Raw genomic sequence first — 56,417 nt, 5'->3', positions numbered from 1 at the left:
CCGTGTTCCCTTGCCGCGGCGACCATTTCGGGCGAGGAGTCGAATGCCTCGAGGGCCGCTTCCGGCCACCTGGTCGCGAGTGCCGCGGTGAGATTGCCCGGTCCGCAGCCGAGATCGGCCACCCGCCGGGGTTTGTCCGCGCCGACCCGCCCGACCAGGTCGAAGAACGGTCGCGCGCGCAGGTCATCGTAGGCGAGGTACTTGTCCGGATCCCACATGGGCCCCTCCGTATGAACGTCGAATTTCCCAAACCGTACGTCCGTACTGTATTCCTCGCCGGGTTCCGGTGCAAGGATGTGATGGTCACCGGCGGCCGGATCCATGCAGGCGAGGACCCCGGTTATGAATGGGATTGCATCATCATGCATAATCATTTGCAGGACGACGGAGCGCGCCAGAGGGACCGGGACGGGACCGCGGGGCAGCACACCGGTCGAGGGCCTATACGAACAATCGAGGAGCACACGGACTATGACCAAGCGCGTCGTACTCGCCTACTCCGGCGGGCTGGACACCTCAGTCGCCATCAGCTGGATCGGTAAGGAGACCGGCGCGGAGGTCGTCGCCGTCGCCATCGACCTCGGCCAGGGTGGCGAGGACATGAACGACGTGCGCCAGCGCGCGCTGGACTGCGGCGCCGTGGAGTCCATCGTCGTGGACGCCCGCGATGAGTTCGCCAACGAGTACTGCCTGCCGACCATCCAGGCCAACGCCCTCTACATGGGCCGCTACCCGCTGGTCTCGGCCATCTCCCGGCCGCTGATCGTCAAGCACCTGGTCGAGGCCGCCGAGTACCACGGCGCCGACACCGTCTCGCACGGCTGCACCGGCAAGGGCAACGACCAGGTCCGCTTCGAGGTCGGCATCGGCGCGCTCGCGCCCGACCTGAAGGTCATCGCCCCGGTCCGCGACTACGCCTGGACCCGTGAGAAGGCCATCGAGTTCGCCGGCGAGAACAAGCTGCCCATCAACGTGTCCAAGAAGTCGCCGTTCTCCATCGACCAGAACCTGTGGGGCCGCGCGGTCGAGACCGGCTTCCTCGAGGACCTGTGGAACGCCCCGACCAAGGACGTCTACGACTACACCGTCGACCCGACCGTCAACTTCGAGGCGCCCGACGAGCTCATCGTCACCTTCGACAAGGGTGTGCCGGTCGCCATCGACGGCCGCCCGGTCACCATGCTCGAGGCCATCACCGAGCTGAACAAGCGGGCCGGCCGCCAGGGTGTGGGCCGCCTCGACATGGTCGAGGACCGGCTCGTCGGCATCAAGAGCCGCGAGATCTACGAGGCCCCCGGCGCCATCGCGCTGATCACCGCGCACCAGGAGATGGAAGCGGTCACCATCGAGCGCGAGCTGGGCCGCTACAAGCGGCAGGTCGAGCAGCGCTGGGGCGAGCTGGTGTACGACGGCCTGTGGTACTCGCCGCTGAAGCGCGCCCTGGACGCCTTCGTCGCCGAGACCCAGCAGCACGTGTCCGGTGATGTCCGGATGGTCCTGCACGGCGGCAGCGTCGTGGTCAACGGCCGTCGCTCCGACGAGTCGCTCTACGACTTCAACCTCGCCACCTACGACGAGGGCGACACCTTCGACCAGTCGCTGGCCAAGGGCTTCGTCCAGATCCACGGCCTGTCCTCCAAGGTCGCGGCGCGGCGGGATCTCAACAGCAAGTAGTAGCCTGCGACCGGAGCTGATTTCACTCGAGCGCCGGCCGAAGGAGACGCGCCCATGCGAACCGATGACGACAGTTGGGACATCACGGAGAGCGTGGGCGCGACCGCCATCGGCGTGGCGGCCATTCGCGCCTACGAGACCAGCCGCGAGGACGCCCTGTTCCACGACCCGTACGCGGCGACGCTGGTGGCCGCGGTCGGGTCCGAGGGCTGGAACGCCATGATGTCCGGGGCGCTGAGCCGCCGGAGCATCAGCGACGGCGACTACCAGGCCTGGTCGCTGGGCAATGTCCTGGTGGCCCGCACCGTCTACTTCGACGAGTATTTCGCCGCGGCCGCGCGGGCCGGGATCAGGCAGATCGTGATCCTGGCCGCCGGCCTGGACGCGCGGGCGTACCGGCTCGAATGGCCTTCGGACACCCGGATTTTCGAGCTCGATCAGCCGAAGGTGCTGGCGTTCAAGGCCCGGGCGCTCGCCGATGGCGAGCCGGTGGCCGATCGCCGTGAGGTGCCGGTCGATCTGCGGCAGGACTGGCCGAAAGCCCTGCTGGACAAGGGGTTCGAACCGGATCGGCCGACCGCCTGGCTGGCCGAGGGGCTGCTGCGTTACCTGCCGGGTCACGCCCAGACTCAACTGCTCGAGCGCGTGGTGGAGCTCAGCGCGCCGGGCAGCCGGATGGCGATCAACCTCGGCACCGGGTCCGGTGATCTGGACGACGAGTTCCGGGAGCGGCGCCGCAAGGTGATGGCGGACGCCGGGCTGAAGCTGGACCTGGAAGACCTGTTCTACCCGTGGGAGGGCCGCGAGGACCCCCGCAGCTGGTTCGCCATGCACCGCTGGCTGGTCACCGAGGGCGACCCGGTCGCCCTGCTCGAGGACCGCGGCCGGGCCGTTCCCGAGGCGGTCCGGGCCGCTATGACCCAACACATTCTGATGACCGCGACGAAACCGCGAGGAGACGACACGCTATGACCCAGGGCGGCAGCACCAATGAAGGCGCGCTGTGGGGTGGACGCTTCGCGTCCGGCCCGGCCGCGGCGATGGCGGCGCTGAGCAAGTCGACCCACTTCGACTGGGCGCTCGCGCCGTACGACATTCGCGCCTCCAAGGCTCACGCACGCGTGCTGCACAAGGCCGGGCTGCTGTCGGAGACCGACCTGGCGGGCATGCTCGCGGGCCTGGATCAGCTTGCGGCGGACGTCGAATCGGGCGCGTTCGGCCCCCTCGAATCCGATGAGGACGTGCACGGCGCGCTGGAGCGCGGGCTCATCGACCGGGTCGGCACCGAGCTGGGTGGCCGGCTGCGCGCGGGCCGCTCCCGCAACGACCAGGTGGCCACGCTGTTCCGCATGTGGCTGCGGGATGCGGTGCGGCGCATCGCCTCCGGCGTGCTGGACGTGGTGGACGCCCTGGTCGAGCAGGCCGCCGCGCACCCGGACGCGGTGATGCCGGGCAAGACCCACCTGCAGGCTGCCCAGCCGGTGCTGCTGGCCCACCACCTGCTCGCGCACGCCCACCCGCTGCTGCGCGACATCGACCGGATCCGCGACTTCGACAAGCGGGCCGCGGTGTCGCCGTACGGTTCCGGCGCACTGGCGGGCTCCTCACTGGGCCTGGATCCGGAAGCCATTGCCGCCGAACTGAATTTCGACTCCTCCGCCGCGAACTCCATCGACGCCACCTCCTCGCGAGACTTCGCCGCCGAGGCCGCGTTCGTGCTGGCCATGATCGCCGTCGACCTGAGCCGCATGGCCGAAGAGGTGATCATCTGGAGCACACCGGAATTCGGCTACATCACCCTGGCCGACGCCTGGTCCACCGGCTCCTCGATCATGCCGCAGAAGAAGAACCCGGACGTCTCCGAGCTCACCCGCGGCAAGGCGGGCCGCCTCATCGGCAATGTCACCGGCCTGCTCGCGACCCTGAAGGCTCAGCCGCTGGCCTACAACCGTGACCTGCAGGAGGACAAGGAGCCGGTCTTCGACTCGGTCGCCCAGCTCGAACTGCTGCTGCCCGCGATCGCGGGCCTGGTCTCCACCTTGACCTTCCACACCGACCGCATGGCCGAGCTCGCCCCCGCCGGCTTCACCCTCGCCACCGATATCGCCGAATGGCTTGTCCGCCAGGGTGTTCCGTTCCGCGTCGCGCACGAGGCCGCGGGCGGTTGTGTGCGCGTCGCCGAGTCCCGCGGCGTCGGCCTGGACGAGCTCACCGACGCGGAGTTCGCCGCCGTCGACCCCGCCCTGACCCCCGGGGTCCGTGAGGTCCTCACCGTCGAAGGCTCCATCGCCTCCCGCAATGCCCGCGGCGGCACGGCCGGCACCCAGGTCGCCAAGCAGCTCGAGGAGGTGCGCGGCACCGCCGCCACCCAGCGCGCCTGGCTCAGCTGATACTCGAAACGGTAACGGCCCGTTGGATTTCCGACCTGGAACCCAACGGGCCGCTGTCGTCATCCGCGTCGATAATTCATGTGTTTCGCGGCGGGCACCGCGGCACGGCCGGCGTCGTGCACCTTGCCGTTCGCGGTGGTCTGCTGCTTCTTGTCGCCCTTCCCGCGCCGTTCGCGCCGCGACGACGGGCGTTCGGCGGGGTCCTCGGCAGGGATTTCGGGCAGCGGAAAGCGCTCGGGCATGAGTCCTCCTATGGGTATGCGTGACCGACGGACCGGGTTCGATCGCCGGTCGGAATCGGGAATGCCACGGGCACGGTCAAATCGGCAGACCGCCGGGCGTCAAGGGCGAAGCGCGCTCAGGAGAACAGGAACAGCCACATGCCGGGCACTGTAACCGCGAGCGCGCATCCGCCGCATCCCATTTATTTCTCGTCAGCAGGCTTGGTTCGTTCCAGCAGGTCAGCGAAGTTCGCGCGCAGCTCGTCGTAGGGTTCGATCGCGGCGGCGTCGCTCACCCACGCGCGGGGGCCGGTGGGAAGATCCTGACCGTACAGCCTGTTCAACACGTGTAAACCGATGCGGCGCAGTCGCGAACCTTGCCCGCGCAGCGCGGTCCGAATCAATGGCAGGACGTCGGCCTCTGCCACGCCGGCATCACCGATGTAGCTCAGGACGAGGTCGAGGGCACCTTCCCCGTCGGAGCTCCCGATAATCCTCTCGGGATCCGGGCCCACCGCAATCTCGTCCAATGGCAGCACCTGGCCGGCCAGTCGCAGGAGGGCGGTGTATTCGGGTTCGGGGGTGTGGGTGGCTGCCCAGTACCAGACATACTGATCGTGCGGCGGTCGTCGGAGACGGGACACGACATGCGGATACGCGTCGATTCCGACCGCCTCGGAGCACATGAGCGCCAGGCGGAAGTTGGATTCGCCAGTGGGTTGATCCAGTGCCGACCGGACATGTCGTGACCAGTCGGGGCGGGCCAGCAACGCGGAGTATTGACCGAGCAGGCGTGAGATGTCCGCCTCTGGCCAATCGTGGTCGGGCGGAGGCTCTTTCAGCAGTTTCTCCAACCTCCCGGCGGTATCGATGAGGGTGAGATTCGGGGGTGCGGAGGCGATCAGCTCGCCGAATCGAGCGAGGCAGGGGAGCGCGTCCGCGTAGTGCCGGATGTCCGAGCACGGTCCGGGCAAAGCCACGAGGGCGTCGAGGATTCCCGCGGCTCCGTGAAGGAGTTCGTCGTCGACCTCCGGTGCGAGCAGCGCGGTGTAGAGATCACCTGTGGTAGCGGCGAGATGGGCGAGGTATTCGTTCAGGATCCGATTGCGGAAGCCGCCGCGCAGCAGCCAGGACTTGATGCCGGGGTCCTGGGTTCCCCGCAAGCGCTCGACGGCGTGGATGCGACCCCAGCCGTCGACACGCTGGGCAAGGCGATGGATTGCCTGCTCTCGATCGGGTTGGGAGTTGGCCAGGGCGACAATGGCATACAGGGTCAGGTCTTCCAGCGCGCCCAGTAGTAGCAGTAATTCCTGATCGCGTGCGTCACCTGCCACGCCCAGCATGACGATGCCGAGCGCCACGGCATTGCGGCGAGTGCCGTGTTCGGCCAGCCACCGTGCCAAGGCGCGCAGATCCTCGGCGCGATGATCGAGTGCGCGCAGCTCTTTGATCAGGTCGTCGGCAACGTCAAGGGCGCGGTACTCCGCGAGCCGATCGTGCAGGGCAGTCAAGGTTTCGGCGTCGGGTGCCGAGAGGGCGGCCGCGACCGCGTCGATCAGCGTGGTGATGGGTGGGGATTCGTCGGACGCCGCTAGATGATGGGTTCGAATCCCGTCGAGGACGGTCGAACTCAGCAATCGAGAGTCGGTGGATTGCTCGTCCGGGAGTGGAGCGCCACCGTCCGGCCACGGGCCGGGGCCATGCAATGCGGTGAGGCTGAGAGCGTGAGCGAGAAAAGTGGTTCGGTCATCCGAGAACTCGGGAGCCGACCACTGGCCGGGGATCACCGGCAGGGGCGCTTGGCGCCCTTTCCATCGAAGAAGATCACAGTAAGACGATAGAGCCAAAAGACTGAAGAGACAAAAGATGCCTGGAGGAGGGAGAGAGGGTGGCCGAGCTTGCGAGGCCCCCTCACCTACCAGCCCCATTACGGCCCGGCCGTTCATCGTCTCTGTGTAGTTGTCAAAGATCCATGTGCTGGGGAGATCCCTGGCGGTCTCGAGTTGTCGGTAAAGGTGGTCGGTGGGCGGGAAGGTGAGGTGTGGCACCCGGTTGGGTGTCAGCTCCAGTGCGGTAGGGCGGGCGACGCAACTACACCTCGTCGTTCCTGCGCACACATGTGGGACACCGGCCTCGGGGCTCACGCCACCCGCGAACTCCACTCACGGCAACTGGATTCGATCCTGGCGGCCAGCCGCTCCGCCACGTGATGACGCTCGTTGACCTGTGGGGTTCGGGTGGGGTCGATGTGCTTGGGTGCGATCCATGCGCACCGTCCGGGGTGTGGTGAATCCTGGCCCATCACAATCGTTTTCCACCCGTCCGGGCTGTTGTTGACGAGTGCGTGGCAGTGATCGCACGCCAATGTCAGATTGTTCAGGTCGGTGGGTCCGCCGGCGGCCCAGTCGGTGACGTGGTGGGCGGCGCACATACTCGCTGGTGCATCGCAGCCTGGGCGGGTGCAGCCCTTGTCCCGGGCAATGAGGGCGAGGCGCTGACCGGAGGTCGCGAGGCGCTTGCAGCGGCCCAGGTAGAGCGGAATCCCGTTGGCGTCCAATACCGCGAGCACCGGGCGGGTGCCCTGAGCCAGCACGAGGGCCTCGTGGATGGTTACGTGGCCGCCGGTGCTGGTGGTCGCCATACCCGCGCCGCGCTCCACATCGGCCAGGCTCATTGTCAGCACCGGCTGCACGCGCATGCCTCGGTGGGAGCCGAGCTCGGCAGCGCTGATGCCGAGCTTGACTGTGTTGACGGCGAGTTCGGTGGGGGAGACGCCGGGCGTGGCGGTGTTGACGGCGAGTTCGGTGGGGGAGATGCCGGGCGTGGCGGGATTGACATCGAGTTCGGCCGCGCTGGCACGGGGCTTGGTGGCGTAGACGCCGGCCTGGCCAATGTTGATGTCCGGCTGCAGCAGCGCGTACAGCGCGTCGTGGGTGCGCTGTGCGGCATCGCGACGGTCACGGCGTGCGGCTGCTTCGAGGGTCTTGGAATCAATTCGCGCTGTGGCGGTGAGGATTTCGGTGTCGTCGATGTTGCACATGCCCGGCCGTGCGAGCTTGGCGAGGATCGCGTCCAGCGACGTGCGCAGTCCGGGGGTGAGCCAGCCTTCGATCTTCGACATGCCGTCCACGCCGGGGCGGCCGATTGCGATGCCGCGACGGCGATGCCGGTCGGTATCCGAGATCACGGTCCCGTTGGGGTCGAGGCGGGCGAGGATTTCGCGGCCGATCTTGGGCAGGTCGTCGGGGGATCCGGTGTGGCAGAACGCAACCAGCAGTTTCTCGGCCTCGGCCCGCGCTTGCGTAGGGATATCGGAGGGCAGGTGCGTCATGATCTCGACGATGCCGCGCACGTGGTCGCGGGAGATGGCCGCGGTCTCAAAGGCTTTGGCGGTCGCGGGCAGCGTCGCTGTGCACCGTTGGCCGGTGCGGTCGAAGAACTCTCCGCACGCACCGGCGATCTTCACCCGCATCGAGGCGTCGTAGCGCGACAAACCGAGGGTGTGACGCAGGAACGGCACCAGATCCTTGTCCCCATTCTGCTGCGGCAGCGAACGGTCGGAGGTTTCGATGACCAATCGCGAATCCAGCGCGGACAGTTGCCGTTTGCAGGTCTCCAGCTTGCGCATCAATTCCACGACTTCACTGTCCGTGAATTGATCCAGGTTGCCGTGGAGGATCGAATTCGACAAGGTCTCGACCGCGGTCGCCAATTCGGCGATGCCGCAGGTGTCGAGTGTTGTCTCCTTCGAATTCATGTGCTAATTCTACCGCTGTCGGCGAGGCGCTGGAACCCGAAATGTCCAGTATGGCAAGGTAATTCAGCAGAATTTCAGCGAACGCGGAGAGGCGCTCTCTTTCCAATCCTATTGCTTGCCAACGGATCTACCTACCCGCGTTGCCTGACGCGGCATTACCAGGTCGATGGCCGATGGTGTAACCCGCCACCGCGGGTGGCGGGTTACACGATCAACCCTTGCTGGAGCCGGCACTAACTCAGGGCCTGCTTCAGGAGGTCGGTAATGCGGGCTTCGACCGCGGGGGTCATGGCCTTCAGTGCGTAGTTGACGGCCCACAGGTCGCCGTCGTCGAGGTTGGCGATGTCGTTGAAGCCGAGGGTGGCGTAGCGGGTCTTGAACTTGGCGGCGGTCTGGAAGAAGCAGACGATCTTGCCGTCGCGCATGTAGGAGGGCATGCCGTACCAGGTCTTGCAGGTGAGTTCGGGGGCCACGGATTTGACGAGGGCGTGGAGGCGTTCGGCGATCTCGCGGTCGGTGCCGGTCATTTCGGCGATCTTGGCCAGGACGTCCTGTTCGCCGTCGGCCTTGGCGGAGCGGGAGTTGCGGCGGGCGGCGGTCTTCAGTTCCGCGGCATGGTCTTTCATGGCGGCGCGCTCTGCGGCGCTGAAGCCGACGGTGGTCTTCTCAGCGGTGGTCTTCTTGGTGGTGGTTCCGGTGGTCATGGCTGGATTCCTTTGCGGGAGTGGGGGAGAAGGCTGGGCGGTGGAGCGGTCAGCGGTCCTGGATGAGGCCCAGGACATTGCCGTCGGCATCGGTGAGGGTGGCGACCAGGCGGCCGCCGCCCACCTCGCGCGCGGGTTGCTGGACGGTCGCGCCGGCTGCGGTGAGCTCGGCGACCTTGGCCGCGATATCGCCGACGTGCCAGTAGGAGACGGGGGCGGCCGGGCTCTGTGGGCTGCTCGCGGGGACCAGGCCGATGTGCTGGCCCTCGGACTCGAAACCGATGTAGTAGGGCGAGTCGGTCTGGGGCTCGATGCCCAGCAGCGCGGTGTAGACGGTCTTGGCGGCGGCGAGGTCGGAGACAGGGTGCAGCACGGTCCTGATGCCCAGCGTGGTCATGATTTCTCCTGGTGAGTGAGGGTCCGAAGCGACCCTGTGATCCGGTTGGCTCCTGCGAACCCGGTGTGCATTCAGCTTCGCTCCCGGGGCCCCTCGGTCACATCCGTGGTGACCACGGAATCCACCACGGAGAGCCACACCGAACCCATCGGTACCGTCTTCCGGCGACCATGCGGCAGACTGAATTCATGGCTGTGACGTCGGAAATCTCCACTCGCGAGGCGGAAGTGCTGACCCTGGTGGGCGAGCACCTCAGTAATGCCGAGATCGGTGCGCGACTGTTCATCTCGGTGCGCACGGTGGAGAGCCACGTGTCCTCGCTGCTGCGGAAACTGGATATGCCCGACCGGCGGGCGCTGGCCCTGCACGCCGCCGCGACCCGCGCCGCGAGCCCGCGACCCGCGCCGGCGCTGCCGAAACCGTTGACCTCGTTCATCGGTCGCACGCGGGAGCGGGCGGAGCTCACGGAACTCATCAAGACGCAGCGGCAGGTGACCGCGGTCGGACCCGGCGGCGTCGGCAAGACCCGGCTCGCCCTGGCGGTGGTGGCGGACGCGGCCGCCGACTTCGCCGACGGCGTGTGGTTCGTCGATCTGGTGCCGATCACCAGCCCGGATATGTGTGTGGTCGCGGGCACCGTCGCCATGGCGCTGGGCATCGGTGAGCAGCCCGGCCGCGGCTTCGACCGCGCCGTGCTGGCCGCGCTCGCCGACCGGAACGCGCTGCTGGTGCTGGACAATTGCGAACACGTGCGGGACGGCGTCGCCCCCTTCGTGGAGCAGTTGCTGGCGGCGTGCCCGGGTATGAGCGTGCTGGCCACCAGCCGCGCCCGGCTGATGGTGCCGTTCGAGCGCGTGTACTCCGTGCCGCCGATGTCGCTTGCCGGGGACGGTGATTCGGACGCGGTCGCCCTGTTCATGGACCGCGCGGCGGCGGGCGGCTGGCCGCCCAACCACGCCATGCGCGACCAGGTCGCGACCTTCTGTGAACGCCTCGACGGCGTGGCGCTGGCCATCGAACTGGCGGCCGCCCGCTGGACCACGCTCGGATTGGACGGTCTCGCCGCCGGTTTGGACGATCAGCTGCGCATGCTCTCCGGCGGCGCCCGCGCCGACGACCGGCACCGCTCGGTGCGCGCGGCCCTCGACTGGAGCCACGCCCTGCTCGAGCCCGAGGATCGGATGCTGCTGCGGCGGGTCTCGGTGTTCATGACCTCGTTCCCGGTCGAGGCGGCGGCCGGCGCGGCGGGCCTCGACAAGGGCGCGGTGGCAGCCGGATTGGCGCGACTGGTCGAACAGAGCCTGCTCGTGGTGACCGATATGCCGACCGGTACCCAATTCCGCGCGCTGGAGACCATCCGGCAGTACGGTCTCGAACAACTCGAGGCGGCGGGTGAGGTGACCGACGCCCGCGCCAGGCATCTGCGCTGGTGCCTGGCCGAGGCGGGCGACCTCTCGGTGGTGCGAGCCGACTGGCGGGCCCGATTCGATACCGCCGCAGACGATTTCCGCGCGGCACTCGGCTGGGCTTGCGAACGCCCCGACCGTCGAAGCGACGCCTACGGCCTGGCGCGGCTGCTGGCTCCCCTGATGTTCACCCGGCACCTCACCGGCGAATCCCGATGGCGCTACGAGCAGGCCGCCCACCTCGCCGACGACCCGGCCGCCGCCGCGGAATTGCTGCGGCACGCCGCGGCCGCGGCCGGTTGCCAGGGCAACGGCGACGACATGTACCGCCTGTACCGCGCCGCCGCCGAATTCGCCCAGCGCGCCGGCGATTCCGCCGCCGCGTCCATCGACCTGGCGACCGCGGCGGCATCCGCCTATCGATTCTGGGGCAAGTTCGAGCGCATCCCGGCCCGCGAAGACCTGGTCGCACTCATCGCCGAGGCGCGCCGCCTCGCCGCCGCACCAACGTCCGCCGCTCCGGCCGGTATCGCGTCGGATGTTGCGGCGGGGACAGATACCGCGCCGGCTTCCGCTGCTCCGACCGATATCGCCCGGGCCGGGGCTGTCACGGTCGATCCGGCTCGGGCGGAGGCTGCTCGGGCTGCCATCGCACTGGCCGAGGCCGTCGTTCTCGCCAATCCCTTCGGTGCGCCGCAGGGCGTTACCGATGTTCCTGCGCCGGAGGTGGTTTCGAGTGCGGAGCGAGCTGTCGAGCTTACGCACGCCACCCGTGACCCGTTCGCCGAATCCGCCGCCCTCGATGCTCTCGCCGCCGCTCAGAGCCGAGCCGGCGCATTGCGCGCCGCCGCGGCCACCGCACGGCGGCGTATCCGGCTGCTCTCGACCACACCGGACAACCCGGTCGGCACCCACGAACTGATCGACGCTCTCGGCCAGGCCACCGAATTCGGTCTCGGGGCGGGCGATCTGGCCGGAGCGCGCCGCTGGGGACGGCAGCTCGCCGAGCATCCGATGCTGGCCGAGGTCGGGCATACCGCGACCAGCCGCCTGCTGGTGGCGGATGCGTTGGCGGGCAATGTCGAAGACGTCCTCGCGCACAGCGCGCGCTTCCTCGAGGCCTGGCATCGCGAGGAGCGCCCGGCCCGCTCCGCGCTCGGCGCGGCCGTGGCCGGGGTGCGCATGATCCACGGCCTGCGCGACGACTACGACGCCGAACGCGAATGGACCGGCGTACTCCAGCAACTCGGCACCCCGGCCACGGATGCCGATGGTTACCAGGCCGTTTTCGACGCGCTGCTCATGCTGCACCACGGCCAGCCGGAGGACGCGCTGGAACGCACCGAACTGACCCCGGCCGTGGCGCGCACCCGGGTGACCGGCGCGTGGCTGCCCTGGTACCTGGCCCTGCACGCCGAAGCCGCCGCCCTGACCGGGAACACCACCACATCAGGCGATCTCGCGCAGGCGCGCACCGAGGTCACCGGAAACCCGGTGGCCACGGCCATCATCGACCGCGCCGAAGCCCTACTGGCCAAGGACCGCGACCGATTGCTGTCCGCCGCAACAACTTTCGAGTCCGCGGGCTGCGTCTATCAGTCGGCCCGAACCCGGATCCTGGCCGGTGGCGCGGACGCCACCGAGGGCGCCGCCATGCTCACCACCCTGGGTGTATCCCCCATGACCGCACTCGTGCACCTCTAACAGTTCGGCAGCGCGTACTCTGCTCCGCCGCCTCGGACGAGGACGTAACCGGGCACTTCGCCCGCTGAGCGTGGAGGGACAGAAACCCACCCGGTGAACCGACGGGCATCGGACTTACTCAGTCCGAACTCGTGGATCGGGCCGGGCTGAAGCAACCTGCGGCCGGCGAGGTTCGAGGCCGGGGGCACCATGTCGGCGATTCCGATGCTCGAGCGGTTGGCCGAGGCGCCGGAGTTGCGGCTGAGCGTCGAGTTTCATCGGTTGCCGGGCGCGGGGAGAAGGGTGGTTACTGTGCGGGTATGACTTTGTTGTTGCTGGCGTTGGCTATTGCGTGTGAGGTGACGGCGACTGTTTCGCTCAAGATCTCGGAGGGATTCACCAGGCTGGTTCCTTCGATCATCGTGGTGATCGGGTACGGGGCGGCGTTCTATTTTCTGTCGCAGGCTTTGAAGCGGGGGATGGCCATCGGGGTGGCGTATGGGATCTGGTCGGCGGTGGGGGTGGTGGCGGTGGCGACCATCGGAGCGTTGTTCCTGGACGAGGGGATCACGGCGGTGCAGATCGGGGGGATCGTGCTGGTGATCGCGGGGGTGCTGGCGCTGGAACTCGGTGGGGCGCACTGACTATGACGGCTTCCGCTGTCGTCAATCCTGCACGCGCACCAGGTATCCGGCGTCCGCGAGGGTGGTGAGCATCTCGTCGCGGTGGGCGGGGCCGCGGGTTTCGAGGGTGAGCAGCACCTCGACCTCGTCGATGGCGAGCCAGGCGCCGGTGCGGGAGTGGACCACGTCCAGGACGCTGGCGCCGGTGCGGCCGAGCTCGGCGAGCAGGCGGGACAGACTGCCGGGACGGTCGGAGATGGTGACGCGGGCGGCGAGGTAGCGGCCGGCGGCGCTGAGGCCGTGGCCGATGACGCGGGTCAGCAGCAGCGGGTCGATATTGCCGCCGGAGAGGACGGCGCAGACCGGGCCCTCCAGCGCGAGTTCGGCTGGGCTGCAGGCCATCAGCGCCGCGACGCCCGCCGCGCCCGCGGGTTCGACGATCAGCTTGGCCCGCTCCATGCACAGCAGCAGCGCCTTGGACAGCGCGTCCTCGTCGACGGTGACGATGGTGGGCGCGCTGTCCACGATGTGCTCGAACGGCACCTCTCCGGGCCGGCCCACCGCGATGCCGTCGGCCATGGTGGACATCTGTTCCAGCGCCACCGGCTTCCCGGCCGCGAGCGAGGCGGGCCAGGCGGCGGCCTCGGCGGCCTGCACACCGATCACCCGGACGTGCGGCTTCAGCCGCTGCACCGCCGCGGCCACCCCCGCGAGCAGGCCCCCGCCGCCCGTCGGCACCAGCACCGTGCCGACATCCGGGAGCTGGTCGAGGATTTCGAGCCCGACCGTCGCCTGCCCGGCCACGATGTCGATGTGATCGAACGGATGCACCAGCGTCGCCCCCGTGCGTTCCGCGAAATCCCGTGCGGCGGCGAGGGATTGGTCGATGGTGTCGCCCACCTGGTGCACGGTCGCGCCGTAGGCCCTGGTGGCCACCAGTTTCGGCAGCGCCGCACCCACCGGCATGAACACCGTGGCGTCGATCCCGAGCGAGGTCGCCGCCCACGCCACCCCCTGCGCGTGATTGCCCGCGCTGGCCGCCACCACCCCGTGCGCCCGCTCGGCCGCGGACAGATTGGCGATCCGGTTGTAGGCGCCGCGCGGCTTGAACGATCCCGTGCGCTGCAGGTTCTCGCACTTCAGCCAGACCTCGTGCCCGATGCGCTCCGACAGCACCCGCGAGGCCACCACGGGAGTCCGCCGGATCACCGGTGTCAGCAGGGTCGCCGCCGCTTCGATCCGCGCCATGAGCTCCATGCGGGCCATGTTGCCAGGTATTCACGCGCCTGTCGTTCGCGAAAGATATATGGATCACGCAATAACCCGGAAACCGAAAAGCAATCCACGGGGAACGGCTCGTTCCTACCTTGAGCCCACCATCATCGGCTTTCGGATCGGATACACCCCATGACCGACATCGTCACCCCCGCGTCGGCGGGCGCGGAGCCCGCCGCGGCGACACCCGCTCCAGACTACGACCCCAGGCTCACCAATGACGATCTCGCCCCCCTGAAGAAACAGACCTGGGGCTCGTACCACATCTTCGCCTTCTGGATGTCGGATGTGCACAGCGTCGGCGGATACGTCACGGCGGGCAGCCTTTTCGCCCTCGGCCTGGCCGGCTGGCAGGTGCTGGCCGCACTGCTCATCGGCATCACGATCGTATATTTCCTGTGCAATCTGGTGGCCGCGCCCAGCCAGCGGGCGGGCGTGCCGTATCCGGTCATGTGCCGCAGCGCCTTCGGCGTGAAGGGCGCGAACATCCCGGCCATCATCCGCGGCCTGATCGCGGTGGCCTGGTACGGGATTCAGACCTACCTGGCCTCGGCGGCGCTGATCGTGGTGGCGGTCAAGCTCTTCCCGAGCCTGGCGCCGTACGCGAAGTCCGGCGACTACGGTTTCCTCGGCCTGTCGCTGCTGGGCTGGTGCGCCTACCTGGTGCTGTGGGTGGTGCAGGCGGCCGTGTTCTGGCAGGGCATGGAGTCCATCCGCAAATTCATCGACTTCTGCGGTCCCGCCGTGTATGTCGTCATGTTCCTCCTGTGCGGCTACCTGATCTACAAGGCCGGCTGGAGCGCCATCGACCTGCAGCTGGGCGCGGTGAAGTACCACGGCTGGGACGCGCTGCCCGTGGTCCTGGGCGCGATCGCGCTGGTGGTGTCCTACTTCTGCGGGCCGATGCTGAACTTCGGTGACTTCTCCCGCTACAGCAAGTCCATGGCGGCGGTGAAGCGCGGCAACCTGCTCGGCCTGCCGGTCAACTTCCTGGCGTTCTCGCTGCTCGTGGTGGTCACCGCGTCGCTGACCATCCCGGTGTACGGCGAGCTCATCACCGATCCGGTCGAGACCGTCTCGCGCATCGACTCCACCTTCGCCATCGTGCTGGGCGCGCTGACCTTCACCATCGCCACCGTCGGCATCAATATCGTCGCCAACTTCATCTCCCCGGCCTTCGACTTCTCGCACGTGAGCCCGCAGAAGATCAGCTGGCGCATGGGCGGGATGATCGCCGCGGTCGGGTCGGTGCTGATCACGCCGTGGAACCTGTACAACAACCCGGACGTCATCCACTACACCCTCGAGGTGCTGGGCGCGTTCATCGGCCCGCTGTTCGGGGTGCTCATCGCCGACTACTACCTGGTGCGCAAGCGGACCATCGTGGTGGACGACCTGTTCACCATGGCCGAGCGCGGAAAGTACTGGTACCGCAACGGGTTCAATCCGGTCGCGGTGATCGCCACCGTGATCGGCGCCATCGCGGCGGTGTTCCCGGTGCTGGCCAAGGACGTCTACGGCATGCACACCGCGGCCCAGTACAGCTGGTTCATCGGGTGCGGTCTGGCGCTGGTCATCTACTACGCGCTGGCCATACGCACGACGCTCATGGCCGAAGCCTGAGGGGATATCCCTGGCAGCGATGCCGGTCGCTGCCAGGGATTTGCTGGACAAGTTATAGACCGTCTTCTGAAAATGTGTCCGGCGTAACATATTCCGCACGTATTCACGTATTAAAGCGCACAGCAGGAAAACCTGCTTTTCCCAATCGGAATAAGTACCGTTGGGCCCATGCAGCTCTCCCGGTTCACCGATCTCGGCTTGCGGTCGCTCATGCGCCTGGCGGTCAGCAGTGATGCCGAGGAAAGAGTCACCGTCAAACTCATTGCGCGACAGGTGAATGCTTCCGAAAACTACGTTGCCAAAGCCGTCTCCCGGCTCGCCGAACTGGGCTATGTCGAGTCCCAGCGCGGACGCAGCGGCGGGATCTTCCTGACCGAGGCGGGTAAAAAAACCACCATCGGCACTATTGTTCGGCACCTCGAATGTGATACCGAAGTCATCGAGTGTGGCGGCGACAATCCGTGCCCATTGGCGAATGCGTGCCGTTTGCGGGGTGTCCTCGCCACCGCGCAGAACGCCTTCTACGCCGAACTCGATCGGTACGTCCTGTCCGATCTGGTGGATCAGCGCACCGTGGAGCTGCTGTATATGCCGGTATTCCCGGCGGCTTCACTCATCGACACCTAGGAGACCTCATGAGGCTCGCGCCGGATTCCACGCTGAACACATTCCCCGAGCTGGCTGAATCCACTACCCAAGGTCTTGGGGCCGAGCACGCCGAGGTGATTCGCGCGACCCTGCCCCTGGTGGCCGCGCACATCGACCAGATCACCCCGCTGTTCTACACCAAGATGTTCGCCGCCCACCCGGAGCTGCTGCGCGATCGCTTCAACCGCGGCAACCAGCATCAGGGCGCACAGCAGAGGGCGCTCGCCGCCTCCATCGCCGTGTTCGCCACCCACCTCGTCGACCCCGGCCTGCCGCACCCGCAGGAACTGCTGGCCCGTATCGGCCACAAGCACGCCTCGCTGGGCGTCACCGAGCCCGAATACCGCATCGTCCACGAGCATCTGTTCGCCGCCATCGTCGAGGTGCTGGGCGCGGACGTGGTGACCCCGGAGATCGCCGCGGCCTGGGATCGCGTGTACTGGCTGATGGCCACCACGCTCATCGATTTCGAGCGGGAGCTCTACGACGCCGCGGGCGTCGCGCCCGGCGACGTGTTCCGCGAGACCCGGGTGGCGCAGCGCATCGACGACCCGTCGGGTGCGGCCACCTTCGTGGTGGAGTCCGCCGATCCGTCCGAACCGCTGCCGGGATTCGTTCCGGGGCAGTACATCTCGGTCGGCGCGCGACTGCCCGACGGCGCCCGCCAGCTGCGTCAGTACAGCCTGATCAATCGCGGCGGCGACGGCCGGCTCGCCTTCACCGTGCGCAAGGTGCCCGCCGACGCGGACACGCCGGCCGGTGAGGTCTCGAACTGGCTGCACGACACCGTCGGCGCGGGCGACACCCTCGAAATCACGCTGCCCTTCGGCGATCTCACCATCGACACCGAGGCCACCACGCCGGTCGTGCTCATCTCCGCGGGCATCGGCGTCACCCCGATGGCGGGAATCCTGGAATACCTGGCGGCCGAAACCCCCACGCGCCGGACTGTCATCCTGCACGCCGACCGCTCCACCACCGCGCACCCGCTGCGCGAGACAGTCGACGAGCTCGCCCACAGGTTGGCGGACGTGTACTTCCGCGCCTGGTACGAGGCCGACGGCCACGGGCTGCTGGACGTCACCAAGGTCCATCTGCCCGAGGACGCGGACTACTACCTGTGCGGTGGCACCGGCTTCCTGCAGTACGTCCGCGCCGAGCTCATGTCCGCCGGAATCCCTTCGGACCGAGTCCATTTCGAGCTCTTCGCGCCGAACGACTGGTTGCTCGACGCCGATCAGCAGCCGGCCCTCGCCTGATCGCGGGCGGCAATCGACCCCTGGCCGCGATCGACCGGTTAGCCGTGCGCCGCGATGGTCCGCAGCACTCCGCTCAGCCACGGGGTATAGCGCGCGGGTTCCGCCGCCACGTTCTCGGCGAGGGTGTCCGGCCGGATCCACGCGGTGTCGGCGACCTCGTCCGGATTCGGGTGCGGCGATGTGTCCTCCAGCCGGCCGATCAGGACGTGATCGAATTCGAACTCGACGCGGCCGGTGTTCGGATCGGTGGCCTGGTAGGTGAAGGTGCCGGCCTCCGACAGCTCGGCGCTGATACCGAGTTCCTCGTGCAGCCGTTTGGCGGCCGCCTCCATCACCGCCTGTCCCGGCGCCGGATGCCCGCAGCAGGTGTTGGTCCACAGCAGCGGGAAGCGCGTCTTCACGCCCGCCCGCTGCTGCAGCAGCACCCGGCCGGCGGCATCGAACAGCAGCACCGAGAAGGCCCGATGCAGCCGCCCGGGCGCGGTGTGGGCGGCTGCCACCGACAGCGAGCCCTGCGCCCGGCCCTGCTCGTCGACCAGTTCGACGAGCAGGGTCTCACGGTCCACCACCGGGGTGGTGTCGGATGCGTCGAGGGTGCCGGTCACCTAACCACCTTATCGGCGGTGATCATCAGGTACTGGAAGCTGCCCTCCTTGTAGGAGGTCAGGAAGGGTTTCTCGACGCCGGTCGCGAGTTCGGACCGGGTGCGCAGCTCCCAGTACGGGATGGTCGCGGGGGTGAGGTCGGTGACCGCGATGGGGACCAGGCCGTTGGCGGCCAGCGCCTGGAAGTAGCGGCTGCGCGGATGGATATTGCAGCCGTAGTGCGCGTCGATCCAGCTCACCGAGGCCGAGCGGGCGCCGAACACGTCATTGGAGCAGCCCGTGATGCAGACGTAGCGGCCGCCCGGCTCGAGCAGGCGGGAGAACTCCGCGAACAACTCGAAAAGGTCTACGTACATGGTGGTTTCATTGGTCCAGATGCCGCGCCGGGAGCCGGAGTCGAAACCGGTGTCGAGCATGTTCTTGAAGTGGAAGCGCACCTTGTCGGAGACGCCGCGCTCGCGGGCCTGCTCATTGGCGAAACCCACCTGGTATTCGGAGATGGTGACGCCGTCCACCTCGCAGCCGAAGCGCTGGTTGGCCATGAAGCTGGTGCCGCCGCGCCCGGACCCGCCGTCCATGAGCCGGTCGCCGGGGCGGACGTCGCCGAGCTGGTCGAGCAGGCCGTCGGCCTGCGCGGTCTCCAGGCGGTGCAGTTCCTTGACGATCCGTTCCTGCCGGGTCTCCTCGGGGCCTTCCAGGACCGACAGATCCGGCTCGCCGATGCCGTAGTGATGGTGATAGAGCCCGTCCACCTCGCCGAGCTTGGTGTTGACGCGATCGTCATTGGGATTGTTGTTCCAGTAGGACGCGACCGACTTCTGGTACTCGGTCTTCAGCACGGCATCCGGCCGGGGGTGGAGCGCGGTCATGGCAGGTCATCCTCTCGAATGGGTGATATGACGCTGGAAGTACTGCGCGCATCGAAGGGTGAGGTGAATCACGGGGTTTCGTTGTAGCGGCGGCTGTCCGCGTGCCAGGCCCGGTTGCCGCCCATCCAGGCCCACAGGCCGGTCAGGAAGCGGCGCAGCTCCGGGGAGCCGGTGGCGGCGAGGGCACCCGCCTCGGCCTCGAAGCGGTGCACCAGTTCGTCGTGGACCTCGGCGGTGCGCTGGACGGCCTGGCGGCGGGAGCACTGCTCCTCGGCGGCGAGCACGGTGGGGAGGTTGAATTCCCGTCCGCCGGAGAGGTCTTCGCGCGCCATGGAGTAGAGGTCGTTGACCATCTGGCTGGCCAGCGCGGCGGTGGTGACCACCCGCCGCACCCGCGGATCGGTGTACTCCGCGGCCGGCACCTCGTAGCCGCCGACCGCGTCGATCGGAGCCATACAGGGCAGGAAGCTGTGCGGTTGCCGGTTCAGCAGGTATTCCCAGACCGGTGGCATGCGGCCCGCCGCGCGCCACCCGGCCTCGGCGCCCAGAGCGATGAACCAGCCCGCGATCTCGGTGCGCAGCCGCGCCACCTGGGTCGGGGTGGCGAATCGCGACAGGTGCTCGAAGGAGGTCCGGAATGCCCGCAGAATCGGATCGCGCTGCATGGCCTCCTCCACCTTGACCTGGTACCGCGGTGGCAGGTGCACGGGATCCATGGCGGCGGCGGCCAATTCGAGCCGCGGCCCGAGCTCGGCCTCCGCGCTGGACCTGCTGCCGTCCGGCGCGATATCGCTGGCGTCCTCCTCGCAGTAGTAGTCGTCCACCGACCACTCCGACACCGCGCACTTGGCCGCCGCCAGCAAGCGATCCGCGTCATCGCAATCCGGATGCGCCAGCATGATCAGCCGCCCGAAGTCGGCCTTCCGCAGATCATCCAGCCGCCCCTCGTACAGCCCGATCTCCTCGGCCCAGGCGATGATCCCGAAATTCACCGCCTCCGCCAGCGCCGGATTGTCCCGCACCGGCGGCGGACAGTAGAGCGCCGGAACAGCCGCCCCCTGCGCCCGCCGCACCGATCCGGTCCCGATGCCACTCGGGCCATGCGAAACCCGCTTGGCCCCAGTGGAACTCGCGGCCTCGGATGCCACGGCCGACATGGCGGAGATTCCGGTGGGGCCGTTCGCAACCCGCCGCGCCGTCGGGCCGGGCGAGCTCTGTTCCGCGGCATGGGTTTCGGCCGGGAGGGAGGGAAGGCGGCCGGAGCCCAGGGTGCGGGGGATGGGGCGGAGGGGTTGGGCGAGTGGAGAGGTCGGGGGTCCGGGAGTCGGCACCGCGCCGCCGGCAGGCGACGGCGGACGCGATGCCTGTCCCGCGAGCTCCGTGATCACCTGGGGGGTGGGTAGGTTCACGCGGAGGCTCGGGGCCCCGAGGCCGGAGGGGCCGAGCAGCCGTCGGGGGGAGTGCGCCTCGGCGGCGTCGGAGGCGCCGAGGCGGGGATCATCACCGAGGGCGGCAATGGATTCCAGGGCGGAGCGGGCTTCGGTTGCCGTGAGCAGGGTTTGGGGCGCGGTGGTGTCGAGGTTGGTCAGCAGGGCGGCGACGGCCGCCGCCACCTCATGGGTGGCAGGCGGGGCCGCGGCGCGTGAGAGCACCGACATGATGGGACACCTCGCTCAGTCGGACTGACGGGCGACCAGCACATTGTCGAGAATGCCGAGCGCGTCGGGGACCAGGACGGCGGCCGAGTAGTAGCAGCTGACCAGGTAGGAGATGATCGACTGATCGTCGATGCCCTTGAACCGGACGTTCAGGCTGGGCTCGTACTCGTCCGGGATTCCGGTCTGGTGCAAGCCGATCACGCCCTGGTCCTTCTCGCCGGTGCGCATGGCGAGAATCGACGTGGTCTGGGTGCCGCTGACCGGGATCTTGCCGCACGGGAAGATCGGCACCCCGCGCCAGGCGGGCACGCGGTGGCCGTCCACCTCCACCGGGTCGGGATAGATTCCGCGCTTGGAGCATTCGCGCCCGAACGCGGCAATCGCCTTGGGGTGCGCCAGGAACAGCTTGGTGCTGCGGCGCATGGAGAGCAGCTCGTCCATATCGTCCGGAGTCGGCGCGCCGGACTCGGTGTAGATGCGCTGTTTCAGGTCACAGTTGTTGAGCAGGCCGAAGTCCGGATTGTTGACCAGGTCGTACTCGCGGCGCTCGTAGAGGGCCTCGATGGTCAGGCGCAGCTGCTGTTCGATCTGATCCATCGGGTCGTTGAACAGGTCGGCGACACGGGTGTGCACGCGCAGCACCGACTGGGCCAGGCTGAGTTCGTATTCGCGGGGCTGATCGTCGTAGTCGACGTAGGTGCCCTCGAGCATGGGCTCCCCGGAGTGGCCGGAGGAGATGACGATCTCGGCCTCGCCGTACTTGTTCTGTGGCAGCGCCGGGGCGTGTGCCACGGCGGAAAGGTGTTCCGCCAGTACCGGAATGTTCTCGGTCAGCTGGTTCACGGTGGAGCGGGCGAGCACCAGCATGGTGGTGGGCGTGACCGTCTTGATGGTGACCGGCCAGATGGCGTCCGGATCGGTGAGGGTCTGATCGCCGAAGTAGTCGCCGCCGCCCAGCATGCCCAGCTTGGTGGTCTCGCCGTACTCGCCGGTGCCGATCTTGGAGAGCTTGCCGTGCACGATCAGCAGCACCTGGTCCATGGGGTTGCCGAACTCGGCGACCACGGTGCCGGCGGGCAGATCCCGCTGTTCGAAGCGGCCGGCCACGGTGGCCAGGATCTCCTCGTCCGCGAAGCCGCGCAGCTGCGGCAGCTCCTGCAGTTCGAGCGGGATGACCCGGGCGTGCGGGCCATTGATGACGTACTCCACCTCGCCGTTGCCGACGGTGTGCGTGAGGCGCCGGTTGACACGGTAGATACCGCCCTTCACCTGGCTCCACGGCAGCGAACGGGTCAGCCAGCGGGAGCTGATGCCCTGCATTTGCGGTTCGGATTTGGTGGTGTGTGCCAGCTGGTGGGCGGCAGCGGTACTGAGGGACTTGCGCTGGCCGTTTTCGGTCTGAAGGGGCATTTCGATGGTCATGCTGCGGTCCTCACCTCGAAGGGCCACCGCGACGGGAGGCGGTGGAGTCCACGGCGAAACAGCAGACCCGAGCGGGGCCTGCGTGAATTAGTCAAGTGAGTGAAATGACAAGCGCGACAGTGCGATTCCAGCGATTCCGATGGTAGAGCCCCGGATCACGCGACGTGCCGAAATGCCAAAACATGATGCCTGGAATGTTGCTGTATCCCGTAAACCCCGAACGGCCGGTTTGCTTTGACGCGGGCCCGGATCGCTCCGCCACGCGTAGCCCGCATGGTGCTGGTCACAGCGCCAGCGCAGTAGGGTGGACGTATGGCAAGCTCATCGCGACGCGTCGGGGCGGGTGACGCTGGTCAAGGCCAGGAAATGTCTGGGAGAGAAGCCGTGAAATTCAATACGAGGTCCGTGGTGGGTCCGATCGAGCGACTCGTCGCGACCGCACAGAACGGGCTCGAGGTGATCCGGTTCGGGGGACTGGTTCACGACATCGAATCGTCGCCGTACGAGGTGGTGGAGCGGAAGCGGATGTACCGCCTGCGCCACTATTTCCCCGACGACACCGGGGCGGAGCGTCCGGTGGTGGTGCTGGTGCCGCCCATTATGGTGACCGCCGAGATCTGGGACGTGAATGCCGCCGACGGGGCGGTCGGCATTCTGCACCAGGGCGGAATAGATTGCTGGGTGGTCGATTTCGGCTCACCGGCCACCGAAGAGGGCGGCTGGGACCGGGATCTGGCCGACCACGTGCTGGCGGTCTCGAGCGCTATCGACACCGTCACCGAAATCACCGGCCGCGCGGTGCATCTCATGGGGTACTCGCAGGGCGGCATGTTCGCCTACCAGACCGCGGCCTACCGCTACGGCAAGGGCGTCGAGTCCATCGTGACCTTCGGCAGCCCGGTCGACGCCGTCGCGGGCATGCCCTTCGGCCTGCCGCACGGGCTGGTCTCCGACGCCGCCGACTTCCTCACCGATCACGTGCTGAACCGGTTGCCCATCACCGATTCCATGGTGCGCCTGGGCTTCCAGGCCCTGGACCCGGTCAAGACCGCCCGCGCCCGCATCGACTTCCTGCGGCAGCTGCACAATCGTGAGGCGCTGCTGCCCAAGGAGCGTCAGCGCCGCTTCCTCGAGGTCGACGGCTGGCTCGGCTACCCCGGTCCCGCGCTCACCGACCTGCTCCAGCAGTTCGTCAAGCACAATCGAATGATGCTGGGCGGCTTCGTGATCCGCGATCAGCTCATCTCGCTGGCGGAGATCAAGTGCCCGATCCTGGCCTTCGTCGGCGAGGTCGACGACATCGGCCAGCCCGCCGCCGTGCGCGGCATCGTGCACGCCGCGCCCAATGCCGACGTGTACGAGACCTGCATTGTGGCCGGGCATTTCGGACTGGTGTCGGGCTCTACCGCCACCAAGCAGACCTGGCCCGTGGTGCGCGACTGGGTCAACTACCTCAGCGGCCGTGGCGAACTGCCCGAGCAGGTCCAGCGCATGAGCACCGAGGTGGTCCGCAATGGCCCGCGCACCGGGCTCACCCGGGTCGTGCACGCCCTCGGCACGCTGGCCGAGGCCGGCACCAGCGTCGGCAAGACCATCGAGGGCGTGGCCGGGCAGACGCTGCGCGGTACGGTCGAACTCACCAGCGAGGCCGCCCGCGCGCTGCCCCGGCTGACCCGGCTGGGCATGATCCAGCCGCACACCCGAATCTCGCTGGGCCGCTTGGTTGCCGAGCAGGCGCGGCGCGCGCCGCAGCGCGATCTGTTCGTGTTCGACGACCGCGTGCACACCCAGGAGGCGGTCAACGAGCGCATCGACAATGTGGTGCGCGGGCTGATCTCCGTCGGCGTGCGGCCGGCCACCCGGGTCGGCGTGGTCATGGAGACCCGGCCGAGCGCACTGGCCTCCATCGCCGCGCTGTCGCGGCTGGGCGCGGTCGCGGTGCTGCTGGCGCCGGGGAGCGAACTCTCCAAGGTCGCGGACCTGACCGGGACCAGGCTGCTCATCGCCGATCCGGAGAACCTCGCCAGCGCGGCCGCCACCGGTCACCGGGTGCTGGTGCTCGGCGGCGGCAATTCCCGTGTCCTCGACATTCCGCCGGGCGCCGATGTGGTCGACCTGGAACAGATCGACCCGGCGCAGGTGGAGCTGCCCGCCTGGTACCGGCCGGATCCGGGCCTGGCGCGCGAGCTGGCCTTCATCCTGGTCACCGGCACAGGCGACAAGTTCGACGTCAAGCAGGTCACCAATCACCGCTGGGCGCTGTCGGCCTTCGGCACCGCGTCGGCGGCGGACCTGGGCCGACACGACACCGTGTACTGCCTTGCGCCGCTGTACCATTCGTCCGGATTGCTGGTGAGTCTGGGTGGCGCGGTGGCCGGCGGCAGCCGCATCGCGCTGGCCCGCTCGCTGGAGCCGGCGCGGTTCGCCGAGGAGGTGCACCGCTACGGCGTCACCGTGGTCACCTACACCTGGACCATGCTGCGCGACATCCTCGACGCCGACACCTTCGCCGACGGGCATGCGCACCCGATCCGCCTGTTCATCGGCTCCGGCATGCCGGCGGGCCTGTGGCGGCGCACCGAGGAGCGCTTCGCGCCCGCCAAGGTGCTGGAGTTCTACGCCTCCATCGAGGGAGATGTGGTGCTGGCCAACGTCTCCGGCGCCAAGATCGGCTCCAAGGGCCGTCCGGTGCCGGGCACCGCCAAGGTCGAACTCATCGCCTACGACCCGTTGACCGACGAAATCCTGGTCGGCGACAACGGTTTCGCGCGGCGCTGCGCCGACAACGAGGTGGGGCTGCTCATCGGCACCGTCTCCGACCTCGTCGACCTCTCCGCGGGCGGACTCCGGGGCGTCTTCGCCCCCGGCGACGCCTGGATGCCCACCGAGAACCTCTTCCGCCGCGACAGCGACGGCGACTATTGGCTCATGGACCGCCGCGACACCGTCATCCCGACGCCGCGCGGCCCGGTCTACACCCAGCCGATCGTCGACGTGCTGAACGACATCACCGCCGTCGACATGGAGGTCGCCTTCGGCCTCCCCGCCGGGGACCGCATCCTCGCGGTCGCCGCGGTGAGCATCCGCGCGGGCTTCGGCCTGGCTCCCAAGGATGTGACCGAGGCGGTCCGGGCCTTGGCCCCCGACCAGCGCCCCGACATCGTCTATGTCGTGGACGACATCCCCCGCAGCTCCACCTACCGTCCCTCGACGCGGGCGGTGCAGGCCGCCGGCCGCGCCGAACCCGACGACCGCACCTGGTGGTACAACCGCACCACCGAGGCCTACGAGGTCCTCACCCCCGACCTCGCCGCGCGCCTGTTCGGCTGATCGCCTCGAACGCGCCCCCGCCACCGTGTCGTACCGGAGAAGACACGGCAGGGCCGGGGCGCGTTCGCATTTCGCCTGCGATCCACCGAATTGACCGAATGGTAATTTTCGAGCATGCGATCGGATGTCGGAGGTGGGAGCGGAGCCGTGAAGCGGGTCGGCACGGCGGGGACCAAGGGGGTGCCGCGAGCCGAGCGGGAGGCGCAGATCCTCGATGTGGCAGCGGCGGAGATCGCGCGGGTCGGGTACGCGGGGCTGTCGCCGGCCGTGGTGGCGGCGGGGGCCGGGGTATCGAAACCGTTGGTGTACGGGTATTTCGGGTCCAAGGATGGCCTGTACGTGGCCTGCGTGGAGCGAATTGAATTGACCGATTGGTAACTTACGGATTGGTCAATTCGTGGAGGTTCGATGCTTTCGCAGGTCTGGCATGAGATCAATACGCCGCTGCTCTATGCGATCCCGGTCTTTCTGTTGTGTATCGCAGTGGAGATGGCGTCGCTGCGGGATGCCGATGCGACCGGGTATCTGGCACGCGACACCCGCACCAGCCTGAGCATGGGGTTGGGCTCGATCGTGTCGTCGTTCGTGTTCAAGACGGCCAGCCTGGTGGTGTTCGTCCTGATGTGGACCTATCTCGCGCCCTGGCACCTTCCGACCGGCGCCTGGTGGAGCTGGGTGCTGCTGATGGTGGTCCTCGACCTGCTCTACTACCTCAACCACCGCTTCTCTCACCGCGTCCGTATCGGCTGGGCGGCCCACCAGGCCCATCACTCGAGCGAGTACTTCAACTTCGGAACCGCCCTGCGGCAGAAGTGGAATCCGTGGTCCGAGGTCATCTTCTGGGCGCCCCTGCCGCTGCTGGGCTTCGCTCCCTGGACGATCTACATCGCCTTCATCCTCAACCAGATCTATCAGTTCTTCACCCACACCGAGACCATCGGAAAGCTCTGGGCTCCCATCGAATTCGTCTTCAACACCCCGTCGCACCACCGTGTCCACCACGGCAGGGATCCCGAATACCTCGACAAGAACTACGCGGGCATCCTCATGATCTGGGACCGCATGTTCGGGACCTTCCAGCCCGAAATGCACCGCCCCACCTACGGTCTCACCAAATCGGTCGGCACCTACAACCTCCTGAAGCTGCAATACCACGAGTACGGCAACATCGTCCGGGACGTCCGCACCGCCGACGGCTACCGCAACAAACTCGGCTACATCTTCGCCCCGCCCGGCTGGCAGCCCCCGGAACTGCGCGACCAGCCCGCCTGAACCAGCACGCACGAAAGCCCGGTCGTGGACCGGGCTTTCGAAAATCGGGCGTGCTCCTCGCGCTCCGGTTCAGTTCTCCACCAGCACCTTCTGCGGCTCGGCCGCCGCGGTGGTGACCGCTTTGCGGACCGGGATCGCGAGTGCGATCACCGCGGACACCAGGCAGGCTGCGCTGCCGATCAGGAACACCGTGCGGAAGCCGTTCTCGGTCGGAATGGCATGGCCGCCAACCGAGATGGTCAGCTGTGCCAGCACCGCGCCCACGACCGCCGAGGAGACGGAGGTGCCGATCGAGCGCATCAGGGTATTGAAGCTGTTGGCGGCGGCCGTCTCCGACAGCGGCACCCCGCTCATGATCAGCGCCGGCATCGCGCCGTACGCGAGCGCCACACCCGTGCTGCAGATGATGTTCACCAGCTCCAGACCCCAGGTGGAGCCCATCGTCAGCTGTGCCACCCCGTACCCGGCCGCCATGGTCAACGCGCCGGTGAACAGGGTGATCTTCGGGCCGCGCGCGGCGGACAGGCGGGCGCCCACCGGTGAGACGAGCATCATCATGATGCCGCCGGGGGCCATCCACAGCCCCATCATGAGCATCGACTGGCCCAGGCCGTAACCGAGCGACGTCGGCAGCTGCAACAGCTGCGGCATGCTCAACTGCAGTGCGTACATGCCGACACCGATCGCGATACTCGCGAGGTTGGTGACCAGCACCTGCGGACGCGCGGTGGTGCGCAGGTCCACCAGCGGCTCGGGCGAGCGCAGCTCCCACCAGACCCAGGCGAGCAGGACGACGACCGCCGCAGCGAACAAGCCCAGCGTGGTGCCGCTGGTCCAGCCCCAGGTCGCGCCCTTCGACACGGGCAGCAGGAACGACACCAGACCGGCGCCGAGCAGCACCGCACCGGGGAGGTCGAAACGTCCCGACGGTCCTTCCGAGCTGCCCTCGGGCACCAGGGTCACGATCAACGCGGTGGCGATGCCCACCAGAACCGCTGCGACCCAGAACATCACACGCCAGCTGCTGTACTGGGTGACGGCCGAGGCGATCGGCAGGCCCAGCGCGCCGCCGATGCCCAGGGACGAGCTGATCAGCGCGATCGACGAGCCGAGCCGTTCGGCGGGCATCACATCGCGCAGCAGGGCGATGGCGAGCGGAATGATGCCCACGCCGAGCCCCTGCAGGCCGCGGCCGACGATCATCGGCACCAGCGAACCGGACACCGCGCACACGATCGACCCGACGATGAGCGGAATGGTGGAGGCGATCATCATGCGCCGCTTGCCGAACATGTCGCCGAGCCGGCCCGCGACGGGGGTGGCGACGGCCGCGACGAGCAGCGTGATGGTGACGACCCAGCTGGTGTTCGAGGCCGACGTATTCAGGATGCGGGGTAGCTCACCCAGCAGCGGCACCACCAGCGTCTGCATGAGCGACGCGATGACACCGGCGTAGGCGAGCACCGCGAGGGTGCGGCCCGCGCCCGTGCGCGCCGGCGTCGAGCCGGACGCCGTAGCGGAATCGGGTTGGGTCATGGGATCTCCTCACGATGCGTAACCATGTGCACTGTACACATAAAGTGCAAGATGCACATGCAGTGGTGGATGCACAACGCTAAGGTGTGGGTGAACAGGGGTTGAACCCGCAGGTCAATGCGGATCGCGGAAGGACGGGACGTGCCGAAGCCCACCGAATTGCTGGAATTCCAGACCATGCTGATGGGCCGGTTCAGCCTCATCGCACGCAAGGCGACCGACACCAGCCTCGATCGCAGCGCCTACCTGCTGTTGAGCCTGCTCGAAGCCGACGGCCCGATGTCCATCGGCCGGCTCAGCGAAATCCTCGGCCTCGACGTCTCCACCCTGAACCGGCAGACCGCGGCGCTGCTCCGCGCCGGCCTCGCCGACCGCATCCCCGACCCCGACGGCGGCATCGCCCGCAAGTTCCGCCTCACCCCGGAAGGCGCGTCCCGCCTGAACGGCGAACGCGCACAGAGCATCCGCCATCTCGACGAGATCGTCGCCGACTGGACCGACGAGGAGGTCACCGCCCTCGCCGACTCCCTCGCGCGCCTGAACGCCGACATCGACCGTTACCGAAACCGAATTTCCGCGCGCCCCTGACGCGGACCCTTGTGTGGCAACGGCATCCGCGATGCCGCCGGGCCCGCGGCTACTAGACGGTGAAGCTGGTGACGCCGTCGACGACGCGGGTCAGCTGCTCCTCGGTCAGGCCCGGCCACAGCGGAAGCCGCACCAGGGTGGCCGAGAACTCGGCGCTGCGCACGCACGGGAACGGGGTGCGGCCGAGCTTGAGCCCTGCGGGGGAGGAGTCCAGGGGGACGTAGTGGAAGGGGGCCACGATGCCGCGCTGGGACAGATGCGCGATGAGGTCGTCGCGGCGGTGCTCGGTGGGGACGCGCAGGTAGTACAGGTGCGCGGTGTGCTCGCGGTCCGACGGCACCGTCATGAGGCGAATGTCGTTGCGGGCGGCCCAGTCCGGGAGCGCGGTGGCGTAGGTGTCCCACACGCGGTGGCGGTTGCGCTGGATGGTGTCGAACTCCGCGAGCTGGGCGTCGAGGACGGCGGCGTTCAATTCGCTGGGCAGGTAGGAGGATCCGATGTCCTGCCACGAGTACTTGTCCACCGCGCCGCGCAGGAAGCGGGCCCGGTCGGTGCCCTTCTCGCGAATGATTTCCGCACGCGCCATGAGGATTTCGTCGGTGAGCAGCACCGCGCCGCCCTCACCGCAGTGCACGTTCTTGGTGTCGTGGAAGGACAGCGCGCCCACGGTGCCGATGGTGCCCAGCGGGCGGCCCCGGTAGTAGCCGCCCAGGCCGTGCGCGTTGTCCTCGATGATGGCGAAGCCGTGCGCGTCGGCCAGCCGCTGCAGGCCCTCCATGTCGGCGGCCACGCCGCCGTAGTGGATGACCATGACGGCCTTGGTGCGCGGGGTGACCGCCGCGGCCACCGACTCCGGATCCAGATTGCCGGTGGCGGCGTCGATATCGGCGAACACCACGGTCGCGCCGCGCAACGCCATGGCCGTCGCGCTGGAGGTGAACGCGAAACTCGGCACGATCACCTCGTCCTCGGGCCCGAGTTCCAGCAGCAGCCCGGCCATTTCGAGCGCGTGCGTGCACGAGGTGGTGAGCAGCGCGTGCGGCGCGCCGGTGATGTCACGCAGTTTCGTGGTGGCAGTCGCGGTGAAGGGACCGTCGCCGTGGCTGTGGTCCGAGGACAGCACGGCCTCCACATTCGGCAGCTCGCGCGCGGCGCGGAACGGGCGGCTGAAGATGATGCGGTCACTGCTCACGCGCGGAGCTCCCCCTCGATGTCTTCGTCGAACCGATTCGTCGTGCCGTCGTGGCGACTTCCACCGTCGTGGCGGATTCCGCCGCGCAACTGCTGCGGCCGCGGCGTCGGCGAATCCACCGTCAGATACAGCGGCTTGCCGACCAGCACATGCAGTGCCACACCGAGGTATTCGGCGATCAAACCCAGCGAGAACAGCACCGCGCCCGAGCACAGCAGCAGCACCGTCATGAGCGAGGCCCAGCCCTCAGGGTCGGTGCCGCTGTCGGTCAGCCGGTGGTACACCACCCAGCCCGCCATGGCCAGACCGCCCAGCGCCAGCGTCACACCCAGCATGCTCACCAGCCGCAGGCCGCGAGTTCCGCTGCACAGCACCATCTTCCAGAACAGCGAGAACAGCCGCCGGTAGTTGTAACCGGACTCCTCGCGGCCCTCCGCGCGCAACTGCACCGGCACCTGCGCCGCCTCGCCCACCACCCAGGTGAGCGCCACATCCAGGTACACGCCATTGGAGGCGACCTGTGCCAGCTGCCGCGCGATATCGCCGCGGATCAGCCGGTAGCTCTCGAAGCGGGTGGAGTCCGGGAACGCGAACACCGTCGCCAGCACGATCTTCGCGCCGCGCGAGGTGACATTCCGCAGGAAGCCGTGCGGGCGCGTGTTGACCGGCTTGGAGTAGACCAGATCGGCGCGCTGCTCGAGCGCCGCGTCCAGGAAGTCGGCGATGAAGGCCGGATCGTGCTGGCCGTCCTCGTCCATGGTGACGGTCCAGTCGCCCTGCGCGGCGGCCATACCGGCGATGGTGGCCGCATCCTGGCCGTAATTGCGGCTCAACCACACCACCCGCACCTGCGGGTAGGTTTCGGCGAGCTCCTGCAGCACCACGTCGGAGCGGTCGGGCCCGTGATCGTGCACCAGCACGATCTCCTCGACCCGGAAGGTGGCGCCCTGCGGCGTGGTGACCGGCTCCCCGAGCTTGTCCAGCTCACTGACCAGTGCGGCAATCGTCTCCTCGCCGCGGTACACGGGCACCACGACGGAGACCGCGTGCACCCGCGCCGGGCGCTCGCCGGCGGAGGTCACGCTGGGGTCGCTCGCGTAGGTGCGGGCGGACGGAATCGGCATCAGCTGAATGTACTTTCGATGACGGTGTGCGCCGGAACTCCAGCCCGGAAACCGGAGCCCGAGCCGCGCTGAACTTTAACACGCTGCTCGGCGCGGCATTCGGGGCGAAGTGTCGACACCCGGTCATCATTCCCATGTCCATCCCCGCAACGGACCGGCGTAAGTGCCATCGACACTGCCGCCCTGTAGGGTCTGGAACTCGTGGTGGAAAGCTCAGTTTCCAAGGTGGTCGGGGCCGCCGAATCCGGGCAGGACGATAAGGCGGCTCGGCGTGAGGTGTACCGCTGGGGCATCGTCACTTCGATCGGGGTGACCCTCGGGTATCTGGCTGTCATCCTGGCCAACTCCCGCCACTTCTTCACCGACGACACCGAATCCCAGTACACGGGCCTGTGGGTGTTCTTCGGCCGGGCCTTCCGGGACGGCCATTTCCCGCTGCTGATTCCGAACCAGTGGATGACGGGCAACTACACCAATGAGGAAGCGGGACTGTTCAACCCGCCGCAGCTGCTGATCGATCTGATCGCGCCCTCGGTGCCCAACCTGGCCGTGTACGCGACCATCGTGAAGCTGGTCTTCGCGATCATCACCGGGCTCGGCGTGTACCGGGTGTGCCTGGTGTACGGCGCCCGCCCGCAGTGGGCCGCGGTGGCCGGGGTGGCCATGCCGTTCACCGGCTTCTTCCTGTTCTTCGACTCGGCCAGCTGGTTCACCGCCATGGCCGGCACCGCCTGGATGATCCACGCCTGGGCGTCCGCGGAGCGCTACCTGCGCGGCCAGGGCGGTCCGATCCCGGTCTTCGTGTACCTGTACCTGGCGATCTCGGTGCAGTACGTGTTCCCCGCGGTCGAGGCCGTGCTCATGCTGATCGCGGTGGCCGTCGGCTACCTGGTGTGCCGGGGGCCGCGGACCTGGCCGCAGTGGCGCGAGGCGTTCGGCCCGCTGCTGCGCCTGGCCGCCGCGGCGGCCTGCGCGGGCGCGGCGGGGCTGCTGACCTTCCTGCCCTCGATGCTGTCGGCGCAGGTGAGCTGGCGCGGCAATTCGCAGATCAATAACGACCAGTTCCTGACCGTGCCGTGGTCCGAATCGCTGAACGCCAGCCTGCCGACCACCATGCCCGCGTTCACCTCGTGGTGGGGCTACGTCCAGCCGCTGCCCATGACCTACATCGCCTGGTTCCTGATCCCGGCGCTGGCGTTCGTGGATTGGAAAGCGGCGCAGAAACACTGGAAGCAGTTCGTCGCGATCGCCCTGTTCGCGCTGATGGCGCTCATGTGGACCGCCGGGCCCGGCACCGTCGGCCCGCTGCGCTGGCCCGCCCGCGTGCTGCCCATGCTGGCGCTGGGTCTGCTCGTGCTGGTGTGCGTGCTGCTGGGCCGCTTCGCCACGCTGCGGGACCGCAACACGCGGATCATCTCGGCGCTGGTGCTGGTCCTGGCCCTGTGGGTGCGCACCTTCTCCGCCGACCCGCACCAGGCGCTGTGGCACCTGGGCTCGGCCGCCGTGGTGATCGCCCTCGGGTTCGGCGTGGTGTGGCTGGGCCGCGCCCGCGGCGCCAGCGGAGCCACCGCGCTGGTCATCGCCGCCATGGTGCCGATCGCCTGGTTCCAGGTGTGGTGGGTGCAGCCCACGCCCATGTCGTGGAACCTGCCCGCCGACCGCAACGAGGCCATGGCCGCCTTCCCGAAGTTCCAGGCCGGCACCACCCTTCAGCTCTCCGACCGCGGCCTGCTGCAGCCCGCCGACAAGAACCTGCAGGGCGCGTACGGGTCGCTGGTGTGGGGCAACTACGCCAAGGACCTGCAGCAGGACTACGTCAACGGCTATACGCCCAACGGGCACTTCTACTTCGGCGAAATGCTCTGCATGCGCTGGGACTCCAGCGTCTGCCCCGACGCGTACCGCCGGCTGTTCAGCGCCGAGCCGACCACCGGCCGCACCCTCGCCGACCTCATGCTGATCGACCGGGTCGTGTTGCAGAAGGCCATGTTCCCCGACGCCGGCGACCAACCCGCCCCGGAGGGCTGGCACTTCGTCGACGTGCCCGGGCACGAGAAGTACATCTGGGCGCTCGAGCGCGACAACGGCCCGATCTCCACGGTCAACGGCCGCGTCGGCGACGCCCACGACGTCACCGCCACCTCGCTCGACGAGACCGACACCACCAGCCGTGTGCGGGTCTCCTCGGAGACCGGCGGCCGCGTCACCTTCGCGCGCCTGGGCTGGCCCGGCTACCGCGTCACCCTCGACGGCAAGACCGTCCCGTTCCACACCGTCGCGAAAGTCTTCGTGGCCGTGGACATTCCGGCCGGCACCGACAAGGCCGTGCTGGAGGTGACCTGGCGGCCGCCGGGCTGGAAGATCGGAATCGGCAGTGCCGCGGGCGGACTCGTCGGCCTCGGGCTGCTCCAGTGGTTGTACGTTCGCTCGCGTCGGCGCGGACAGGACGTGCCCGCCGCCGAACAGCTCGACGACGATCCGGACCGCGAACTGGTGGGCACCGCCAAGTGACCGAGACGCGCCCCTCGCTCACCGGCGCCGAGCCCGCTCCGGCCGGTCCGCTGCTGCGGCTGGTGCGTCGGCAGGAGATCGCCTTCGCCCTGGTCGGCGGCTTCAACACGCTGATGGGCATGGTGCTCACCATCGTGTGGCTGACCGTCCTCGGCGGTGTGGTGTCCAAGGACGTGGCGGCCGCCCTGTCGGTGGCGCTGGCCTACGCGGTCAGCATGGTGGTGGCCTTCGTCCTGCACCGCACCCTGGTGTTCCGGGTGCGCGGCCACCTGCTGCGCGATTTCGTGGCCTTCGTCGGCGTGAACGCGGTCGGCATGGTGCTGAACATGGTGCTGCTGCAACTGGCCGTCTCCCTGCTGCACGCGCCCGCCAAACCGGCCGCCGTGGTGGTCATGGGACTGGTCGCGGTGGCCAGCTACTTCGGCCACCGCCACATCAGCTTCCGCCGCCCCGCCGATTCCCCTCCCGCCCCGGCCGACCGGTAGGTTGTCGGACATGTCGGAGGAAACCCTGGACCCCACCCTGCTGAGCCTGCTCGCCTGCCCCCAGGACAAGGGCCCCCTGCAGCTGGTCCACACCGCCACCGGTGACACCGTGCTCTACAACCCCCGCCTGCGCCGCGCCTACCCGGTCGACAACGGCATCCCGGTCCTCCTCGTCGACGAGGCCCGCGACGTCTCCGATGACGAACACACCCTCTTCCTCACCCAATCCTGATCCCCCACCGCCGCTTCCGTGAAGGCCCGCTGACCGGGCTGCGTCCCGCCGTCGGCCCGCTCGCGCGGTCGCGCTGCCGGCCGCGAGTATGGCGACCGGAGTGGCCGCGACCCTGCTGGTCGACTCCAAGCTGATGCATGCCCGAGGCTCGCGCAGCGTGGTGCTCGGTCCTGCCTTTCTGGGTTCTCGCCGTTGCGGGGATTGTGGCCGTGGGGCAGCGCGGTCGCATGTCATGGCGGGGCAGCCGCAAGGTCGGGTCGCTCGGCACCGAGGGTGGTACCGCAGCCGCAGGGATGGCAAGGGCAGCAGCAGGCTTGGGTAGCGGTGCCGCAACGGGCGGCACCGCCGCAGCACGAAGGGGCGTCTCGCATGTAGAGGCCCGCTGGCTGGTAGTGGCGGGTTCGGTACTGCCGGTGGATGTTTCGGGCGGGGTCAGCCCAGCTGGGGGAGATCGCCGGTGAAATAGCGTTGCAGCGTGGGGCCGATGGTGGTGGCGAGGTCTTCGACGGGCATGGAGGCGATGGGTTCCAGGCGGAGGATTTTGCGGGTTACCAGGAGGCCGGCCAGTTGGGAGGCGGCGAGGGCGGCACGTTGGGCGCCGGTGCCGGGGGGTGAATCGACCAGGGGGCGAATCTCTTTCAGCACTATTTCCAGGATGAAGGTGCGGGCCAGGGTGGGGTCGTCGCTGGCGAGGAGACTGCGGAAGGCGGCCACGGCGGGCATGCCGACGGGGGAGTCCCAGATGCCGACGACGGTGCGGATGATGTGGGCGCCCAGGTTTTCCACGGGGACGGCGGCGAAGCCGGCGAGGATGGTCTGGGGGTCGACGGGGAGTTGCAGGGCGGCGGCGAACAATTGGTGCTTGGTGCCGAAGTAGTGATGCACCAGTGCGGGATCCACTCCGGCCGCGGTGGCGATGGAGCGGATGGAGGCGCGGTCGAAGCCGACTTCGGCGAAGCGCACCCGGGCGGCGTCCAGAATCGCCTCCCGGGTGCCGGAATTGCCCGGACGCCGTCCGCTGCGGGTCCCGTTGCCTCCGCTCACGCCGCGTGTCTCCCGGTCATGCGGTGCGCCGGCGTAGGGTGGCCGCGCCCAATCCCAGTGCGACGGCGGCGAAGACGGCCACGATCAGCACATCCCGCCACATCTGCCCGGTGGCCCCGGGGTGCGTGGACACCTGCTCCAGCGCGTCGACGGCGTAGCTGAGCGGCAGCACATTGCTGATCGCCTCCAGCCAGCTCGGCAGCTGCCCGCGCGGGACCAGCAGGCCGCACAGGAAGAATTGCGGCAGCACGATCACGGGCATGAACTGTACGGCCTGAAACTCGGTGCGCGCGAATGCGCTTGCCAGCAGGCCCAGCGCGACCCCGAGCACCGCGTCGACCACCGCGATCAGCACCACCAGCCCCGGGCTGCCCGCCGCGTTCAAGCCGAGCAGCCAGAACGCCACCAGGCAGGCCACCGCCGCCTGCACCGCGGCCGCGATGGAGAAGGCGGTCCCGTACCCGGCCAGCAGGTCCATCTTGGACAGCGGCGTGGTCATCAACCGTTCCAGCGTGCCCGAAACCCGTTCGCGCTGCATGGCGATGGCGGTGATGAGGAACATGACCACGAACGGCAGGATGCCGAGCATGGTGATGCCGACCCGGTCGAACAGCCGCGGCGCGCCCGGCATGGTCGGATAGTTCTTGTACACGAAATACAGCAGCGTCATGAGCAGCGCGGGCACCAGCACGATCATGGCGACCGTGCGCCTGTCGGCGCGCAGCTGGCGCAGGATGCGCACGGTGGTGGCGGTGTAGCAGCCCAGCGGCCGTGGGCCCGCGGGGCGTGAAAGTGTCGCGGTCACAGCTCTTCTCCCATCCGGATCAGTTTGAGGAAGGCGTTCTCCAGACTGGATTCGCCGGTGTCGGACCGCAATTCGGCGGGTGTGAGCTGCGCCAGCAGCCGGCCTTCCCGCATGAGCAGCAGCCGGTCGCAGTGTTCGGCCTCGTCCATGACGTGGCTCGAAACCAGCAGTGTCCGGCCCTGTTTCGCGAGCGCCTGGAACTGCTCCCACAGGTCGGCGCGCAGTACCGGGTCCAGGCCGACCGTCGGCTCGTCGAGCACCAGCAGCTCCGGGTCGGCCACCAGTGCACAGGCCAGGGACACGCGGGTGCGCTGCCCGCCGGACAGCTCGTTGCCGCGATACCCCGCATGACTGCTCAAACCCACTGCGGCCAGCGCCGTTTCGACGTCGGCGGACGAAGCCCCGTACAGCGCACCGAAGTACGCGACATTGTTGGCCACGGTGAGGTCGTCGTAGATGCTCGGATCCTGGGTCACGTACCCGACCCGCCGCCGTAGTCCACGCGATCCGGCCTCGTCGCCGAGTACGGACACCGACCCGGATTCGATGATCTGTGTCCCGACGATGCTGCGCATGAGCGTCGTCTTCCCGCACCCCGACGGCCCCAGCAGCCCGGTGATGCTGCCCCGGGGAACGGTCAGGGAGATGTTCTGCAGAACCTGATGCCCGCCGCGCCGCACTTCCAGGTGCTCGATGGCGATGGCGTCGGTTGTCGTCGCTGGTGCCGTCACGGGTCACCCTCAATTCATCGAGTGTTGAATTCACTACGTGATGAATTGTGCGCTCATCCGGGGCGCGGGGCAAGACCCCGCTGCGTGTCGTTTTCCGGCGTGGCGATCTGGTGGTATCTGACCGATTCCGCTGACCAAATCGTGACGAATCACGCGAGGTCGGCCAGTCCGGGCGCATTCCGGCGGCGGTCCATCCAGAATCGCCGCATGCGTGTACTTCTGACCGGCGCAGCCGGATTCATCGGCTCGCACATTCACCGCGCGGCACTGGCCGCCGGACACGAGGTCGTCGCGGCCGACTTCATGCTCGCCGCCGCCCACGGATCCGCCGCCGTGCCCCCGCCCGGCATCGCCCGGGTGGACGTGCGCGACCCGGACGCCCTCGGCGATCTCCTGCACGGCATCGACGTCGTGTGTCATCAGGCCGCTGTGGTCGGCGCGGGCGTCAGCGCCCAGGACGCCCCGGCCTACGCCAGCCACAACGACCTCGGCACCGCCGTGCTACTCGCGGCCATGCACCGCGCCCACTGCCGCCACCTGGTGCTGGCCTCCTCGATGGTGGTCTACGGCGAGGGCCGCTACGTCGATTCCGCGGGCGTGCCCGCCGAGCCGGCCCCGCGCACTCGCGCCGATCTCGACAACGGCCGATTCGACTACCGCGGCCCCGACGGCCGTCCCCTCAGCTGGGCGCCCATCGACGAGGACGCGCCCCTGCGTCCGCGCAGCCTCTACGCCGCCTCCAAGGTGGCCCAGGAGCACTACGCCACCGCCTGGGCCGCGGCCACCGGCGGGACCGTCACCGCACTGCGGTACCACAATGTGTACGGACCCGATATGCCGAGGGACACACCATATTCCGGGGTCGCCGCCATCTTCCGCTCCGCACTCGAGGCGGGTGAGTCCCCGCGCGTGTTCGAAGACGGCACGCAGGCCCGCGATTTCATTCACGTCAGCGACATCGCGGAGGCCAATGTCGCCGCCCTCGAACACCCGCTGGGCGCGTTCACCCCGCTCAATATCGCCTCGGGCACCCCGATCACCATCGGCGAGGTGGCCGCCATCCTGGCCCGGGCCTGCGGCGGCAAGCGGCCCGTGGTGACCGGCGACTACCGCGCCGGCGACGTCCGCCACATCGTGGCGAGTCCCGAACGCGCCCGCCGCTCACTGGGTTTCGTCGCCGCCGTCACCCCGAGTCTGGGGCTCGCCGAATTCGCCACCGCGCCCTTGCGCTCCGCCGCCGCGAACGGAGCCCCCACGTGGCGGTGAATTCGGTTGCGGCGATTACCAATTCGTCAGGATCAGGTGGTTGACGAGCAGCGCCCCCGCCGCCTGCGCGGCGAGCCAGAAGCGCGTGCTGTGGCGGGGGATCAGCGCGGTCGCCGACAGCGCCCACACATCGAACGGCAGCCAGATGCGTTCGGTCTCGGCCTTGCTCAGCCCGCTGATGTCCGCGATGAGGATGGCGGTGATCCCGGCGGCGGCCAGTAGCGCCGCCGGATCGACGCGGGAGCGCCAGCGCGAGAGCCAGTTCCGCCACGGCTGCACCGGCAGGATCTCCAGCTGGACCAGCACCCGGCTGCCCGCGGCGGCGGTGGCCAGCCCCACCGCGCACACCGTCGCCGCGAGATTGCCCCAGACCCAGTACGAGTAGGGACGCTCGTTGGCAATGCCCTGGTAGTAGCGCTGCACCACGAGGTGATAGCCGGTGGGCCACCAGAATCCCGCCGCCGCGAAGACTGCCACCACCGCCAGCGCACCCGCGAGCGCCGGCAGCCCGGGCCGCAGCGACCGGGCCAGCAGCACCGCCGCGGCCGGAATCACCATGAGCACCAGGCCGTAATTCAGGAAGAGGGTGAACCCGAACAGCGCTCCGGACGCCAGCGCGAGCAGGGGCCAGCCGCGCTCCAGCCGGGTCGCCGACGCCAGCAATGCCACCGCCCAGGCGCCCACCCCGGCGAAGAGCCCGTCCGCGGAGACCGCGATCCAGATGACCGCCGGCATGAGGGCGAGGAAAGGCGTTGCGGCCCGGGCCCGATGCTCGGACCCCAGCGCCCGGATGGCGAACGGCACCGCGGCCGCGGCACTGGTCCCGACCAGTACGCACAGCAGTCCCGCCCAGGCTCCGCCGCCCAATCCGATCCGGTCCAGCAGCACGAACACCAGCAGCGCGCCCGGCGGATGCCCGGACACGTGGGTGGTCCACGAATCGGGCTGGAAATCCAGGATGCGCCCGGAGAACCCGCGCAGCATGGCCCCGATGTCGTGCACTCCGCCGACCTCGTGCAGATACTCGTCGCGGGTGGTGAGCCGCCCGGCGAAGCCGCGCTGCCAGCCGTCCACCATGGCCAGCGCGAACGCCCACGCCGCCGCCGTCGCCCACGCCGCCGGCAGCAGTCGTCCCCACGACAGCCGCCGTGCCAGATCGGGGCCGAAGCGCACCACGGCCGCGGCGAGGGCGACGGCCGGCACCGTGCCCCACCCCGCATGCGGCAGCCAGCCACCGAAGATCGGCGCGGCCTCGGCGTAGAGCCGGTCCCGCCAGGGTTTGCCCTCGATTCGCGGAAACGCAAAGGCGGCAAAGACCAATACGAGAGCCACGAGCGCGCAATAGCCGTCGGCACGGGTGGAGACGGAGCGCGCGACCCGGGTCGCAGAAGCGTTCGCCATGCCGGAAACCCTAGGCTCCGAAACCCGCCGGAACTGTCCGGATCGCCATTTCTCCTGCTCTTGTCATACTTTCGTCATGCGTGTCCCGGGGTCGGAAAACCCCGATTGGCCGTACGGTCGAGGCCATGACCGAGTTGGACTCCGTACCCGGGGTCACGGTGGTGATCCCCTGCCGGGACGAAGCGGAAGCGCTTCCCGGCGTACTGTCAGCAATTCCGGTGGGCTACCGGGTGATCGTGGTGGACAACGGCTCCACCGACGGCACCGCCGAGGTCGCGCGTGCCGCCGGGGCGACCGTGGTGACCGAATCGACCCCCGGCTACGGCAGCGCCGTACACGCCGGTGTCGACGCCGCCCGCACCGAACTGGTCGCCGTCCTGGACGGCGACGGCTCCCTCGATCCCGGCGAACTTCCCCGGCTGGTGGCCGAATTCGGCCCCGGCGTCGACATGGTGGTCGGTCGCCGCCGCGCGGCGGTACCCGGCGCACAACCCCTGCACGCGCGAATCGGTAACTGGGCCTTCGCCTTCCGGCTGCGGCGCCGCTTCGGCCTGCCGGTGCACGATATCGCCGCCATGCGGGTGGCCCGCCGCGACCGCCTGCAGGCGCTCGGCCACCTGCACGCCCGCTCCGGCTATCCACTGGCCCTGCTCACCGGTGCGGCCCGCGCGGGCTGGCTGGTGCTGGAGCGCGACATCACCTATCGGCCGCGGACTCACGGCGAGTCCAAGGTCTCCGGTTCCTGGCTCGGCACCGTGCGTGCCGCCCGAGACTTCTGGAGCGTGCGATGAACCCGACCGATGTCCCCGCCACCATGCTCGTGGTGGCCAAATCGCCCATCCCCGGGTTCGCCAAAACCCGCCTCACACCGCCGTTCTCGCCGGTCGACGCCGCCTACCTGGCGGCCTGCGCCTTGCTCGACACGCTGGACGCGGTCCGCGAGAGCGGCATCCGGCACAGCGTCGTGGCCTGGACCGGCGACCTCGACCGCGCCGAGCGTTCGGTCGAACTGGCCGCCGCCCTGCGCGAGGTGACCGTGGTGCCGCAGCGCGGCGACAGCTTCGGCGAGCGGCTCGCCAACGCCCACGTCGATGCCGCCGAGTTCGGTGTCCCGGTGCTGCAGATCGGCATGGACACCCCGCAGGTCGACGCCGGCCTGCTGAACCGCTCGGCCGCGCGCCTGGTGGCCACCGGCGACACCGTCCTCGGCCCCGCCGCGGACGGCGGCTGGTGGGCCCTCGGTCTCCCCGAGCCGCGCCCGGCGCACCTGCTCGCCGACGTCCCCATGTCGACCCCCCGCACCGGCGAGCTCACCGCCACAGCCCTGCGCCACAGCGGATTCCGGGTGCACTCCCTCCCCACCCTCACCGATGTGGACACCTACGCCGACGCCGTCTCCGTAGCGGCCGTGTCCCGCGGCCGCTTCAAATGCGCCGTCGCCGACCTGGTGACCGCGAAAACCCCCGCCCCACTCTGAGATTCGAGCTTGGAAAGGAGCCCGCGGCGGCCGCCCGAACCGGCCCCGCCGCGGACGCCATGTCAGAACCCACCGCACCGCCCGATAAACCCGCACTACCCGGCGGGCCGGTCCAACCCGGCGGAAGAGGGGCCGGGCCGCCCCAACTGTTGCTGCCGGCCGCGCTTTCCGATCGGCTGAGTCCTGCCCGCTCCACGGCGGTGGCCGCGCGGACGGGCATTGCCCTCGGCGTCGGCGTCACCATCCTTTTCGTGACCGGCCTGATCAGCCACCTGATCCAGCATCCGCCGGACTGGTTCTGGTGGCCCGCGCATCCGGTGTGGCTGTACCGGCTCACACAGGGCACGCATGTGACGGTCGGGGTCATGATGATCCCCCTGCTGCTGGTGAAGTTCTGGTCGGTGTATCCGCGGTTCTTCATCAAACCGGCGCTGCGGCGGGGACTTCCGGACGCGCTGGAGCGGCTGTCGGTGGCGGTGCTCATCGGCGCGGTGCTGTTCGAGATCGTGACCGGGCTGTTCAATACCGCGCAGTTCTACCCGTGGAAGTTCTTCTTCACCACCACGCATCACGCCATGGCGTACGTGGCCCTCGGTGCGGTCCTGGTGCATCTGGCGGTGAAGCTTCCCGTTGTTCGGCAAGCGCTTTCGCGGCAGATCGACGACCCTGTCCCGGATGCCGAACAGGCCGGAGAATCCGAACGTGCGCGGCCTGGTGTTTCGCGGCGCGCGGTGCTCGCCGCGGCCGGGCTGGGCACGGTCGTGGCGGGCCTGGCGGTGGCGGGCCAGTCGATCCCGTTCCTGCGCTGGGTCTCCCTGCTCGCGCCACGCAGTGGCGAAGGCCCGCAGGGTGTTCCGATCAACCGGACTGCCACAGCCGCTGGAGTCACCGAGACAGCCCGCTCACCGCAGTACGCGCTGACGGTGAAAGTCGGTGGCCGCGAACACAGTTTCTCCCGCGCCGACCTGGAGGCCCTGCCACAGGCCGACAGCGCACTGCCCATCGCCTGCGTCGAGGGCTGGAGCGCGCAGGGCCACTGGTCCGGTGTCCGCCTGCGCGACCTGCTGGCCCAGGTAGGCGAATACGGGGGTGGCGATGTACGTTTCGTGTCCCTGGAGACGACCGGCATCTACGGTTCGTCCGTCCTGCCCCAGACCCACGTGGTGGATGCCGCCACGCTGATCGCCCTGCGCCTCAATGGCGAAGACCTGACCCTCGACCACGGCTACCCCTGCCGCCTCATCGCACCCAGCCGCCCGGGCGTCCTGCAGACCAAATGGCTGAAATCGATCGAGGAACTGTCATGACGATCACCCGAACCCTGCTGGGCGCGCTGGGCATCGGTCTGGCCGCGTACGGCGTCGAACTGCTGCTGAAGATGAGCACTCCCGACCTGCGCTCCGTCGCCGTCTGGTTCATCGGCGTCATCCTCGCTGAGAACCTGGTCTTCGGCCCAGCCGCGGCCCTCGCCGGCGCGCTCGGCCGCCTCGTGCTCCCCGCCCGCTGGTGGCCCGCCTATGCCGTGGGCGCGTTCATCAGCCTGGCCCTGATCCTCATCGCCGTCCCGGTGTTCGGCCGTGAGGGCGCGGTCCCGGGCAACGCCACCATCCTCAACCGTGACTACACGGTCGGCCTGCTGGTCGCGCTCGCCGTGGTGTGGGCTGGGGTGGCCGCCTACCTGCTGTTCACCGCCCGGCGGTGGTCAGCAGCGGCAGCCGGACCTCGAACCGCGCACCGTCGGAACGATTCTGCGCGGTGATGTCCCCATGGTGCGCCGCCACCAGCCCGGCGGCAATGGCCAACCCCATGCCGCTGCTGCTGCCGAGTTCGGCCGCGCCGGGGGAGCGGGCGGAGCTGCCGCGGTACGCGACCTCGAAGATGCGCGGCAGATCGGCCTCGGAGATGCCGGGCCCGGTGTCGTCGACCCGGGTCCAGGCGTGCCCGGCGTCGGCGCCCGCCGAGATGTCGATGCGCCCGCCGGGCGGGGTGTGCGCGATGGCATTGGCGACCAGGTTGGTCAGCACCCGGCCCAGCGCCCGATCGCTGCCCGCCACCACGATCTTGTCCTCGGGTTGCGTTGCGGCCAGGGTGATCCGGGCGCGTTCGGCCGTCGGCCGGTTGGCCGCCAGCACCTCGTCGATGAGCTCGCGCAGATCGACCGGCTCCAGCTGCAGCCGCAGCGCCCCCGAATTGATCTTGGACATCTCGAACAGGTCGTCCACCATCGCGGAGAGCCGATTCGTCTCGCGCACAATCTGGTCCGCGTACCGCTGCACATCCTCCGGACGCGACACCACCCCGTCCTGCAGCGCCTCGCCCATGGCGCGAATCCCCGCCAGCGGGGTGCGCAGATCGTGGCTGACCCAGGCCACCAGCTCGCGCCGCGACCGTTCCGCCGCGCGCTCCTGCTCCAGCATCTCGCGCTCCCACACCGTGGCGCGGGCCTGCTCGCGGCCGAGCAGAATCGCCGCGGGCACCGTGACCGCGGTGACGACGGCCAATACCACTGCCGTGCGCTCGAATTCGGCCCCGAACATGAGCCCGCTCACCGCCACCACCCCGCACAGTGTGGCCAGCGTCGGAATCAGCACCAGCACGGCCATGCTCGTGGTCATCGCGCGATTGCGGGTGTAGCGCAGCAGCAGTGCGCCGATCACCACCACCGGCAGCGTGCCGGCCAGCGCGTACCCGATCAGCCCGGGCGTATCAGTCGGCACCGGACACCTCCTCGGTTCCTGGATCGGTGCCGAGATCGGCGCGGCCCCAGGCATATCCGCGACCCCACACCGTCTCGATCCGATGTGCGGCGCCCAGTTTGGCGCGCAACCGCTTCACGTGCACGGTGACCGTGGACAGGTCGCCGAAGTTCCAGCCCCACACCTCGGCCAGCAACTCCTGCCGGCTGAAGACGCGCCGCTGATGCGCCAGCAGGAAGGCCAGCAGATCGAATTCGCGCGCGGTCAATTCGACCGGTATCCCACCGGCCACCACGGTCCGCGCCGCCCGGTTCAACTCCACCCCGTCCCCGCGCAGCACCTCGTCGGCCACCGGCTGCGGATGCGTGCGCCGCAGCACCGACGCCACCCGCAGCGCCAGCTCGCGCGGACTGAACGGCTTGGTCACATAGTCGTCCGCCCCCGCCTGCAGCCCGACCACCCGATCGTCCTCCTCGCCGAGCGCGGTCAGCAGAATGATCGGCGTCTCCGGATGCGCCCCCGCCCGCACGGCCCGCGTCAGATCGATCCCATCCGGCGGCGGCATCATCACATCCAGCACCGCCAGATCGATCTCGTTCCGGGCCAACACGGCTGCGGTCGCCGGCCCGTCCGCGGTCTCGACCACCTCGAGCCCGTCCCGCTCCAGATACCGCCGCACCACCTCGCGCACCACCGGATCGTCATCCGCCACCAGAATCCGCATCCCCCCACCCTAGGCGGCGTCGAACCGCGAATCACCTGGTCCGAGCCATTTCCGCAGTCGCTGTCACAGTTTCGTCACCACCGGTGACCGGCTCGAGCGCTCCTGCGGACCTACCGTCGAACCATGGACGCCGCAGCCGACAGGATCGGCGGCGATCCGGCGCGAGTGCTGCGGCGGGCTCGGGAACTGCTCGCACCCGACGGCGTCGCGATCGTCGAATTCGCCCCGGCCGGAACAGGTTCGATCGTGCGCCCCGCCCACTCGAACCGCGCGACGGCGCCCGGAACCCCCTGCGATGGGCGCGGGCGGGCATCGATTGCCCCCCGAGCCGGCCGCGGCCGCCGAGCTCCGCGTGGTCGCCTCGGTCACGGTCTCGGGACGGCCGATCTCCTGGCCGGCGCGGTGCTGAGCGCGCGGGGGGCGCGGAATCGGCGGGCGGGCGCGGGCGGCTCTACGCTCTGGACGTGACCAGCGACATGTCCGGCCCGGCCGGCGAGGTCGAAGCGGAAGGCGGACAGGTCCGGGCCTCGACCCTGGAACTGTTCTTCGACCTCGTCTTCGTCTTCACCATCACCCAGCTCACCCACGCCTTCACCCACCATCCCGGCTGGTCCGAGCTGGGGCACGTGGCGCTCATGTTCGCCATCATCTGGTGGATGTACAGCGGGTACGTCTTCCTCACCAATGAAGTCGCCCCGAGCAATTCGTCGCGCCGCACATTCCTGCTCATCGGCATGTTCGGCTTCTTCGTCATCGCCCTCGCGATTCCGAGTGCGTTCCAGGGTTCCGGGCCGGCCTTCGGGCTCGGGTACTTCGTGATCAACACGGTGCACACCGTCATGTTCGCGAGGTCGGGCAGCCGGGGGGCGAGTTCCGCGATCCTGCGTCTCGCGCCGCTCAATGCCGTGTCCGCGGCGCTGGTGCTGGCGGGCGGCATCGCCGAGGGCTGGGTGCGGGCCGCGCTGTGGATGATCGCGGTCGCGGTGCAGGTGGTCTCGCCGTACCTGGCCCGCACCGAGGGATTCGTCATCCGCCCCAGCCATTTCTGCGAACGCCACGGTCTGGTCGTGATCATCGCGCTGGGCGAATCGGTGGTGGCCATCGGCGCGAACCTGACCGGTATGGATCTCACCGTCGGCCTGGTCGCGACCGCCGGCCTCGGCCTCACCCTCGGATATGTGCTGTGGTGGGCCTATTTCGGTTTCGACGACGAGCGCGGCGAGCACCGGCTGCGGGCACTGCGGGGTCAGGCACAGATCCGCACCGCGGTACTCGCCTACGGCTATGCACTGTTCGTGCTGGTGCTCGGCATCATCCTGACCGCGGCCGGCATCTCCATGACCATCGGGCACGGCAATCAGCCCGCGAGTAAGGCCGCGGCACTGGCGCTTTCGGGCGGCGTGGCCCTGTTCCTGCTGGGCCAGTGCCTGTTCCGGCTGGCTCTGGGCATTCCCCGCCCGGGTCTGCGATTCATCGCCGCGATCGCCGTCCTGGCCACCGCGCCGATCGGCATCGCCTGGGTGGCCTGGGGACAGCTCGTGGTCCTGATGCTGGTCGCCTACGGCTTCGTGATCGCCGACGACCTGCTCCGACTCCGGTCCGGGGAGCGCAGCGCGTACCTGCAGGACATCTCGGGGTTCGGGCACCGGATCATTCGCGACGGCGATCGCTAGCCGCGCTCAATCCCGTTGCGGCAGCGCGCAACCGTCGGGACCGCACGCCTCGCCGTCCGCGACGATCTCGAGCTCCGGCGCGTGATCGCTCCAGGCCCGTTCCAGCGCCTGCGCGAACACCTCCGACGGCTGCGCGCCCGACACCCCGTACTTGCGGTCGAGCACGAAGAACGGCACGCCACGCGCGCCCAGCCGGGCGGCCTCGGCCTCATCGGCGCGCACCGCATCGGCGTAGGCCTCGGGATCCGCGAGCACCTCGCGGACGGCGGCCTCGTCGAATCCGGCCGACACCGCGACCCGAACCAGTCGTTCGGCATCTCCGAAAAGCGGCTCCGCCTCGGCGAAGTTGGCCGCGTACAAGGCATCCAGCAGGTGCTCCTGCTTGCCCTGCTCGAGCGCGAAGTGCAGCAGCCGATGCATGTCGAAGCTGTTCCCGAAGTCCCGTCCCGAGGTCAGATAGGGCAGCCCGACCGCCTCGGCCTGCGCCCCGATGCCGCGCTCATTGGCGGCGGCCTGCGCCTCGCTGATGCCGTACTTCTCCGCGATGTGCGGCACCACCGCGTCGCTGTGATCCCGGGGCAGCGTCGGGTCCAGCTCGAAGGACCGGTGCACCACCGACACGGCATCCCGATGCGGGAACGCCTCCAGCGCCTCCTCGAAACGCCGCTTGCCCAAATAGCAGAACGGGCAGTTGATATCGGTCCAGATCTCGACCTGTACGGCCATCACACCTCACACTCCGACGCTGTTTCCGCAGGCCGGAGGGTCCGGCCACCCCTCTGCCAACCGGCGACCGGGCCCGAATGTTCCGCTGTGACCCAGTTCACAATGGCGGGTTGTCACGCTCCGCGGGGCTGTCCTGTCTCATACCCGACCCAGCAGGAACGAGCCCCACGGAGCCGACCATGAACGCCACCACCAACACTCACCGAATCGTCGTCCTCGGCGCCGGGTACACCGGCATGCTGGCCGCCATCCGCCTGGCCCGCCGCACCCGCAGGCTGGACGCCCACATCACACTGGTGAACCCCTCGGAGCGCTTCACCGAGCGGCTGCGCATGCACCAGATCGCCGCCGGGCAGGAACTGGCCGACCACCGCATCCCCGAGCTGCTGGCAGGTTCGGGTGTGGTCTTCCACCGCGCGGCCGCCGTCGCCATCGACGCCGAGGCCCGCGTCGTCACCCTCGACGACGCCACCGATCTGCCCTACGACACCCTGATCTACGCCCTCGGCAGCGCCACCGACACTTCGATCGTGCCCGGCGCCGACCACCACGCCTGGACCCTCAACGACCCGCGCCAGGCCCGCCGCTTCTCGCACCGGCTCACCGAAATCGCCGCTGCCGCAGGCACTGTCACCGTGGTCGGCGGCGGGCTGACCGGTATCGAGGCCGCCACCGAGATCGCCGAATCGCACCCGGGCCTGACCGTCACCCTGATCAGCGCCCAGGAACCCGGACACATGATGGGCGACAAGGCCCGCGCGCACCTCAACCGCGCCCTGGACCGGCTCGGCATCGTCCGCAAGGTCGGTGTGCAGGTTGCCAAGGTGCTGCCCGATGCCGTGCGCCTGACCACCGGCGATCTGATCGCCTCGGACGTGACCCTGTGGACCGCCGGCGTGCAGGTGTCGCCGCTGGCAGCCCGGGCCGGAATCGCCGTGGACGAGCGTGGATCGATCGTCACCGACACCACCCTGCGCTCGGTCTCGCACCCGGAGATCCTGCCCATCGGCGACGCCGCCGCGGTGCGCATGCCCTTCGGCGTCCTGCACGGCACCTGCCAGAGCGGCATGCCCACCGCCGCCTACGCCGCCGACAGCCTGGCCCGCCGGCTGCGCGGAAAGACCGTGAAGCCCTTCCGTTTCGGCTACATCCACCAGCCGGTGAGCCTGGGCCGCAAGGACGCGGTCATTCAGTTCACCAAGGCCGACGACACCCCGCGCCGCTGGTACCTGAAGGGCCGCGCCGCCGTCGTCTACAAGGAGCAGGTCAGCGGTAGCCCGGTGCCGGTGTACAAGATGAGCAGGCACATGAACATGCAGGTGCAGTTCGCCAACGGCGGCCGCGCCACCCGCGCGATCGCGTGCTGAGATCACCGCGCGACCGCGTGCTGAGATCATCGAAACGACCCGAACGTCTCTCCGGTTCGCGTCCGCCCAGGTAGCCGGGATATCGATGCGACATCCCGGCCCGCCGATGGATTCACTTCGCAAGACCCGGTAGGTATGAGTCCCATGCAGGACCACACGCCCGACCAGCCCGTACCCGCTGCCCGGCAGGACGATTCGATCGATCCCTTCGTGGCACACCGCCGGCTGCTGTTCGGCACCGCGTACCAGATGCTCGGCACCGTCACCGACACCGAGGACGTCCTGCAGGACGCCTGGATCAAATGGCACGAGGTGGACCGGGACACGGTCACCCACCCCAAGTCCTATCTGGTCCGCACCGTCACCAATCTGGCGCTCAACCGCCTCACCTCGGCGCGCGCCACCCGCGAGACCTATGTCGGGCCGTGGCTGCCCGAACCCCTGCTCACCAGCACGGCCGACGCCGCAGAGGAGACCGAGATGGCCGACACCGTGTCGACCGCCATGCTGGTCGTCCTCGAAACCCTGAGCCCGGTCGAGCGCGCGGTCTTCGTGCTGCGCGAGGTCTTCGGCTATTCGCATGCCGAGATCGCCGGTTTCCTGGACCGCCCCGAGGCCACCGTCCGCCAGATCTCGCACCGAGCCCGCTCCCATGTGCACTCGCGCCGCCCACGCTTCGACACCGATGTCTCGATCCGCTCGGAGATCACCGAGAAGTTCATGGCCGCGGCCCAGGGCGGAAATGTCAACGCGCTCATGGAACTGCTGGCCCCCGACGTCACGCTGTGGAACGACGGTGGCGGCAAGGTCACGGCCGCCCGCCGTCCGCTCTACGGTCCCGACCATGTGGCTCGCTGGATGCTCGGCGCCATGGCCAAACCGATCAGCGCGGGCATCCGACTCGAATCCGCCTACATCAATGGCGAACTCGGCGTGCTGGCCATGATCGGCGACTACCGTGTGGGTGCTCTGACCTACGACATTCGCGATGGTCACATCGAAAACATTCGCTTCCAGGTGAATCCGGACAAACTGGCCGGTATTCAGCAACAGGGTGGCGGCGGCGAATAGGTCGCCGAATCGGTCGGTCGATAGGAATCCGATGTCGCGGCGATAGCGGCCCCGTACTATTCGGCGCTCGTCGGGGGCATCCGCTCCCGTTTCGACACCGCCATTCTGCAAGGGGTTTCGTAGTGATCGGCTATACCAAGCGCCGTGCGGCGCGACACATTCTGCCCTGGGCCGCCGCGGCCTTCATCGGTGCGAGCAGCGCGCTCGCCGGTCCCGCGGTCGCCGCGCCGGTGCTCCACACCGCCTGCGCTGCCAGCGAATACGAGAACGTGAGCGGCGCCTGCGTGCCACGCCCGGAGCAGTCCCCCACGGCCCCGGACGGGGCCACCGCCCGCTGCAAGGACGGCACCTACAGCTTCAGCCAGCACCGCAGCGGCACCTGCTCGCACCACGGCGGCGTCGCAGCCTGGCTCTGAGCACCGCTTCGGCTCCGGTCACGCGGTAACCGGCCCCGCACGGCCGTCCCGGCACTCCGGGCGGGACGGCCGTGCGGAACAATAGGTCGGCGTGAGTGCCGAAGAGCTTGCCGTCGAACCACTGCGCGCCGCGCGACGCCTGCTCGGCAGCACGCTCTGGTCCGGTCCGGTGGGGCTGCGCATCGTCGAGGCCGAGGCCTATGGGAGCGACCCCGCCGGCCCGTGGACCGACCCGGCCGCCCACTCCGGCCGCGGCCGTACCCCGCGCAACGCGGTCATGTTCGGCCCACCCGGCGTGCTGTACGTCTACTTCAGCTACGGCATGCACACCTGCGTGAACGTCACCACCGGTCCCGACGGCGTCGCCAGCGCCGTCCTCGTCCGGGCCGGGGAGATCATCGCGGGCCACGATCTGGCCCGCACCCGCCGCCCGGCCGCCAAATCCGACGCCGACCTGGCCCGTGGCCCCGGCAATGTCGGCAGCGCCCTCGGAATTCGCCTGGACGACTACGGAACCCACCTCTTCGACCCGGACGCGCCGATTCGCTTGGAACTCGGCCCCGAGATCACCGATCTCGCTGCCGTATCCGCCGGTCCCCGGGTCGGAGTGAGCCTGGCCGCCGATCGCCCGTGGCGGCTGTGGCTGCCGGATTCCCCGGCGGTGTCGACCTACCGCCGCAGCCCGCGCGCTCCCAAGCTGAATCGTTCCGCCTAGTCCGGATCGTCCGCGCGCCGGGCGGGATGCGCCGCACCGGAGTCCGTATCGGCGGGCGGACCGGAGGACTACGGTGGACGAATCGACCGCTCACCCTAGGTGGAATAGCCCATGTTCGAACGGTTCACCGACACTGCCCGCCGCGCCATCGTGCTGGCCCAGGAGGAGGCCCGCCTGCTCGGGCACGACTGGATAGGAACCGAACACCTGCTGATCGGCGTTCTGCACGGCGGTGATCCGATCGCGGGGCAGGCCCTCGCGGACGTGGGCCTGGACCTCTCCGGCCTTCGCGAACGGGTCAACCAGGCGGTCGGCGTCCAGGAGAGCGGTGCCCCCGCCGGGCACATTCCCTTCACCCCCCGCTCGAAGAAGGTGCTGGAGATGTCGCTGCGCGAGGCAATGCGCCTGCAGCACAACTACATCGGCCCCGAACACCTGCTGCTGGCCCTGGTCTCCGAGGGCTCCGGCGTGGCCTCGCAGGTCCTCATCAGCGAGGGCGCCACGACCGACGATCTCCGCGACCGGATCGACGCCCGCATGGCCGCGAGCCCCGGCCCGACCGGCGTGCCCTCGGCCGAAGCCGAACTCCGCCGGCGCATCACCGAACTCGAACACCGGGTGGCCGAACTGGAGCGTCGCCTGGACGGTCCCGGCACCGGGACCGTCCTCGGCGACATCATCGGGTAGCTCCGGCTACACGCTCAGCGGTACCGCCCGGGCGGCTCGCTCCCCGGCCGCCAGCACTGCGGAAACCGCGGCGCGGGCGGAGGTTTCACCGGTGCCGAAGGCCCAGGCCACGTCACCGTCCGTCCGGTACTCCAGGTAGGCGACGGCCGGATCGACTCCGGCGCGGTCAACGCTCTGATGCGTCACCGACAACACCTCGACCGAGAACCCACGCCGGCCCAGCAGACCGATGGCGTCCTCGACCGTCGCGTCGGCGGGGATCCCCGAATCGGCCGGGCCCCCTGCATAGGTCGCGGTGAACAGCTCCCACAGCGTCCGCGCCGACACCTCGGTCCCGGTCCGGTCGGTGTGGTGCTGCACGTGGCGGGCGAAGTCGATCTGCAGGCGGCGCGGCAACTCCAGGCCGCACTCGGTCTCCAGCAGGTATGCGATTCCGCCCTTGCCGGACTGCGAATTGACCCGGATCACCGCGTCGTAGGAGCGGCCGACGTCGGCGGGATCAATGGGCAGATACGGTACCTCCCAGGCGATTTCACGTTCGGGCTGCCCCAGCCGGGCCGCCCGCTCGCGATGCTCGGCGAACCCCTTCTTGATCGCGTCCTGATGCGTCCCCGAATACGCCGTGTACACCAGATCACCGGCGTAGGGATGGCGTTCGTGCACCGGCAGCCGGGTGCAGTACTCCACGGTCCGCCGCACCTGGTCGATATCGGAGAAATCGACCATCGGATCCACGCCCTGCGCATGCAGATTCAACGCCAGCGTCGCCAGATCCACATTGCCCGTGCGCTCCCCATTGCCGAACACGCAGCCCTCGACCCGCTGCGCCCCGGCCAGCACCGCCAACTCCGCGCACGCGATCCCGGTGCCGCGGTCATTGTGCGGATGCACCGACAGGATCACGCTGTCGCGGCGCGCCAGGTTCCGATGCATGTATTCGATCTGATCGGCATACACATTCGGCGTCGCCACCTCGACCGTCGCGGGCAGATTCAGGGTTACCGGCCGCTGGGGCGTGGCGTCCCACAGGGTCGTCATGCGGTCGCAGACCTCCAGCACGAAATCCGGTTCGGTCAGCATGAACACCTCGGGCGAGAACTGGAACCGAACATTCGGCATGTCGCCGGCCAGTTCCAGCACATCGCGCCCGCCGGCCGCGATCAGCTCGGCCAGCTCGTCACGGGTCTTGCCCAGCACCACATTCCGCCAGGCCGGCGCGGTGGCGGTGTACATGTGGATGACTACATCATTGGGAATGCCGCGTACCGATTCCACGGTCCGCTCGATCAGATCCCGGCGCGCGGGGGTGAAGACGACGATGGTGACGTCCTCGGGAGCCAGCCGCTCGGCCCCGATCAACCGCACGAAATCGAAGTCGGTCTGCGAGGCGCTGGGATAGCCGACCTCGATCTCCTTGTAGCCCATGGCCACCAGCAGTTCGAAGAACCGCCGCTTGCGGTCGGGATCCATCGGCTCGGCCAGTGCCTGATTGCCGTCGCGCAGATCCACCGGCACCCACAGCGGTGCGGTCGCGATCCGGTTGGCGGGCCAGGAACGTTCGGTCAGCGGCACCGAAACCCGTTGGTACACATCGCGATACCGATGCGAGGGCATGACGGACGGCTGCTGACGATTCCAGCTCGGGGGAGTGCTCACGGGAGGTTCGCTTTCGCGTCGGAGGAGGTGACCGGCGCAGCACAGCGAGCCCGCTAGCGGGGTGCCGGTCGGTCAGACCCCGCCGCGGCGGTGAAGGAGAAGCAGGGCACCCAGAAGCATGTGGACTAGACTAGAGGGGATTCACTCCTCAGACAAGTAGAGAGGCCGAGCAATAGTGGCGCAGGTACAGAGGCATCCGCTCGCCGCCCAGGCCGCCGAGGTCCTGCTCTCGCGAATTCGTGCGGGGGAGTGGCAGCTGGGCCACCGCCTCCCCGGCGAGACCACGCTCGCCGCCCAGCTCGGCGTCGGCCGCTCGACGCTCCGCGAGGCGATTCGCGAACTCGCGGGTAAGGGCGTGCTCGAAAGCCGCCAGGGCGCGGGCGTTTTCGTCACCGCCCTGGATGTCGCCGAGGACTGGGACACGGTGCTGCGCCGCTCGGACATCGTCACCGTCATCGAGGCCCGCATCGCCATCGAGGCCGAAGGCGCGGCCCTGGCCGCCCGCCGCCGCACCCCCGCCGACCTGCGCGCCATGCTCCGCGCCCTGGCCGCCCGCGCCGAAAGCGGCGACTCCGTCGAGGGATTGGTCGACGCCGACACCGCCTTCCACCGCACGGTCGTGGCCGCCGCCCACAACGACATCCTGCTCGAGCTGTTCAATGCCTTCGTCCCGCGCTCACGCCACGCCATGATCGACATGCTCCGGATCCGCCCCATGCGCGATCCGGCCACCGATCACGACGCGCACGAGCATCTCTACGACGCCATCCGTGCCCGCGATCCCGAGGCCGCCGCCACCGCCAGCCGCGTCCACCTGACCGCGCTCGAGGCCGCTTTCGAGCCCTAGTCGAAAAAATCCTCCCGAGCGGCGATGAGTTTCCGCGGCGGCCCCCGTCCTAGTGAGCAAGCGAGTTCCACACCGAACCGACAAGCCCCGGAAGGACATTCGACATGACCGCCATCGCCGCCACCCCGACCGTCGCCATCACCGCCACCCCGAGCAAGCTCCGCAACCGCGTGCTGTGGACCCTGCAGATCGTGCTCGGCCTGTTCTTCATCGTCGCCTCCGGCCTGCCGAAGTTCGCGGGCCAGGCCGACGCCGTCCGCGTCTTCCATCAGATCGGCTGGGGCGACTGGTTCCGCTACTTCACCGGCCTGGTCGAGGTCTCCGGCGGCATCGGCCTGCTGGTCGCCCGCCTGAACGGTCCCGCCGCCGCGGGCCTGTCCATCACCATGGTGTGCGCCGCCGCCACCCAGGCCTTCGTCCTCGGCTCCCCGGCCCTGGCGGTCTTCCCGCTCATCCTGGTCGGCGTCTTCGCCTGGATCGCCTACGAGCGCCGCGCCTCCTTCTCCACCTTCACCAACCTGGTGAAGTGACCCCGGAAAATCGCTCGACCCGCAGCCCGTCGCCGATCACACTCGGCGACGGGCCTACGGGCGTCTCCGGCGGTTCGACTCGCTGATCAGCGGATCGGCCCGGGCTTGTGCCGATCCGCCCCGACGCTCAACCCTCTGCAACCTCGATATCGACGTGCGGAAAGATGGACGGCGTGAGCGGCGACATCATCGATGAACTGACCTGGCGCGGGTTGATCGCGCAGTCCACCGACCTGGACGCCCTGCGTGCGGCCGCGGCCAAGGGCCCGATCACCCTCTATGCCGGATTCGACCCGACCGCGGCCAGCCTGCACGCCGGACACCTGGTTCCCCTGCTGGCACTCGAGCGCTTCCAGCGCGCCGGCCACCGCCCGATCGTGCTGGCCGGTGGCGCGACCGGTCTCATCGGCGACCCCCGCGACGTCGGCGAGCGCACCATGAACTCCACCGACACCGTCGCCGAATGGGCCGGCCGCATCCGCTCCCAGCTCGAGCGTTTCGTCGATCTGGACGGCCCGAACGCGGCGATCATCGCCAACAACATGGACTGGACCGGGTCGCTGAGCACGGTCTCGTTCCTGCGGGACATCGGCAAGCACTTCTCGGTGAACGTCATGCTGGCCCGCGACACCGTCAAGCGCCGGCTGGAGTCGGACGGCATGTCCTACACCGAGTTCAGCTACATGCTGTTGCAGGCCAACGACTTCCTGCAGCTGCGCCGCGAATACGGCTGCACGCTGCAGGTCGGCGGCTCCGACCAGTGGGGCAACATCATCGCGGGCGTGGAGCTCAACCGTCGGGTCGACGGCGAGCACGTGCACGCCCTCACCGTCCCGCTGGTGACCTCGGCCGACGGCAAGAAGTTCGGCAAGTCCACCGGCGGCGGCAGTCTCTGGCTGGACCCGGAGATGACCAGCCCCTACGCCTGGTACCAGTACTTCGTGAACACCGCCGATGCCGACGTGGTCCGCTACCTGCGCTGGTTCACCTTCCTCTCCCGCGAGGAACTCGACGAGCTCGAGAAGGCGACCGCCGAGCGCCCCTTCGCCCGTGAGGCCCAGAAGCGGCTGGCCGCCGAGATGACCACGCTCGTGCACGGCGAGGCGAACACCCGTGCGGTGCAGCTGGCCAGCCAGGCCCTGTTCGGCCGCGGCGATCTGCGCGAGCTCGACGAGTCGACGCTGTCGGCGGCCCTGGCCGAATCCGCGGTCGACGGCAAGGTCGCCGAGGCGACCGGAACCTCCACCATCGTGGATCTGCTGGTCGACTCGGGTCTGTGCGAGGGCCGCAGTGCGGCCCGTCGCGCGGTCAACGAGGGCGGCGCCGCCGTGAACAACGAGAAGGTCTCCGATCCGGAGTGGACCCCGTCCGACGCCGACTACCTGCACGGACGCTGGCTGGTGCTGCGTCGCGGCAAGAAGAACTTCGCCGGCGTGCGCCGGGTGGCCGGCTGACCGGTTCGCCGATACCGAAACAAGATCGAAATGACCTGGGTCACAAAGCAGTGGCCCAGGTCGCCGATCGCCCCGGTCAGCGGCCCGTTTACCAGCGCAAACGACTCCGCGACCAGCGGATTTGACCTCGCGTTATCCGCCGCGTAACTTAGTCCAGGTCAGAGCGACACGGACACCGACCGGGACCGAAACGCCCAGCTCAGAGGCTGGAAATCATCGGTAGCGGATACGAGGTTGGACGAGGAGCGCCGGACATGAACACGCCAGCCAGATAATTGGCCCTTGACTCTGCGGAGTCTCGCGGCTAGGCTGGAAAAGTTGCCTCGCAGGACATCCAATCAACTTTGGATCGATTGCTTGTGCGTGTGTTCTTTGAGAACTCAATAGTGTGTCGATGAATGTCAGTGCCAAATATTTAAATTTGGTTCCGGCCTCACACCCCCCGTGTGATGGGGTCGGACATTTAAGTCAGCTAATTTCCGGCTGGCGTTTTTATCGCTAGGTTTTCGGACTCTGCGAACATTCTTCTGATTCGCCCTTCGGGGTTGATCGAGAGTCTTCAACGGAGAGTTTGATCCTGGCTCAGGACGAACGCTAGCGGCGTGCTTAACACATGCAAGTCGAGCGGTAAGGCCCTTCGGGGTACA

Annotated in this window: 51 protein-coding genes, 1 rRNA gene and 1 pseudogene (1 of these 53 running past the window's edge); 31 read left to right on the top strand and 22 right to left on the bottom strand. The window is 68.8% G+C overall.

Translation table 11 applies throughout. From position 1 onward, the window contains the following. On the bottom strand, window positions 1–218 hold the 5' end (the start) of the coding sequence (locus ACFXKA_RS34900) for a trans-aconitate 2-methyltransferase (RefSeq protein ID WP_379430564.1). It extends 550 nt beyond the left edge of the window; 218 of the gene's 768 nt are visible here — the first part of the coding sequence; its start codon is at window positions 216–218; its stop codon lies beyond the left edge, outside the window. A gap of 253 nt (window positions 219–471) precedes the next feature. On the opposite strand from ACFXKA_RS34900, the gene ACFXKA_RS34895 reads away from it, so the two are divergent. Genes ACFXKA_RS34895 through argH form a run of 3 tightly spaced genes read left to right on the top strand, consistent with a single transcriptional unit; the run spans window position 472 to window position 4,064 of the window. Continuing rightward, window positions 472–1,674: an argininosuccinate synthase gene (locus tag ACFXKA_RS34895; RefSeq protein ID WP_354848500.1), complete on the top strand. Its 1,203-nt coding sequence runs from the start codon at window positions 472–474 to the stop codon at window positions 1,672–1,674. A 54-nt stretch (window positions 1,675–1,728) separates the two neighbouring features. Continuing rightward, a complete protein-coding gene (locus ACFXKA_RS34890) occupies window positions 1,729–2,646 on the top strand; it encodes an SAM-dependent methyltransferase (protein ID WP_354848497.1) in 918 nt (305 codons plus the stop codon). Next, the gene (gene argH / locus ACFXKA_RS34885) at window positions 2,643–4,064 is read left to right on the top strand and encodes an argininosuccinate lyase (protein ID WP_354848494.1); all 1,422 of its coding nucleotides are present in this window, start codon (window positions 2,643–2,645) and stop codon (window positions 4,062–4,064) included. Before ACFXKA_RS34890 ends, argH begins: the two co-directional genes overlap by 4 nt. 59 nt (window positions 4,065–4,123) lie before the next feature. Here the strand turns inward: argH and ACFXKA_RS34880 are convergent, their stop codons facing one another. From ACFXKA_RS34880 to ACFXKA_RS34860, 5 genes are all read right to left on the bottom strand, one after another. After that, window positions 4,124–4,306, bottom strand: coding sequence for a hypothetical protein (locus ACFXKA_RS34880; protein WP_379430563.1), 183 nt, complete (start codon window positions 4,304–4,306; stop codon window positions 4,124–4,126). Window positions 4,307–4,488: 182 nt separating this feature from the next. Beyond that, window positions 4,489–6,231, bottom strand: a complete 1,743-nt coding sequence (locus ACFXKA_RS34875) for a hypothetical protein (protein ID WP_379430562.1) — start codon at window positions 6,229–6,231, stop codon at window positions 4,489–4,491. A gap of 194 nt (window positions 6,232–6,425) precedes the next feature. After that, window positions 6,426–8,042, bottom strand: coding sequence for a DUF222 domain-containing protein (locus ACFXKA_RS34870; RefSeq protein WP_379430561.1), 1,617 nt, complete (start codon window positions 8,040–8,042; stop codon window positions 6,426–6,428). A gap of 233 nt (window positions 8,043–8,275) precedes the next feature. Continuing rightward, window positions 8,276–8,746, bottom strand: coding sequence for an iron chaperone (locus ACFXKA_RS34865; protein ID WP_379430560.1), 471 nt, complete (start codon window positions 8,744–8,746; stop codon window positions 8,276–8,278). Between the two features lie 49 nt (window positions 8,747–8,795). After that, on the bottom strand, window positions 8,796–9,143 hold the full coding sequence (locus tag ACFXKA_RS34860; RefSeq protein WP_379430559.1) for a VOC family protein: 348 nt from the start codon (window positions 9,141–9,143) through the stop codon (window positions 8,796–8,798). 188 nt (window positions 9,144–9,331) lie between these two features. On the opposite strand from ACFXKA_RS34860, the gene ACFXKA_RS34855 reads away from it, so the two are divergent. Both ACFXKA_RS34855 and ACFXKA_RS34850 read left to right on the top strand, forming a co-directional pair. Next, on the top strand, window positions 9,332–12,253 hold the full coding sequence (locus tag ACFXKA_RS34855) for an ATP-binding protein (protein ID WP_379430558.1): 2,922 nt from the start codon (window positions 9,332–9,334) through the stop codon (window positions 12,251–12,253). 299 nt (window positions 12,254–12,552) lie between these two features. Then, on the top strand, window positions 12,553–12,876 hold the full coding sequence (locus tag ACFXKA_RS34850; RefSeq protein ID WP_354848473.1) for a multidrug efflux SMR transporter: 324 nt from the start codon (window positions 12,553–12,555) through the stop codon (window positions 12,874–12,876). A gap of 21 nt (window positions 12,877–12,897) precedes the next feature. Here ACFXKA_RS34850 and ilvA read toward each other — a convergent pair whose 3' ends face one another. Then, the gene (gene ilvA / locus ACFXKA_RS34845; protein WP_379430557.1) at window positions 12,898–14,112 is read right to left on the bottom strand and encodes a threonine ammonia-lyase; all 1,215 of its coding nucleotides are present in this window, start codon (window positions 14,110–14,112) and stop codon (window positions 12,898–12,900) included. Between the two features lie 150 nt (window positions 14,113–14,262). Here ilvA and ACFXKA_RS34840 point away from each other — a divergent pair, with 150 nt between their 5' ends. From ACFXKA_RS34840 to ACFXKA_RS34830, 3 genes are all read left to right on the top strand, one after another. Further along, window positions 14,263–15,753 carry an NCS1 family nucleobase:cation symporter-1 gene (locus ACFXKA_RS34840; RefSeq protein ID WP_379430556.1) on the top strand — a complete coding sequence of 497 codons (1,491 nt, stop codon included), beginning with the start codon at window positions 14,263–14,265 and terminating at the stop codon, window positions 15,751–15,753. A 168-nt stretch (window positions 15,754–15,921) separates the two neighbouring features. Then, window positions 15,922–16,380 carry an RrF2 family transcriptional regulator gene (locus tag ACFXKA_RS34835; protein ID WP_379430555.1) on the top strand — a complete coding sequence of 153 codons (459 nt, stop codon included), beginning with the start codon at window positions 15,922–15,924 and terminating at the stop codon, window positions 16,378–16,380. A gap of 8 nt (window positions 16,381–16,388) precedes the next feature. Continuing rightward, a complete protein-coding gene (locus ACFXKA_RS34830; RefSeq protein ID WP_379430554.1) occupies window positions 16,389–17,660 on the top strand; it encodes a globin domain-containing protein in 1,272 nt (423 codons plus the stop codon). Between the two features lie 38 nt (window positions 17,661–17,698). Here the strand turns inward: ACFXKA_RS34830 and idi are convergent, their stop codons facing one another. From idi to ACFXKA_RS34810, 4 genes are all read right to left on the bottom strand, one after another. Beyond that, entirely contained in the window at window positions 17,699–18,265 is a 567-nt protein-coding gene (gene idi, locus ACFXKA_RS34825) for an isopentenyl-diphosphate Delta-isomerase (RefSeq protein ID WP_379430553.1), read from the bottom strand. Continuing rightward, a complete protein-coding gene (locus ACFXKA_RS34820) occupies window positions 18,262–19,134 on the bottom strand; it encodes a geranyl diphosphate 2-C-methyltransferase (RefSeq protein WP_379430552.1) in 873 nt (290 codons plus the stop codon). Before ACFXKA_RS34820 ends, idi begins: the two co-directional genes overlap by 4 nt. Window positions 19,135–19,202: 68 nt before the next feature. Then, window positions 19,203–20,792 (bottom strand): family 2 encapsulin nanocompartment cargo protein terpene cyclase, encoded by a 1,590-nt coding sequence (locus ACFXKA_RS34815; RefSeq protein ID WP_379430551.1) that lies wholly within the window; start codon window positions 20,790–20,792, stop codon window positions 19,203–19,205. Window positions 20,793–20,807: 15 nt separating this feature from the next. Continuing rightward, a complete protein-coding gene (locus ACFXKA_RS34810) occupies window positions 20,808–22,214 on the bottom strand; it encodes a family 2B encapsulin nanocompartment shell protein (protein WP_379430550.1) in 1,407 nt (468 codons plus the stop codon). 366 nt (window positions 22,215–22,580) lie between these two features. Here ACFXKA_RS34810 and ACFXKA_RS34805 point away from each other — a divergent pair, with 366 nt between their 5' ends. The 3 genes and pseudogenes from ACFXKA_RS34805 to ACFXKA_RS34795 all read left to right on the top strand — a co-directional run bounded on the left by ACFXKA_RS34805 (window position 22,581) and on the right by ACFXKA_RS34795 (window position 26,816). Next, window positions 22,581–25,544: an AMP-binding protein gene (locus ACFXKA_RS34805; RefSeq protein ID WP_354848447.1), complete on the top strand. Its 2,964-nt coding sequence runs from the start codon at window positions 22,581–22,583 to the stop codon at window positions 25,542–25,544. 114 nt (window positions 25,545–25,658) lie between these two features. Continuing rightward, window positions 25,659–25,913 (top strand): annotated as a pseudogene (locus ACFXKA_RS34800) (TetR/AcrR family transcriptional regulator); the annotation flags it as partial. A gap of 39 nt (window positions 25,914–25,952) precedes the next feature. After that, window positions 25,953–26,816, top strand: coding sequence for a sterol desaturase family protein (locus ACFXKA_RS34795; protein WP_379430549.1), 864 nt, complete (start codon window positions 25,953–25,955; stop codon window positions 26,814–26,816). Window positions 26,817–26,885: 69 nt separating this feature from the next. Here ACFXKA_RS34795 and ACFXKA_RS34790 read toward each other — a convergent pair whose 3' ends face one another. Further along, the gene (locus ACFXKA_RS34790) at window positions 26,886–28,352 is read right to left on the bottom strand and encodes an MFS transporter (RefSeq protein WP_379430548.1); all 1,467 of its coding nucleotides are present in this window, start codon (window positions 28,350–28,352) and stop codon (window positions 26,886–26,888) included. A 141-nt stretch (window positions 28,353–28,493) separates the two neighbouring features. On the opposite strand from ACFXKA_RS34790, the gene ACFXKA_RS34785 reads away from it, so the two are divergent. Further along, complete coding sequence (locus ACFXKA_RS34785) at window positions 28,494–28,940, top strand: MarR family transcriptional regulator (protein WP_354848435.1); 447 nt, start codon at window positions 28,494–28,496, stop codon at window positions 28,938–28,940. A gap of 52 nt (window positions 28,941–28,992) precedes the next feature. On the opposite strand, the gene rffA is transcribed toward ACFXKA_RS34785, so the two are convergent. Together rffA and ACFXKA_RS34775 are read right to left on the bottom strand one after the other, a co-directional pair. Beyond that, window positions 28,993–30,132, bottom strand: coding sequence for a dTDP-4-amino-4,6-dideoxygalactose transaminase (gene rffA / locus ACFXKA_RS34780; RefSeq protein ID WP_379430547.1), 1,140 nt, complete (start codon window positions 30,130–30,132; stop codon window positions 28,993–28,995). Beyond that, window positions 30,129–31,184, bottom strand: a complete 1,056-nt coding sequence (locus ACFXKA_RS34775; RefSeq protein WP_354848596.1) for a glycosyltransferase — start codon at window positions 31,182–31,184, stop codon at window positions 30,129–30,131. The genes rffA and ACFXKA_RS34775 overlap by 4 nt, the downstream gene beginning before the upstream one ends. A gap of 381 nt (window positions 31,185–31,565) precedes the next feature. Here ACFXKA_RS34775 and ACFXKA_RS34770 point away from each other — a divergent pair, with 381 nt between their 5' ends. The 3 genes from ACFXKA_RS34770 to ACFXKA_RS34760 are packed head-to-tail and all read left to right on the top strand — an operon-like array spanning window position 31,566 to window position 34,484. Continuing rightward, window positions 31,566–33,767 carry a hypothetical protein gene (locus ACFXKA_RS34770; RefSeq protein WP_379430586.1) on the top strand — a complete coding sequence of 734 codons (2,202 nt, stop codon included), beginning with the start codon at window positions 31,566–31,568 and terminating at the stop codon, window positions 33,765–33,767. After that, entirely contained in the window at window positions 33,764–34,252 is a 489-nt protein-coding gene (locus tag ACFXKA_RS34765; RefSeq protein ID WP_379430546.1) for a GtrA family protein, read from the top strand. Before ACFXKA_RS34770 ends, ACFXKA_RS34765 begins: the two co-directional genes overlap by 4 nt. Window positions 34,253–34,262: 10 nt before the next feature. Then, window positions 34,263–34,484: a Trm112 family protein gene (locus tag ACFXKA_RS34760; protein WP_354848426.1), complete on the top strand. Its 222-nt coding sequence runs from the start codon at window positions 34,263–34,265 to the stop codon at window positions 34,482–34,484. Between the two features lie 432 nt (window positions 34,485–34,916). Here ACFXKA_RS34760 and ACFXKA_RS34755 read toward each other — a convergent pair whose 3' ends face one another. From ACFXKA_RS34755 to ACFXKA_RS34745, 3 genes are read right to left on the bottom strand one after another with little or no spacing between them, the layout of a single operon-like run. Next, entirely contained in the window at window positions 34,917–35,528 is a 612-nt protein-coding gene (locus ACFXKA_RS34755) for a TetR family transcriptional regulator (RefSeq protein ID WP_379430545.1), read from the bottom strand. Window positions 35,529–35,544: 16 nt separating this feature from the next. After that, a complete protein-coding gene (locus tag ACFXKA_RS34750; RefSeq protein ID WP_379430544.1) occupies window positions 35,545–36,333 on the bottom strand; it encodes an ABC transporter permease in 789 nt (262 codons plus the stop codon). After that, window positions 36,330–37,064 carry an ABC transporter ATP-binding protein gene (locus tag ACFXKA_RS34745; RefSeq protein WP_354848417.1) on the bottom strand — a complete coding sequence of 245 codons (735 nt, stop codon included), beginning with the start codon at window positions 37,062–37,064 and terminating at the stop codon, window positions 36,330–36,332. Before ACFXKA_RS34745 ends, ACFXKA_RS34750 begins: the two co-directional genes overlap by 4 nt. A 207-nt stretch (window positions 37,065–37,271) precedes the next feature. Here ACFXKA_RS34745 and ACFXKA_RS34740 point away from each other — a divergent pair, with 207 nt between their 5' ends. After that, complete coding sequence (locus ACFXKA_RS34740; protein ID WP_379430543.1) at window positions 37,272–38,330, top strand: NAD-dependent epimerase/dehydratase family protein; 1,059 nt, start codon at window positions 37,272–37,274, stop codon at window positions 38,328–38,330. Window positions 38,331–38,345: 15 nt separating this feature from the next. Here the strand turns inward: ACFXKA_RS34740 and ACFXKA_RS34735 are convergent, their stop codons facing one another. Next, a complete protein-coding gene (locus ACFXKA_RS34735) occupies window positions 38,346–39,731 on the bottom strand; it encodes a hypothetical protein (RefSeq protein ID WP_379430542.1) in 1,386 nt (461 codons plus the stop codon). A gap of 125 nt (window positions 39,732–39,856) precedes the next feature. Between ACFXKA_RS34735 and ACFXKA_RS34730 the strand changes: the two genes are divergently transcribed. Genes ACFXKA_RS34730 through ACFXKA_RS34715 form a run of 4 tightly spaced genes read left to right on the top strand, consistent with a single transcriptional unit; the run spans window position 39,857 to window position 42,967 of the window. Further along, window positions 39,857–40,522, top strand: coding sequence for a glycosyltransferase family 2 protein (locus ACFXKA_RS34730; protein WP_354848408.1), 666 nt, complete (start codon window positions 39,857–39,859; stop codon window positions 40,520–40,522). Beyond that, a complete protein-coding gene (locus ACFXKA_RS34725; RefSeq protein WP_354848405.1) occupies window positions 40,519–41,208 on the top strand; it encodes a DUF2064 domain-containing protein in 690 nt (229 codons plus the stop codon). The genes ACFXKA_RS34730 and ACFXKA_RS34725 overlap by 4 nt, the downstream gene beginning before the upstream one ends. Before the next feature lie 59 nt (window positions 41,209–41,267). Beyond that, window positions 41,268–42,515: a molybdopterin-dependent oxidoreductase gene (locus ACFXKA_RS34720; protein ID WP_379430541.1), complete on the top strand. Its 1,248-nt coding sequence runs from the start codon at window positions 41,268–41,270 to the stop codon at window positions 42,513–42,515. After that, window positions 42,512–42,967, top strand: a complete 456-nt coding sequence (locus ACFXKA_RS34715) for a hypothetical protein (RefSeq protein ID WP_379430540.1) — start codon at window positions 42,512–42,514, stop codon at window positions 42,965–42,967. The genes ACFXKA_RS34720 and ACFXKA_RS34715 overlap by 4 nt, the downstream gene beginning before the upstream one ends. Here ACFXKA_RS34715 and ACFXKA_RS34710 read toward each other — a convergent pair. Then, complete coding sequence (locus tag ACFXKA_RS34710) at window positions 42,894–43,925, bottom strand: HAMP domain-containing sensor histidine kinase (RefSeq protein ID WP_354848399.1); 1,032 nt, start codon at window positions 43,923–43,925, stop codon at window positions 42,894–42,896. The two genes, ACFXKA_RS34715 and ACFXKA_RS34710, sit on opposite strands and share 74 nt — an antisense overlap. Beyond that, complete coding sequence (locus tag ACFXKA_RS34705; RefSeq protein WP_354848396.1) at window positions 43,915–44,628, bottom strand: response regulator transcription factor; 714 nt, start codon at window positions 44,626–44,628, stop codon at window positions 43,915–43,917. The genes ACFXKA_RS34710 and ACFXKA_RS34705 overlap by 11 nt, the downstream gene beginning before the upstream one ends. 123 nt (window positions 44,629–44,751) lie before the next feature. Between ACFXKA_RS34705 and ACFXKA_RS34700 the strand changes: the two genes are divergently transcribed. Both ACFXKA_RS34700 and ACFXKA_RS34695 read left to right on the top strand, forming a co-directional pair. Continuing rightward, entirely contained in the window at window positions 44,752–45,096 is a 345-nt protein-coding gene (locus tag ACFXKA_RS34700) for a hypothetical protein (protein ID WP_379430539.1), read from the top strand. Beyond that, complete coding sequence (locus ACFXKA_RS34695; RefSeq protein WP_379430538.1) at window positions 45,093–46,301, top strand: low temperature requirement protein A; 1,209 nt, start codon at window positions 45,093–45,095, stop codon at window positions 46,299–46,301. Before ACFXKA_RS34700 ends, ACFXKA_RS34695 begins: the two co-directional genes overlap by 4 nt. Window positions 46,302–46,307: 6 nt before the next feature. Here the strand turns inward: ACFXKA_RS34695 and ACFXKA_RS34690 are convergent, their stop codons facing one another. Next, window positions 46,308–47,027 (bottom strand): DsbA family oxidoreductase, encoded by a 720-nt coding sequence (locus ACFXKA_RS34690; protein WP_379430537.1) that lies wholly within the window; start codon window positions 47,025–47,027, stop codon window positions 46,308–46,310. 179 nt (window positions 47,028–47,206) lie between these two features. Between ACFXKA_RS34690 and ACFXKA_RS34685 the strand changes: the two genes are divergently transcribed. From ACFXKA_RS34685 to ACFXKA_RS34665, 5 genes are all read left to right on the top strand, one after another. Continuing rightward, complete coding sequence (locus ACFXKA_RS34685; RefSeq protein ID WP_379430536.1) at window positions 47,207–48,394, top strand: NAD(P)/FAD-dependent oxidoreductase; 1,188 nt, start codon at window positions 47,207–47,209, stop codon at window positions 48,392–48,394. Between the two features lie 144 nt (window positions 48,395–48,538). Then, window positions 48,539–49,465 carry an RNA polymerase sigma-70 factor gene (locus ACFXKA_RS34680; RefSeq protein ID WP_379430535.1) on the top strand — a complete coding sequence of 309 codons (927 nt, stop codon included), beginning with the start codon at window positions 48,539–48,541 and terminating at the stop codon, window positions 49,463–49,465. 122 nt (window positions 49,466–49,587) lie between these two features. Further along, the gene (locus ACFXKA_RS34675; protein ID WP_354848381.1) at window positions 49,588–49,881 is read left to right on the top strand and encodes a DUF3761 domain-containing protein; all 294 of its coding nucleotides are present in this window, start codon (window positions 49,588–49,590) and stop codon (window positions 49,879–49,881) included. A 91-nt stretch (window positions 49,882–49,972) separates the two neighbouring features. Continuing rightward, a complete protein-coding gene (locus ACFXKA_RS34670) occupies window positions 49,973–50,596 on the top strand; it encodes a DNA-3-methyladenine glycosylase (RefSeq protein ID WP_379430533.1) in 624 nt (207 codons plus the stop codon). A 111-nt stretch (window positions 50,597–50,707) separates the two neighbouring features. Then, window positions 50,708–51,283, top strand: a complete 576-nt coding sequence (locus ACFXKA_RS34665; protein WP_379430532.1) for a Clp protease N-terminal domain-containing protein — start codon at window positions 50,708–50,710, stop codon at window positions 51,281–51,283. A gap of 6 nt (window positions 51,284–51,289) precedes the next feature. On the opposite strand, the gene ACFXKA_RS34660 is transcribed toward ACFXKA_RS34665, so the two are convergent. Next, window positions 51,290–52,897, bottom strand: a complete 1,608-nt coding sequence (locus tag ACFXKA_RS34660; protein WP_379430585.1) for a 2-isopropylmalate synthase — start codon at window positions 52,895–52,897, stop codon at window positions 51,290–51,292. Window positions 52,898–53,111: 214 nt separating this feature from the next. On the opposite strand from ACFXKA_RS34660, the gene ACFXKA_RS34655 reads away from it, so the two are divergent. The 4 genes from ACFXKA_RS34655 to ACFXKA_RS34640 all read left to right on the top strand — a co-directional run. Next, window positions 53,112–53,786, top strand: coding sequence for a FadR/GntR family transcriptional regulator (locus ACFXKA_RS34655; protein WP_379430584.1), 675 nt, complete (start codon window positions 53,112–53,114; stop codon window positions 53,784–53,786). Between the two features lie 104 nt (window positions 53,787–53,890). Beyond that, window positions 53,891–54,316 carry a DoxX family protein gene (locus tag ACFXKA_RS34650; protein WP_354848373.1) on the top strand — a complete coding sequence of 142 codons (426 nt, stop codon included), beginning with the start codon at window positions 53,891–53,893 and terminating at the stop codon, window positions 54,314–54,316. Window positions 54,317–54,480: 164 nt separating this feature from the next. Further along, window positions 54,481–55,770, top strand: coding sequence for a tyrosine--tRNA ligase (gene tyrS, locus ACFXKA_RS34645; protein WP_379430531.1), 1,290 nt, complete (start codon window positions 54,481–54,483; stop codon window positions 55,768–55,770). Between the two features lie 559 nt (window positions 55,771–56,329). Beyond that, window positions 56,330–56,417: ribosomal RNA gene (locus ACFXKA_RS34640) — 16S ribosomal RNA — on the top strand; the annotation flags it as partial.

Origin of the sequence: Nocardia sp. NPDC059228, assembly GCF_042754245.1 — a bacterium.
GTDB lineage: Bacteria > Actinomycetota > Actinomycetes > Mycobacteriales > Mycobacteriaceae > Nocardia.
Note: the sequence above shows the minus strand (reverse complement) of the source record. Positions and strands in the feature narration are given on the sequence as shown.

Coding starts and splice junctions, on each gene's coding strand:
- argH (WP_354848494.1), top strand. CDS start 2,643: ATGACCCAGGGCGGCAGCACCAATGAAGGCGCGCTGTGGGGTGGACGC.
- ACFXKA_RS34735 (WP_379430542.1), bottom strand. CDS start 39,731: ATGGCGAACGCTTCTGCGACCCGGGTCGCGCGCTCCGTCTCCACCCGT.
- ACFXKA_RS34850 (WP_354848473.1), top strand. CDS start 12,553: ATGACTTTGTTGTTGCTGGCGTTGGCTATTGCGTGTGAGGTGACGGCG.
- ACFXKA_RS34840 (WP_379430556.1), top strand. CDS start 14,263: ATGACCGACATCGTCACCCCCGCGTCGGCGGGCGCGGAGCCCGCCGCG.
- ACFXKA_RS34690 (WP_379430537.1), bottom strand. CDS start 47,027: ATGGCCGTACAGGTCGAGATCTGGACCGATATCAACTGCCCGTTCTGC.
- ACFXKA_RS34685 (WP_379430536.1), top strand. CDS start 47,207: ATGAACGCCACCACCAACACTCACCGAATCGTCGTCCTCGGCGCCGGG.
- ACFXKA_RS34890 (WP_354848497.1), top strand. CDS start 1,729: ATGCGAACCGATGACGACAGTTGGGACATCACGGAGAGCGTGGGCGCG.
- ilvA (WP_379430557.1), bottom strand. CDS start 14,112: ATGGAGCTCATGGCGCGGATCGAAGCGGCGGCGACCCTGCTGACACCG.
- ACFXKA_RS34720 (WP_379430541.1), top strand. CDS start 41,268: ATGTCAGAACCCACCGCACCGCCCGATAAACCCGCACTACCCGGCGGG.
- ACFXKA_RS34725 (WP_354848405.1), top strand. CDS start 40,519: ATGAACCCGACCGATGTCCCCGCCACCATGCTCGTGGTGGCCAAATCG.
- ACFXKA_RS34715 (WP_379430540.1), top strand. CDS start 42,512: ATGACGATCACCCGAACCCTGCTGGGCGCGCTGGGCATCGGTCTGGCC.
- ACFXKA_RS34665 (WP_379430532.1), top strand. CDS start 50,708: ATGTTCGAACGGTTCACCGACACTGCCCGCCGCGCCATCGTGCTGGCC.
- tyrS (WP_379430531.1), top strand. CDS start 54,481: ATGGACGGCGTGAGCGGCGACATCATCGATGAACTGACCTGGCGCGGG.
- ACFXKA_RS34830 (WP_379430554.1), top strand. CDS start 16,389: ATGAGGCTCGCGCCGGATTCCACGCTGAACACATTCCCCGAGCTGGCT.
- ACFXKA_RS34810 (WP_379430550.1), bottom strand. CDS start 22,214: ATGACCATCGAAATGCCCCTTCAGACCGAAAACGGCCAGCGCAAGTCC.
- ACFXKA_RS34855 (WP_379430558.1), top strand. CDS start 9,332: ATGGCTGTGACGTCGGAAATCTCCACTCGCGAGGCGGAAGTGCTGACC.
- ACFXKA_RS34865 (WP_379430560.1), bottom strand. CDS start 8,746: ATGACCACCGGAACCACCACCAAGAAGACCACCGCTGAGAAGACCACC.
- ACFXKA_RS34870 (WP_379430561.1), bottom strand. CDS start 8,042: ATGAATTCGAAGGAGACAACACTCGACACCTGCGGCATCGCCGAATTG.
- ACFXKA_RS34650 (WP_354848373.1), top strand. CDS start 53,891: ATGACCGCCATCGCCGCCACCCCGACCGTCGCCATCACCGCCACCCCG.
- ACFXKA_RS34860 (WP_379430559.1), bottom strand. CDS start 9,143: ATGACCACGCTGGGCATCAGGACCGTGCTGCACCCTGTCTCCGACCTC.
- ACFXKA_RS34700 (WP_379430539.1), top strand. CDS start 44,752: ATGGACGCCGCAGCCGACAGGATCGGCGGCGATCCGGCGCGAGTGCTG.
- ACFXKA_RS34815 (WP_379430551.1), bottom strand. CDS start 20,792: ATGTCGGTGCTCTCACGCGCCGCGGCCCCGCCTGCCACCCATGAGGTG.
- ACFXKA_RS34660 (WP_379430585.1), bottom strand. CDS start 52,897: ATGCCCTCGCATCGGTATCGCGATGTGTACCAACGGGTTTCGGTGCCG.
- ACFXKA_RS34730 (WP_354848408.1), top strand. CDS start 39,857: ATGACCGAGTTGGACTCCGTACCCGGGGTCACGGTGGTGATCCCCTGC.
- ACFXKA_RS34680 (WP_379430535.1), top strand. CDS start 48,539: ATGCAGGACCACACGCCCGACCAGCCCGTACCCGCTGCCCGGCAGGAC.
- ACFXKA_RS34875 (WP_379430562.1), bottom strand. CDS start 6,231: ATGAACGGCCGGGCCGTAATGGGGCTGGTAGGTGAGGGGGCCTCGCAA.
- ACFXKA_RS34790 (WP_379430548.1), bottom strand. CDS start 28,352: ATGACCCAACCCGATTCCGCTACGGCGTCCGGCTCGACGCCGGCGCGC.
- ACFXKA_RS34895 (WP_354848500.1), top strand. CDS start 472: ATGACCAAGCGCGTCGTACTCGCCTACTCCGGCGGGCTGGACACCTCA.
- ACFXKA_RS34805 (WP_354848447.1), top strand. CDS start 22,581: ATGTCTGGGAGAGAAGCCGTGAAATTCAATACGAGGTCCGTGGTGGGT.
- ACFXKA_RS34795 (WP_379430549.1), top strand. CDS start 25,953: ATGCTTTCGCAGGTCTGGCATGAGATCAATACGCCGCTGCTCTATGCG.
- ACFXKA_RS34835 (WP_379430555.1), top strand. CDS start 15,922: ATGCAGCTCTCCCGGTTCACCGATCTCGGCTTGCGGTCGCTCATGCGC.
- ACFXKA_RS34760 (WP_354848426.1), top strand. CDS start 34,263: ATGTCGGAGGAAACCCTGGACCCCACCCTGCTGAGCCTGCTCGCCTGC.
- ACFXKA_RS34740 (WP_379430543.1), top strand. CDS start 37,272: ATGCGTGTACTTCTGACCGGCGCAGCCGGATTCATCGGCTCGCACATT.
- ACFXKA_RS34820 (WP_379430552.1), bottom strand. CDS start 19,134: ATGACCGCGCTCCACCCCCGGCCGGATGCCGTGCTGAAGACCGAGTAC.
- ACFXKA_RS34705 (WP_354848396.1), bottom strand. CDS start 44,628: ATGCGGATTCTGGTGGCGGATGACGATCCGGTGGTGCGCGAGGTGGTG.
- ACFXKA_RS34880 (WP_379430563.1), bottom strand. CDS start 4,306: ATGCCCGAGCGCTTTCCGCTGCCCGAAATCCCTGCCGAGGACCCCGCC.